The sequence below is a fragment of the Antrihabitans stalagmiti genome (assembly GCF_016482825.1).
Lineage (GTDB): Bacteria > Actinomycetota > Actinomycetes > Mycobacteriales > Mycobacteriaceae > Antrihabitans > Antrihabitans stalagmiti.
On record NZ_JAEMNV010000003.1, the window covers coordinates 282907 to 339968 of the forward strand.

General features: G+C 63.6%; 55 protein-coding genes (1 of these 55 running past the window's edge). 27 read left to right on the top strand and 28 right to left on the bottom strand.

Features of this window, described 5'->3' with window-relative positions; all coding sequences use genetic code 11:
• On the top strand, nt 1–288 hold the 3' portion of the coding sequence (locus tag JGU71_RS09930) for a PadR family transcriptional regulator (RefSeq protein ID WP_199703922.1). The gene continues 273 nt to the left of window position 1, outside the view; the window shows 288 of its 561 coding nt (coding positions 274–561); its start codon lies beyond the left edge, outside the window; its stop codon occupies nt 286–288.
• Nucleotides 281–1363: an inositol-3-phosphate synthase gene (locus tag JGU71_RS09935; RefSeq protein ID WP_199703923.1), complete on the top strand. Its 1083-nt coding sequence runs from the start codon at nt 281–283 to the stop codon at nt 1361–1363. Before JGU71_RS09930 ends, JGU71_RS09935 begins: the two co-directional genes overlap by 8 nt.
• A gap of 50 nt (nt 1364–1413) precedes the next feature.
• On the opposite strand, the gene JGU71_RS09940 is transcribed toward JGU71_RS09935, so the two are convergent.
• From JGU71_RS09940 to JGU71_RS09960, 5 genes are all read right to left on the bottom strand, one after another.
• On the bottom strand, nt 1414–2502 hold the full coding sequence (locus JGU71_RS09940) for an amidohydrolase family protein (protein WP_233529003.1): 1089 nt from the start codon (nt 2500–2502) through the stop codon (nt 1414–1416).
• A gap of 14 nt (nt 2503–2516) precedes the next feature.
• Nucleotides 2517–4697: a transglycosylase domain-containing protein gene (locus JGU71_RS09945; protein WP_199703924.1), complete on the bottom strand. Its 2181-nt coding sequence runs from the start codon at nt 4695–4697 to the stop codon at nt 2517–2519.
• A gap of 94 nt (nt 4698–4791) precedes the next feature.
• Nucleotides 4792–5670 carry a carbohydrate ABC transporter permease gene (locus tag JGU71_RS09950; RefSeq protein WP_199703925.1) on the bottom strand — a complete coding sequence of 293 codons (879 nt, stop codon included), beginning with the start codon at nt 5668–5670 and terminating at the stop codon, nt 4792–4794.
• On the bottom strand, nt 5667–6695 hold the full coding sequence (locus JGU71_RS09955; RefSeq protein ID WP_199703926.1) for a carbohydrate ABC transporter permease: 1029 nt from the start codon (nt 6693–6695) through the stop codon (nt 5667–5669). Before JGU71_RS09955 ends, JGU71_RS09950 begins: the two co-directional genes overlap by 4 nt.
• Nucleotides 6696–6710: 15 nt before the next feature.
• Nucleotides 6711–7994, bottom strand: a complete 1284-nt coding sequence (locus tag JGU71_RS09960) for an ABC transporter substrate-binding protein (RefSeq protein WP_199703928.1) — start codon at nt 7992–7994, stop codon at nt 6711–6713.
• Nucleotides 7995–8174: 180 nt separating this feature from the next.
• Between JGU71_RS09960 and JGU71_RS09965 the strand changes: the two genes are divergently transcribed.
• The 3 genes from JGU71_RS09965 (at nt 8175) to JGU71_RS09975 (ending at nt 10685) form a co-directional block, all read left to right on the top strand.
• Nucleotides 8175–8993, top strand: coding sequence for a DUF2786 domain-containing protein (locus tag JGU71_RS09965; RefSeq protein ID WP_199703929.1), 819 nt, complete (start codon nt 8175–8177; stop codon nt 8991–8993).
• The gene (locus tag JGU71_RS09970; protein ID WP_199703931.1) at nt 8993–9514 is read left to right on the top strand and encodes a TIGR04338 family metallohydrolase; all 522 of its coding nucleotides are present in this window, start codon (nt 8993–8995) and stop codon (nt 9512–9514) included. Before JGU71_RS09965 ends, JGU71_RS09970 begins: the two co-directional genes overlap by 1 nt.
• Before the next feature lie 136 nt (nt 9515–9650).
• Nucleotides 9651–10685, top strand: a complete 1035-nt coding sequence (locus tag JGU71_RS09975; protein WP_199703933.1) for a fused (3R)-hydroxyacyl-ACP dehydratase subunits HadA/HadB — start codon at nt 9651–9653, stop codon at nt 10683–10685.
• On the opposite strand, the gene JGU71_RS09980 is transcribed toward JGU71_RS09975, so the two are convergent.
• On the bottom strand, nt 10682–11002 hold the full coding sequence (locus JGU71_RS09980) for a type VII secretion target (RefSeq protein WP_199703935.1): 321 nt from the start codon (nt 11000–11002) through the stop codon (nt 10682–10684). The two genes, JGU71_RS09975 and JGU71_RS09980, sit on opposite strands and share 4 nt — an antisense overlap.
• A gap of 75 nt (nt 11003–11077) precedes the next feature.
• Here JGU71_RS09980 and JGU71_RS09985 point away from each other — a divergent pair, with 75 nt between their 5' ends.
• The 4 genes from JGU71_RS09985 (at nt 11078) to JGU71_RS10000 (ending at nt 15557) form a co-directional block, all read left to right on the top strand.
• Complete coding sequence (locus JGU71_RS09985) at nt 11078–12787, top strand: alpha/beta hydrolase (protein WP_199703937.1); 1710 nt, start codon at nt 11078–11080, stop codon at nt 12785–12787.
• Nucleotides 12784–13338: an LppA family lipoprotein gene (locus JGU71_RS09990; protein ID WP_199703938.1), complete on the top strand. Its 555-nt coding sequence runs from the start codon at nt 12784–12786 to the stop codon at nt 13336–13338. Before JGU71_RS09985 ends, JGU71_RS09990 begins: the two co-directional genes overlap by 4 nt.
• Before the next feature lie 222 nt (nt 13339–13560).
• Nucleotides 13561–13737, top strand: coding sequence for a hypothetical protein (locus JGU71_RS29780; RefSeq protein WP_233529005.1), 177 nt, complete (start codon nt 13561–13563; stop codon nt 13735–13737).
• 218 nt (nt 13738–13955) lie between these two features.
• Nucleotides 13956–15557, top strand: a complete 1602-nt coding sequence (locus tag JGU71_RS10000; protein ID WP_199703939.1) for a cation:proton antiporter domain-containing protein — start codon at nt 13956–13958, stop codon at nt 15555–15557.
• Nucleotides 15558–15583: 26 nt separating this feature from the next.
• Here JGU71_RS10000 and JGU71_RS10005 read toward each other — a convergent pair whose 3' ends face one another.
• Nucleotides 15584–16684, bottom strand: a complete 1101-nt coding sequence (locus tag JGU71_RS10005) for an ABC transporter ATP-binding protein (protein WP_199703940.1) — start codon at nt 16682–16684, stop codon at nt 15584–15586.
• A 181-nt stretch (nt 16685–16865) separates the two neighbouring features.
• Between JGU71_RS10005 and JGU71_RS10010 the strand changes: the two genes are divergently transcribed.
• A complete protein-coding gene (locus JGU71_RS10010) occupies nt 16866–17660 on the top strand; it encodes an LLM class F420-dependent oxidoreductase (RefSeq protein WP_199703941.1) in 795 nt (264 codons plus the stop codon).
• Here JGU71_RS10010 and JGU71_RS10015 read toward each other — a convergent pair.
• Nucleotides 17631–18650: a stage II sporulation protein M gene (locus JGU71_RS10015; RefSeq protein WP_307829576.1), complete on the bottom strand. Its 1020-nt coding sequence runs from the start codon at nt 18648–18650 to the stop codon at nt 17631–17633. The genes JGU71_RS10010 and JGU71_RS10015 overlap by 30 nt on opposite strands.
• Nucleotides 18651–18756: 106 nt before the next feature.
• On the opposite strand from JGU71_RS10015, the gene JGU71_RS10020 reads away from it, so the two are divergent.
• Nucleotides 18757–19548 carry an RDD family protein gene (locus tag JGU71_RS10020; RefSeq protein ID WP_307829577.1) on the top strand — a complete coding sequence of 264 codons (792 nt, stop codon included), beginning with the start codon at nt 18757–18759 and terminating at the stop codon, nt 19546–19548.
• Between the two features lie 3 nt (nt 19549–19551).
• Here the strand turns inward: JGU71_RS10020 and JGU71_RS10025 are convergent, their stop codons facing one another.
• The 5 genes from JGU71_RS10025 to JGU71_RS10045 form a co-directional block, all read right to left on the bottom strand.
• On the bottom strand, nt 19552–20859 hold the full coding sequence (locus JGU71_RS10025) for a DUF58 domain-containing protein (protein WP_307829578.1): 1308 nt from the start codon (nt 20857–20859) through the stop codon (nt 19552–19554).
• Entirely contained in the window at nt 20859–21833 is a 975-nt protein-coding gene (locus JGU71_RS10030; protein ID WP_199703944.1) for an AAA family ATPase, read from the bottom strand. Before JGU71_RS10030 ends, JGU71_RS10025 begins: the two co-directional genes overlap by 1 nt.
• Nucleotides 21830–22873, bottom strand: coding sequence for a DUF4129 domain-containing protein (locus JGU71_RS10035; RefSeq protein ID WP_199703945.1), 1044 nt, complete (start codon nt 22871–22873; stop codon nt 21830–21832). Before JGU71_RS10035 ends, JGU71_RS10030 begins: the two co-directional genes overlap by 4 nt.
• The gene (locus tag JGU71_RS10040; protein ID WP_199703946.1) at nt 22870–23745 is read right to left on the bottom strand and encodes a hypothetical protein; all 876 of its coding nucleotides are present in this window, start codon (nt 23743–23745) and stop codon (nt 22870–22872) included. Before JGU71_RS10040 ends, JGU71_RS10035 begins: the two co-directional genes overlap by 4 nt.
• An 87-nt stretch (nt 23746–23832) precedes the next feature.
• A complete protein-coding gene (locus JGU71_RS10045; RefSeq protein ID WP_199703947.1) occupies nt 23833–24516 on the bottom strand; it encodes a hypothetical protein in 684 nt (227 codons plus the stop codon).
• Nucleotides 24517–24718: 202 nt separating this feature from the next.
• Here JGU71_RS10045 and JGU71_RS10050 point away from each other — a divergent pair, with 202 nt between their 5' ends.
• The 3 genes from JGU71_RS10050 to JGU71_RS10060 all read left to right on the top strand — a co-directional run bounded on the left by JGU71_RS10050 (nt 24719) and on the right by JGU71_RS10060 (nt 29675).
• Complete coding sequence (locus tag JGU71_RS10050; RefSeq protein WP_199703948.1) at nt 24719–26527, top strand: ABC transporter substrate-binding protein/permease; 1809 nt, start codon at nt 24719–24721, stop codon at nt 26525–26527.
• A 3-nt stretch (nt 26528–26530) separates the two neighbouring features.
• Nucleotides 26531–27286: an amino acid ABC transporter ATP-binding protein gene (locus JGU71_RS10055; RefSeq protein WP_199703949.1), complete on the top strand. Its 756-nt coding sequence runs from the start codon at nt 26531–26533 to the stop codon at nt 27284–27286.
• Between the two features lie 313 nt (nt 27287–27599).
• A complete protein-coding gene (locus JGU71_RS10060; protein WP_199703950.1) occupies nt 27600–29675 on the top strand; it encodes a PhoX family protein in 2076 nt (691 codons plus the stop codon).
• A 3-nt stretch (nt 29676–29678) separates the two neighbouring features.
• On the opposite strand, the gene JGU71_RS10065 is transcribed toward JGU71_RS10060, so the two are convergent.
• Nucleotides 29679–30173, bottom strand: a complete 495-nt coding sequence (locus JGU71_RS10065) for an acyltransferase (protein ID WP_199703951.1) — start codon at nt 30171–30173, stop codon at nt 29679–29681.
• A gap of 120 nt (nt 30174–30293) precedes the next feature.
• Nucleotides 30294–31631: a glucosylglycerate hydrolase gene (gene ggh, locus JGU71_RS10070; protein WP_199703952.1), complete on the bottom strand. Its 1338-nt coding sequence runs from the start codon at nt 31629–31631 to the stop codon at nt 30294–30296.
• 29 nt (nt 31632–31660) lie between these two features.
• Between ggh and JGU71_RS10075 the strand changes: the two genes are divergently transcribed.
• Nucleotides 31661–32338 (top strand): SDR family oxidoreductase, encoded by a 678-nt coding sequence (locus JGU71_RS10075; RefSeq protein WP_199703953.1) that lies wholly within the window; start codon nt 31661–31663, stop codon nt 32336–32338.
• Here JGU71_RS10075 and JGU71_RS10080 read toward each other — a convergent pair.
• Nucleotides 32328–32987, bottom strand: coding sequence for a TetR family transcriptional regulator (locus tag JGU71_RS10080; RefSeq protein WP_199703954.1), 660 nt, complete (start codon nt 32985–32987; stop codon nt 32328–32330). The two genes, JGU71_RS10075 and JGU71_RS10080, sit on opposite strands and share 11 nt — an antisense overlap.
• An 84-nt stretch (nt 32988–33071) precedes the next feature.
• Between JGU71_RS10080 and JGU71_RS10085 the strand changes: the two genes are divergently transcribed.
• Both JGU71_RS10085 and JGU71_RS10090 read left to right on the top strand, forming a co-directional pair.
• Nucleotides 33072–33860, top strand: coding sequence for an SDR family oxidoreductase (locus JGU71_RS10085; RefSeq protein ID WP_199703955.1), 789 nt, complete (start codon nt 33072–33074; stop codon nt 33858–33860).
• A 23-nt stretch (nt 33861–33883) separates the two neighbouring features.
• Nucleotides 33884–34963 carry an NAD(P)H-dependent amine dehydrogenase family protein gene (locus JGU71_RS10090; RefSeq protein ID WP_199703956.1) on the top strand — a complete coding sequence of 360 codons (1080 nt, stop codon included), beginning with the start codon at nt 33884–33886 and terminating at the stop codon, nt 34961–34963.
• Here the strand turns inward: JGU71_RS10090 and JGU71_RS10095 are convergent.
• Entirely contained in the window at nt 34940–35371 is a 432-nt protein-coding gene (locus JGU71_RS10095; protein ID WP_199703957.1) for a PAS domain-containing protein, read from the bottom strand. The two genes, JGU71_RS10090 and JGU71_RS10095, sit on opposite strands and share 24 nt — an antisense overlap.
• Before the next feature lie 232 nt (nt 35372–35603).
• Here JGU71_RS10095 and JGU71_RS10100 point away from each other — a divergent pair, with 232 nt between their 5' ends.
• Nucleotides 35604–35993, top strand: coding sequence for a bacteriophage spanin2 family protein (locus JGU71_RS10100; RefSeq protein ID WP_199703958.1), 390 nt, complete (start codon nt 35604–35606; stop codon nt 35991–35993).
• Between the two features lie 16 nt (nt 35994–36009).
• Here JGU71_RS10100 and JGU71_RS10105 read toward each other — a convergent pair whose 3' ends face one another.
• Nucleotides 36010–36387 carry a nuclear transport factor 2 family protein gene (locus JGU71_RS10105; RefSeq protein WP_199703959.1) on the bottom strand — a complete coding sequence of 126 codons (378 nt, stop codon included), beginning with the start codon at nt 36385–36387 and terminating at the stop codon, nt 36010–36012.
• 51 nt (nt 36388–36438) lie between these two features.
• The gene (leuS, locus tag JGU71_RS10110) at nt 36439–39261 is read right to left on the bottom strand and encodes a leucine--tRNA ligase (protein WP_372433141.1); all 2823 of its coding nucleotides are present in this window, start codon (nt 39259–39261) and stop codon (nt 36439–36441) included.
• A gap of 105 nt (nt 39262–39366) precedes the next feature.
• Between leuS and JGU71_RS10115 the strand changes: the two genes are divergently transcribed.
• From JGU71_RS10115 to JGU71_RS10140, 6 genes are all read left to right on the top strand, one after another.
• The gene (locus JGU71_RS10115) at nt 39367–39759 is read left to right on the top strand and encodes an SdpI family protein (protein WP_199703961.1); all 393 of its coding nucleotides are present in this window, start codon (nt 39367–39369) and stop codon (nt 39757–39759) included.
• A 104-nt stretch (nt 39760–39863) separates the two neighbouring features.
• Nucleotides 39864–40796 (top strand): TIGR04222 domain-containing membrane protein, encoded by a 933-nt coding sequence (locus JGU71_RS10120; RefSeq protein ID WP_199703962.1) that lies wholly within the window; start codon nt 39864–39866, stop codon nt 40794–40796.
• Nucleotides 40784–41647: an MbnB/TglH/ChrH family RiPP precursor modification enzyme gene (locus tag JGU71_RS10125; protein ID WP_199703963.1), complete on the top strand. Its 864-nt coding sequence runs from the start codon at nt 40784–40786 to the stop codon at nt 41645–41647. Before JGU71_RS10120 ends, JGU71_RS10125 begins: the two co-directional genes overlap by 13 nt.
• Nucleotides 41644–41979 (top strand): SCO6045 C-terminal-like domain-containing protein, encoded by a 336-nt coding sequence (locus JGU71_RS10130; protein WP_199703964.1) that lies wholly within the window; start codon nt 41644–41646, stop codon nt 41977–41979. Before JGU71_RS10125 ends, JGU71_RS10130 begins: the two co-directional genes overlap by 4 nt.
• A gap of 30 nt (nt 41980–42009) precedes the next feature.
• Nucleotides 42010–42981 carry a DUF1648 domain-containing protein gene (locus JGU71_RS10135; protein ID WP_199703965.1) on the top strand — a complete coding sequence of 324 codons (972 nt, stop codon included), beginning with the start codon at nt 42010–42012 and terminating at the stop codon, nt 42979–42981.
• Nucleotides 42982–43308: 327 nt separating this feature from the next.
• Nucleotides 43309–44631, top strand: a complete 1323-nt coding sequence (locus tag JGU71_RS10140) for an HNH endonuclease signature motif containing protein (protein WP_199703966.1) — start codon at nt 43309–43311, stop codon at nt 44629–44631.
• 3 nt (nt 44632–44634) lie between these two features.
• Here JGU71_RS10140 and JGU71_RS10145 read toward each other — a convergent pair whose 3' ends face one another.
• From JGU71_RS10145 to JGU71_RS10170, 6 genes are read right to left on the bottom strand one after another with little or no spacing between them, the layout of a single operon-like run.
• Entirely contained in the window at nt 44635–45663 is a 1029-nt protein-coding gene (locus tag JGU71_RS10145; protein ID WP_199704541.1) for an aminotransferase class I/II-fold pyridoxal phosphate-dependent enzyme, read from the bottom strand.
• A gap of 8 nt (nt 45664–45671) precedes the next feature.
• Complete coding sequence (locus tag JGU71_RS10150; RefSeq protein WP_199703967.1) at nt 45672–46700, bottom strand: 3-oxoacyl-ACP synthase III family protein; 1029 nt, start codon at nt 46698–46700, stop codon at nt 45672–45674.
• Nucleotides 46697–47356: a DUF8713 domain-containing protein gene (locus JGU71_RS10155; protein WP_199703968.1), complete on the bottom strand. Its 660-nt coding sequence runs from the start codon at nt 47354–47356 to the stop codon at nt 46697–46699. The genes JGU71_RS10150 and JGU71_RS10155 overlap by 4 nt, the downstream gene beginning before the upstream one ends.
• Nucleotides 47353–49050 (bottom strand): thiamine pyrophosphate-binding protein, encoded by a 1698-nt coding sequence (locus JGU71_RS10160; RefSeq protein ID WP_199703969.1) that lies wholly within the window; start codon nt 49048–49050, stop codon nt 47353–47355. Before JGU71_RS10160 ends, JGU71_RS10155 begins: the two co-directional genes overlap by 4 nt.
• Before the next feature lie 32 nt (nt 49051–49082).
• Nucleotides 49083–49796, bottom strand: coding sequence for a zf-HC2 domain-containing protein (locus JGU71_RS10165; RefSeq protein WP_199703970.1), 714 nt, complete (start codon nt 49794–49796; stop codon nt 49083–49085).
• A complete protein-coding gene (locus tag JGU71_RS10170) occupies nt 49793–50299 on the bottom strand; it encodes a sigma-70 family RNA polymerase sigma factor (protein ID WP_199703971.1) in 507 nt (168 codons plus the stop codon). The genes JGU71_RS10165 and JGU71_RS10170 overlap by 4 nt, the downstream gene beginning before the upstream one ends.
• Before the next feature lie 118 nt (nt 50300–50417).
• On the opposite strand from JGU71_RS10170, the gene gad reads away from it, so the two are divergent.
• Complete coding sequence (gad, locus tag JGU71_RS10175) at nt 50418–51809, top strand: glutamate decarboxylase (protein WP_199703972.1); 1392 nt, start codon at nt 50418–50420, stop codon at nt 51807–51809.
• 67 nt (nt 51810–51876) lie between these two features.
• Here the strand turns inward: gad and JGU71_RS10180 are convergent, their stop codons facing one another.
• Together JGU71_RS10180 and JGU71_RS10185 are read right to left on the bottom strand one after the other, a co-directional pair.
• Nucleotides 51877–52431 carry a YqgE/AlgH family protein gene (locus tag JGU71_RS10180; RefSeq protein WP_307829628.1) on the bottom strand — a complete coding sequence of 185 codons (555 nt, stop codon included), beginning with the start codon at nt 52429–52431 and terminating at the stop codon, nt 51877–51879.
• Nucleotides 52432–52621: 190 nt separating this feature from the next.
• The gene (locus JGU71_RS10185) at nt 52622–53317 is read right to left on the bottom strand and encodes a TetR/AcrR family transcriptional regulator (protein WP_199703974.1); all 696 of its coding nucleotides are present in this window, start codon (nt 53315–53317) and stop codon (nt 52622–52624) included.
• Nucleotides 53318–53448: 131 nt separating this feature from the next.
• On the opposite strand from JGU71_RS10185, the gene JGU71_RS10190 reads away from it, so the two are divergent.
• Nucleotides 53449–54381: an NAD-dependent epimerase/dehydratase family protein gene (locus JGU71_RS10190; RefSeq protein WP_199703975.1), complete on the top strand. Its 933-nt coding sequence runs from the start codon at nt 53449–53451 to the stop codon at nt 54379–54381.
• Between the two features lie 96 nt (nt 54382–54477).
• Nucleotides 54478–56220, top strand: coding sequence for a penicillin-binding transpeptidase domain-containing protein (locus JGU71_RS10195; RefSeq protein WP_199704542.1), 1743 nt, complete (start codon nt 54478–54480; stop codon nt 56218–56220).
• On the opposite strand, the gene JGU71_RS10200 is transcribed toward JGU71_RS10195, so the two are convergent.
• Nucleotides 56217–56993, bottom strand: a complete 777-nt coding sequence (locus JGU71_RS10200) for a hypothetical protein (protein WP_199703976.1) — start codon at nt 56991–56993, stop codon at nt 56217–56219. The two genes, JGU71_RS10195 and JGU71_RS10200, sit on opposite strands and share 4 nt — an antisense overlap.
• Nucleotides 56994–57062: the final 69 nt, after the last annotated feature.

Consider the following 57062-nt stretch of genomic DNA (forward strand, 5'->3'; position numbering starts at 1 on the left):
TACACCGACGATGGCTTCGGCGTACACCTTGCCTTCTTCAGCCGCACCCCCGCGGAAGCGCGGATGCGGATCTTGGAAGGCAGGCGACGCCAAGTCGAGGAGCGCCGCGAGGGGCTCCGCGAGGCCGTAGGCAGGGCTAGCGGATCGCTCGACCGCTATACCAAACAGCTTCACCAGCTCGGCCTCGAATCCAGCGAACGCGAAGTGCGTTGGCTCAACGAACTGATTGCCGCAGAGCAGTCGACGAAATCGGCATTACCGAAAGAAGGAGAACCCGACCATGGGTGAGAACAGCAGCACGGTGCGCGTGGCCATTGTGGGCGTGGGTAACTGCGCTTCCTCCCTGGTCCAGGGCGTGCAGTACTACAAGGACGCCGACGAGACCGCCACGGTCCCAGGCCTCATGCACGTGAAGTTCGGTCAGTACCACGTCCGCGACGTCAAGTTCGTCGCCGCGTTCGACGTGGATGCCAAGAAGGTCGGCTTCGACCTCTCCGAGGCCATCTTCGCCAGCGAGAACAACACGATCAAGATCTCCGACGTGCCGCCGAGCAATGTCCTCGTGCAGCGCGGACCGACACTCGACGGCATCGGCAAGTACTACGCCGAGACCATCGAGTTGTCCGACGCAGAGCCGGTCGACATGGTCAAGGCACTCAAGGACGCCGAGGTCGACGTACTGGTCTCCTACCTCCCCGTCGGATCCGAGCAGGCCGACAAGTTCTACGCGCAGGCTTGCATCGACGCCGGTGTCGCGTTCGTCAACGCCCTTCCCGTCTTCATCGCGTCGGACCCGGTCTGGGCGCAGAAGTTCAAGGACGCAGGCGTCCCCATCGTCGGTGACGACATCAAGAGCCAGGTCGGCGCAACCATCACCCACCGCGTGATGGCGAAGCTGTTCGAAGATCGTGGCGTGCTCCTCGAGCGCACCATGCAGCTCAACGTCGGCGGCAACATGGACTTCAAGAACATGCTCGAGCGTGAGCGCCTCGAGTCGAAGAAGATCTCGAAGACCCAGGCAGTGACGTCGAACCTCACTCGTGAGCTCGGTGCAGGCAACGTCCACATCGGACCGTCGGATCACGTCGGCTGGCTCGACGACCGCAAGTGGGCCTACGTCCGCCTCGAAGGCCGCGCCTTCGGTGACGTTCCGCTGAACCTGGAGTACAAGCTCGAGGTGTGGGATTCGCCGAACTCGGCAGGCATCATCATCGACGCGGTTCGCGCCGCCAAGATCGCCCTCGACCGTGGTGTCGGTGGACCGGTCTACCCGGCATCGGCATACCTGATGAAGTCCCCGCCGATCCAGATGGCGGACGACAAGGCACGCACCGCCCTCGAAGCGTTCATCGTCGAGGCATAGGCGGCTACGCCGCTCGTGAGTCTTTTCGGAGGGTCCGCCCACCGAAAGACTCACGAGCGCGAGGCGTTCAACCCGTACACCCGTTCCGCAGTCCGACCGAAGACGTCGTCGTGTTCCGACGCGCTTCGGTCGTTCTGTCGTTCAGCGATGATCGATCTGATCGCCTCGACGACGCCACGCGGATCGGATACCGGTTTCTCCATGGGGGAGTTCGATCCCCACATCGTTCGCGTGGATCCGAACTGATCCAGCGCGAAGTCGACCAACGGTGCAACCCGCTCTGCCAATTCGGCAACCGGTACCGACGTTCCCCGCAACGGCAGCCGATGTCCCAGGACCGGCAACGCCAGTCCGGTCAACTTGACCACGACGTTCGGCTGTTGCGCCACGGCAGCGAGATCGTCGCGCCACGCAGCCAACAGCGCTCGACGCTCGGCCTCCGAACGACCCGTGCTGCGGCCGACGGGCCCGAACACGCCCGCCGGAGTGCCGATGTTGTCCAACACGATCGTCACTTCGGGGTAGCGGATCGCCAACTCTGCGACATCGGGTAGGTCGTGCGCGTAAACCCACGTGTCGAATGTCAGCTTCCGCTCCGCGAGCTTGGCGAAACCGTCGAGAAATCGCGGCTGAACCAGCAGTCTGTACACCGAGGTCCACGAGCGGACCGCTTTGTCCTGGTGGTGCGCAGCAATCGAGCGAATGCCACGAACGAGAGGCGAGGCGTCGAGATGCGCGTCGAGTACCTGCGCGAAGTTCGGCGACGTCGGATCGGCCGCGGCGACTATTGCGCCGAGACGAAGACCGTCGGGCTCGAACGGAAGTGATGCGATCCAACGGGTTTCGTCGACCGAAGCGAATTCTCCGCGACCCCGCCATCCGGATTCGACGTGGACGACGGTGTCGATCTGCAAGCCGTCGATATCGGCGCGGTACTGCTCGGGCAGATACGGCTTCGCGAGATAGACGGGATCCGCGATCGATTCTCTATCGGCGCGCGAAAGCAGCTTGAAACCGAGGTCGAGCACCGGCGGCAGCAGGCGAGCAGGGGTCAGGTTCAAGCGCCAGTCGCGGGGTGTCGAATGGGGATCCCACTGATGAATGTGGGAGTCGACCATACGAAAGGTGTTGTTCGTCAACGCGTCTGGACCACTCAGCCTGGGATCGGAATCGTGATGCCCGGCAGAATTTCGATCTGCCGCATCGGTGGTGGCGGCGGCAGCACGATCAACGGTGGTGGCGGAGGCGGTGCTGCGGACGTGCTCGGTGCCGGTTTGGCCGGTGCGCTGTAAGCCGGAACTCCTGCTTGCCCACCGATGGGGTCCGGGAAGGGGAACTTTTCGACGTCGGTGCCCGCGAGCGCTCCGTCCATCGTCTTCTTCCAGATGTCACTCGGCAATCCGGATCCGTAGATGCTGCTGCCGTACAGGTCGGTGATGGCCTGCGCCTGCTCGGTGCCGATCCAGACTGCGGTCGACAGTGACGGTGTGTAGCCGACCATCCACGCGTCTTTGTTCAATCCGGTGTCGCCGTACTGAGCCGTTCCGGTCTTCGACGCCGACGGCCGCCCACCTGCAAGGCCGTGCCCCCGGGAGTACGAAGCAATGGGAAGCATTGCCTGAGTTACGTTTTCGGCCACAGCGGGTTCGATGCGCTGCTCACCGGGGTCGGGCAGGCGATCGAGGAGAACGGTTCCGTCCGCAGTGACGACTCGCTGGACGAAGTGCGGGGCGTGGTAGGTACCCGACGCGGCGAGCGTGGCGTAGGCGGACGCCATGTCGATGGGTCGAACCTGGTACTGACCGAGCACGATGCCATCTTCGGGAATGCCGTTGTCCTGTGACAGCGACTTACCCGGTACCCCTGGAATGTTCTCAGGTATCCCGGCTTCGTGAGCGGCGTCGGCGATCTTCTGGGGACCGTTTTCCATCGATCGCGTCAGTCGATAGAAGCTCGTGTTGAGGGACTGCTTCAAAGCCTGGGCGATGGTGCAGGTTCCGCAGGTCTCGCCGCCGACGTTAGAGATCGAGACGCTACCGACCGTCAGTGGCGCGCTGCTGTACATAGCGGACAGCGGGATGTCTTCCTTGAGCGCTGCAACCAGCCCGAACACCTTGAACGCGGAACCGGTCTGCAGCGGGGCCTGCGCGAAGTCGAAGCCGGCACCGTCGGCACCGCCGTAGTACGCGCGAACGGCACCGGTTCGTGGGTCGATGGACACGACAGCGGTCCGTAGCTCGGCGGGTTCGCCCTCGAAAATGCTGGTGACCGAATCGATAGCGGCTTGCTGAGCCTTCGGGTCGATCGTTGTCGTGATCTGCAGACCGCCGGTGTTGAGATCCTGATCGCTGATTCCAGCTGCGCGCAACTCGTTGAGCACCTGAGTGCGGATCAGGCCCTCCGGACCACGCGCGATGTTCTCGTCGCCGACCTGATTGGTCGGGATGATCGGCGGAAAGACGTTGGCCGCTCGCTCTGTGCTCGGGAGAACACCCATTTCGACCATGCCGTCCAGCACGTAGTTCCAGCGTGCTGTCAGTTCTTGGGAATGCAACTCTGGATCGAGACTAGACGGACTTCGCACGACCGAGGCGAGGACGGCACCTTCGGCAACGGTCAAGTCGCCGACCGGCTTACCGAAGTACGACTTCGACGCCGCCGCTATGCCGTAAGCGCCACGGCCGTAATAGATCGTGTTCAAGTAGGCAGCAAGGATGTCGTCCTTGCTCCATTCCCGCGCCATTTTCGCGGAGATCACCAGCTCGCGCCATTTGCGGCTGACGCTGCGATCGGATCCGACGAGCGCGTTCTTGACGTATTGCTGGGTGATGGTCGACCCGCCGCCCGCGCTTTCCTTGCCCTGGATGTTGTCGCGAGCGGCTCGGAAGAATCCGGTGACCGAGAAGCCACGATTTTGATAGAAGTTGCGATCCTCCGCCGAGAGCATTGCGTTGCGGACGTGTTCCGGCACATCGGTGATCGGAACTTCGGTGCGATTGCCTTCGGGCGGAACAACTTTGCTGAGGACGGTCGTTCCGTCGGTCGCAAATATCGTCGCGACCTGATTGACGCGCATATCCGAGGGCCGTGGCACCTCGGCTTGGCTGTAACTGATCACGAATGCGGTCGTAGGCACGATGATCGCGAGTGCGACGAGAACGAAAAGGGTGCGCCGGACGTAGCGCCACTTCGACTTGCGTTTGGGCGAGCGATCCTTCGGCCGTTTCGGAGAAGCGCCGGACGCCGAGCTCACCCCGCCTGCCGAATCTTTCGTCGGCTCATCGGCCGGCGACGGTTGCGGCAGCGTCGCAGCGCGGTGGGAACTCACGTTCATTGCCTCCGGACTCCAGGACGCCTCCTACCTGGATCCTTGCATCGGATCGGAAGCCCAGGGTAACCGCTGACTCGAGCAATTGCCCAGCCACCTGTCAGCTCTTGACTCCACCGGCCGTCAGACCGGAAATGATTCGGCGTTGGAAGAGCAAGACCATGATGACCAACGGAATCGTGACGATCGTCCCTGCCGCCATGATCGCCGCATAAGGAATAGCTTGCGGGTCGTTACCGGAGAAGCGCGCGATCGCAACGGTGACGGGTTCGGTGGCGTCGGAGGACAGCAACCGCGCGAGCAGATATTCGTTGACGGCGGCGATGAACGCCAGAATTGCCGTCGTGAACACCGCGGGTGCGGCGAGGGGAAGCATGATCAGACGGAACGCCTGGAATTTGCTTGCCCCGTCGATTCGCGCGGCCTCCTCGAGTTCCCACGGCAGTTCCGCAAAAAACGACGCAAGGATGTAAACCGTCATCGGCAGGACGAAGGAGATGTTCGGAATGATCATCGCCTGGTATTTGCCGATCCATTCGAGATCGGTGAACAGCTGGAACAGCGGCGTCACCAGTGCGACGACGGGGAACATCGACGCCGAAAGAATCAACCCGGCGATGAGGTACTTTCCGCGAAATGCCACGCGCGCAAGCGCATACGCGGCGAAGACGCCGAGCACCAACGCGATCGCTGTTGTGATGCCGCCGATGACGACGCTGTTTGTGAGCGCTCGCGTGAAGTGGTTGCCCTTGTCGGTGTCGAACGCGTTGCGGAAGTTCTCGAAGGTGAGATGCGTCGGCCACGGCGTCGTGTCGTAGGTGTAGTCGGCATTGCGGAATGCGGTGACGGCCATCCAGTAGAACGGCGCCAAACCCCAGATCAGGATGATGGCGACGCCGACGTAGACGCGTAGCGACCCGAACTTCCAGCGGCGAGCCGGGACGACGACCTCGAGTGTGTCGGGTTTGCGATGGGTCATCGAGCGCCCTTTCGCTGGTCTTCCTGAGTGCGAACGGCGTTGGCACCAAGCACTTTCACCAAAGCGAACGCAACGATGAAGATCATCACGAAGGTGATCGTCGACAGCGCCGAGGCACTGTTGGGACCCTGCCTGATCTGGTCGACGACCAGCATCGAGACCGTCCGGGTCGCGTCGTTGTCGAGCGTCAGAATCGCGGGCAGGTCGTACATACGCAGCGCGTCCATCGTTCTGAACAGAATCGCGACCATCAGCGCGGGCTTCACCAGCGGCAGCGTGATGTGCAGGAAACGCTGCCATGCCGACGCCCCGTCGACGCGTGCTGCCTCGTAGACGTCCTGCGGAATCATCTGCAGCCCGGCAAGAATCAGCAACGCCATAAACGGCGTCGTCTTCCACACGTCAGCGATGATGACAGCGAACCGGGCAGGCCACTCGTCCGACGTCCAGAGAATCGACGTGCCGAACACTCGATTGATCACGCCGTCGTAAGCGAACATGAACTCCCACAGCCGCGCGGTGACGGCGGTCGGGATCGCCCACGGGATCAGCACCGCAGCGCGAAGCAGCGCACGGCCCTTGAAAGTTTTGCCCATGACGATCGCCATGCCGAGGCCGATCACAACCTCGAGCGCGACCGTGACGACGGTGAAGAACAAGGTGACGCCGACGGCGGACCAGAACTGCGAGCCGAGCGTTCCCGGAGGGCACGATGCGACGCCACCAGAGATGGTCGGGCACTCCTGCCAGAGCCAGTGTGTGTAGTTGGTCCAGCCCGCACTGCCACCTTCGACGAACATCCCGGTGGCAGGGTCAAGACCCTGGTCCTTCTGGAACGACATGACGAAGGCACGCACGACCGGGTAGCCGATGACCACGCCGAGCGCGACGAGGACCGGAGCAATGAGGAGCCAGGCACGAAGGCTCCCGAACCAACGCCGACCAGCACCGCGGCCGGGAGTTGGACTCCCGGCCGCGGTGACGTCTGGCTTGGCTCCGCTGGTTTCACCAGCAGAAACTGCCATTGCTGTTCTCCTGTGTTACTGCCCGGCCGACTCGATGCCCGCCTGCATGTCCTTGATCGCCTGGTCTACCGACTTCTCACCTTTGAGTGCAGCATAGGCATTGTCCTGCACTGCCTTTGACACCGCCGGGTAGAAGGGGGTTACCGGTCGCGGCACGGCGTTCTCGATGCCTGCCTTCAATGCGGGAAGATACGGCATCTTCTCGATCAGCGCAGGGTCGTCGTACAGCGCGGGCAGCACGGGCGGCAGACCGCTCTCGCCGATGATCCGCTGAGCCTGCTCACCGGTGATGAACTTCAGGAAGTCGAGCGCGGTTGCCTTGTTCTTCGAGAAGGCGCTGATCGCGATGTTGTAACCGCCGAGAGTCGACGTACCGACGCCTGTGGAACCGGGCAGCGGAGCGACTCCGACCTTGTCCTTCACAGCCGAGCCGTCCTTGTTGGCGTTCTCGTACACAGACGGCCAGTTGCGCAGGAACAGCAGCTTGCCGGACTCGAATGCACTCTGGCTCTCGGGTTCCTTGTAGGTGATCGCTTCCTTCGGAATGTTGCCATCGGAGTATGCGGTGACGAGTTCCTGCAGTCCGGCGCGTGCCTCGGGGCTGTCGACCGTCGGCGTCTTGCCGTCGGGACCGACGAAGGTGCCGCCGTAGGAGTTGATCGCCTCGGCTGTATTGACTGTCAAGCCTTCGTACGGGGCGTACTGGCCGGCGTAGCAGCCCATGTCGTTGGTCTTGGCGATCTCGCACGACGCCATCATCTCGGCCCAGGTCGTCGGTGCGGTCGGGACCAGGTCCTTGCGGTAGAACAGCAAACCGCCGTTGGTGTTCTTCGGGGCCGCGTAGAGCGTGTTGTTGTAGGTGCCGCTCGCGACCGTCGAGGGCAGCAGCGCGCTGGTGTCGAGGGCGTACTCGCCGGTCAGCGGTTGCAGCCAGTTTCGTGCGGCGAATTCGGCCGTCCACGGCAGATCGAGCGCGATGACGTCGTAGTTGGACTGCTTTGCCTGCAGATTCTGGACGAGGTCGTCGTGCTGCTGATCTGCGTCGTTGGACTGCTCTTTGAAGGTGACCTGCTCGTCGGGGTGCGTTTCGTTCCACTTGTCGACAAGCTGGCGGACGACGCCGGACTCGGTCGTGTCCTTGCCTTCGACGTAGGTGATCGGTCCGCGGCCGTTGCCGCCCGAGCTCGAGCCGCTGTCGGAGGAGTCGCTATCGCTCGAACATCCGGTGACGGCGAGCATCGCGACGGCTGCTGCCGCCAGCACTGCTCTAGGGAGTACAGCTCTCGAATGCAATGACATAGATTTCTCTCCAGTAGTCAGTTTGTCGTGGATTCTCGGCGCAGGCAGCGACGGACGCATGCGTGACGCACATCGCAAGATACTTTGGCACGGAAAGCGGCGAAACGGGTCGGTACTCGCGAACGCTGCAGATGTCGGCGTCCTCGGCGCGTGTCGGCGGCAACCATTACCCTCGGCGCCGTGAGTTCCGAGAAGATGCTGACCCGGATCGGCGGCCTGCTGCGGCAGGCGGAGTCGACCGACAACGAGCACGAAGCGCAGGCGTTTATGGCGGCGGCGCAGCGTTTGGCGACGCAGTCGTCGATCGACCTCGCGGTTGCCCGTTCGCACACCGCCAATCGAGAACGCCGTCCCGTTCCGACGCAGCGGATGATTCGGATCGGCGAGCCGGGCAAGAAGGGCTTACGGACCTACGTCCAGTTGTTCCTGGCGATTTCGCACGCGAACGACGTGAAATGCGACGTGACGCAGTCGTCGACCCAGGTCTATGCCTATGGCTTCGATACCGATATCGACGCGTGCGAAGCGCTGTACGCGAGTCTGATCATTCAGATGGTTCGCGCGTCCGACACCTACATCAAGTCGGGCAGCTATCGGGAGGCGACGGTCGAAAAGTTGGTCACAGAGGGGCGTGGCCTGCGAAAGCGAACGCGCCGCGTCAAGGTGCCGATCGCGGGTGTGACAGCTCGGTTGAATTTCCAGCTTGCCTACGCGGCCCGCATCGGGGAACGACTTGCGGCCGTGAAACGTGACGCCGAAGCCGAGATCGTCGCAGCCGAGGTGGCCGGAACCGGAACGGCGCTTGTGTTGCGCAACAAGCAGATCGAGTTGCAGGACTACTACTCCGAGACCTCGCAAGCGCGTGGGACGTGGCGAGGTACACGAGCGACTGCAGGGTATTCGTCGGATGCGCGACGCGCAGGCGACCGTGCGGGTCGAGCCGCTCGGCTTGGGACGTCTCCGGAACTCGGTGCTGCTCGCGGGCAACTCTCTTCCTGATGAGACGCGACACGCAACGAGGAAAGGTATACGACGCAGAAGCGCTGGTGCGCCGAGTGTTCGATCGGGCGGACGAATACGGCGTCAGGCAGTTGGAATTACTCGGCTCTACGATCACGTTGCCGATCGAACGTCGGTTCGCGTCGGTGGAGTCGGTGCAGAGTTATGTCGACAGCGTGCTCGCGCTGAATTGGGTTAGGGCGCAATGGAAACGAGCGTACGTTCCGGTGTCGGTGCGGCAGCGGGCCGGCCAGCAGGCTGCGCACTACGAGGTGGAAACGGCGACGATTGCGGTGCCGCTGCACGTCGGGGCGCGCGCATGGGCGCTGCGTGAACTGGTCGTGCTGCACGAACTGGCACACCATCTGGAGCCGTCCGAACTGGATGTCGCGCCGCACGGACAGGAATTCGTTGCTCGATACCTCGAATTGGTGGCAGAGTTGGTCGGCGTCGAGGCCGGCCTGCTCATCCGGTCGACGATGGCCGAGTGTGGTGTTCGGATCGGTTCGGGTGCACACTGACCCGTCCGTTGCCGTGTCCGGTTACGAAGTCCCTGATGACGTGCGCGAAACACGGCGTCGAACAACAATGCCCGAACTTCACCACGAGGGAGCCCCGACCCATGGCGAGTCTGTTGCAACGAAATGTGCCGACCACGTGACGGACGAGGTAACCACGACGCTCGGATCGCCACTTCGGCTTGTCGGGTTCTACGACGTAGGGCGCGAGAAGATCCGTGAGTTCGCCCGTGCGGTGCAGGATTTCAATGCTGTGCACTGGGTGGAGTCCGCTGCGAAGGAATTCGGATACGACGAACTACCGGCCTCGCCCACCTTCGGCGCAATTCTCGGTGCGATCTCGCAGCGTTGCATCTTCGAAAAGTTCCTGCCGCATTACGACCTCAGCCAGGTGCTGCACACCGAGCAGCGGATCGTCTTCTGGCGGCCGTTCGTCGTCGGCGACCGACTCGTCACCGACGTGACGTTCGAAGGGTTCCGGCAGGGACACGGTCAGGACACTTTCGTCTTTCGCACCGACATCAGCGAAGTCAGCGGCGACGAAACGCTTGTGCAGTCGTCGTGGACCACCATCGTCGCGCGGTCGGGTGGCGGTGCCGCTGACGAGAATCTGGCCGTCGCAGTCGACGCGCTGATGATGCGAAGTATGACAACCGCTTCGGCACGCAAGGGTGCGGCAGCAATCGGCTACGTCGACGCCGCGATTCACCAGCGTGAGCAGCCTATGGTCAGTGCCAAATTCGTGCCGCAGCCGAATCGGTCGTTCGAGAGCGTCTCGGTCGGCGACGAACTCGAACCGCACGTCGTCGAACTCACCAGCGGCGACCTCGTGAACTATGCCGGCGTATCGGGAGATCCGAACCCGATCCATTGGAGCGATCTCATCGCGAAACTGGTCGGCATGGACACCGTTGTCGCCCACGGGATGCTTACCATGGGGCTGGGTTCGGGACTCGTGTCATCGTGGGTCGGGGATCCGGGTGCCATTCGCGCCTACGGAGCGAGGTTCGCCCGCCCGGTATTCGTCGACCCGCAGCGCCCGGCGCAGGTGCATCTGACGGGCAAGGTGAAATCGCTCGACGAAGCCGCGCGGACAGCGGAGGTCACGATCGTCGCAACCTCCGACGGCAAGAAGATCTTCGGTCGGGCGGGGGCGACGGTTCAGCTCGCCTAGCCAGAGGCCGCGATGTCGGTGGCGTTGGCGTGATCTTGGGTCTCGTACGCAATCGCGGCGGCGACGAGAGCCTCGGAAAGTCCGGCAATGTTTGTCAGGAGGCTGACGCGGCGGGTGTCGACATAGCCGGTGAAGCGGTCGAAGCTGCTCCGTGCGTTTTCCGTCCACCCTCGTCCAGTGGAGGCGATGGCATTGTCGGTGTCGCTCAATCGTTTTGCGGCGTCGGCGAACAGTGAATCGAGTTTGTCCGCGGCGATGCGAAGCATGGTCGTGTCGACGTCGACGGACGGTCCAGCAGGTGTTGGTTCGGCAGGCATTCGCTCCCCCTCGGTTGCTCCTGACGCGATGTTAGGCTGCCGGACAGGGGTACGGGAGGCAACTCGGGGGGTTGGGTGGAGCTCGACGACGTTCGCGCGTGGGATCTCGGCGCGCTCGAGCAGTTGGAGGATTCGCTGTCGCGGCGGATCGAGACGGTCGCCGATGTCCAGCTTCAACTGGCCGATATCGGTCGTCTGCCTGCATGGTTGAGTGAAGCCGGCGAGGTTGCGCGGCGCCGATTCCAGGTCACTTCAGACGATTTGACCGATGAGGCAGCTGCGTTGTCGGCTGTCGGCGAATGCGCGCGCCAAACCCGCGAAGCGGTCGCACACCTGAAAACGGAACTCGCCGACATCGAAGCAGACGCGGCCGCCGATGGAATGCAGGTGGACGATTCGGGTGCGGTCAAGGTGGTCGACACCGCCGAGCGGTCGCCAGAAGAAGCCGAAGCGCGTGAGCAACGCCGGGTAGAACTCGAGGCGCGGGCGAAGGCGTTGATCCTGCAGGCAGAAGACGTCTCGGCTGACGCCGCTCAGGTTTTGAACAAGGCCGCTGAGGGCAAGATCGACGATCACGGTGCGACCACTATCGATGCCGCTGCGGCGGCCGGCGTGTCCCAAGGGTCGCTGAGTGCACCTGCACCACCTGCCGACGCGGCGACGAATCCTGCTGCGGCGAACGGCTATTGGCAGGCCATGCCTGACTGGCAGCGCGCGGAGGTGATCGCGAAGCACCCGGAATGGGTGGGCAACTTGGACGGGATTCCGAGCCAGGCCCGTCACGACGCAAACATCGCCCGCATCGGAACCGAACGCGACCGGCTGGAACACGAGCGGGACGAGTTGCAGCGCAAACTGGACGAAAACGTCTTCGGCGGAACGTTCACCAACGACGATGCTGCACTCTGGTACACCGAGCAGAAACTGAAGGATCTGGACAAGTTGGAAGAGTTGGCGAAATCGAACTCGGACTTCAAGATCTTGAATATGGACATGACCGGGGAGCGGGGTAAGGCCGCGTTCGCGATCGGTGACCCGGATACCGCCGATCACATCTCCGTAACGGCACCCGGTATCAACACCACGATCAACGGCTCGTTTGAGGGGATGAGCGATGAAGCAGCAAGGTTGCGAGAGTTGAGCCTGAGAGAATTGGATCGTGTCGGCAGAATGGATGAGACTGTCGCGACGATCGGCTGGTTGGGCTATGAGCCGCCAAACGCGACCGGGCCAGGGAACTTCGACAGCGGTCGGGGCTGGCACGATGCAGGGGCGGAGCTAAAGGCATCGGAGGCGGCGCCGCGATTGGCGCAGTTCCTGGAGGGGCTGGAGGTGGCCTCTCACGACACTGATGGTGCGGACAAGAATCCGCATATCACGGCGGTGGGGCACTCCTACGGTTCGCTTGTAACCGGCATGGCACTCGGCGAGCCGGGTGAGGCAGCCGACGACATGGTCGTTTACGGGTCACCGGGCATCGCGGCGGACAAGACCGAACAGTTGGGTATTGACCACGGTCACGGGTACACAATGCTGGGCGACGCCGACGACTGGATCGACGACGCGACGGTGGTGGAATGGTTCGGACCGGACCCCCACACCAACCCGAATTTTGCGCATCTGTCCACGGATTCGGGCACCACACCTGACGGAGCCTCGAGGGAGGGTGCACTGACCCACGCCGACTATGCGCGAACAGGTAGCGACGGTAGAACGCTGCGGATGTCCGGTTACAACATCGCAGCAGTGGTGGCGGGTTTGCCGGAGTTGGCGGTGCGGGAATGAAACTGAAAATGGCCGCCGAGATACTGGTTGTCGCGTTGGCGGCGACGGTCATCGCCGGTTGCGAAGGGGCTGAGTCGGTGGAGGACAACAAGCAGAGCCAGACCACGGAGGCGGAAGCCAAGTTGCGGGCGTGGCCGTCGTTGGAGGAGACCGAACGGCTGGTCAACGACACAGTACGTGGGATTGCCGAGGCGGCCACCGCACTCGTTCCATCACTGATCTGGCGTCCAAACCGCGAACGCTCGCAATACTCGTGCGCGTACGAGTACGAGGACACTGGTAGCCGGTGGGTTTCGACACCGCACACGGTGTCCGACGTGCCGATTCCGGACGGCGAATGGCCGCGCGTTTTGCAGGCCGCCCGTGATATCGCTCGAGAGGCGGGAATCACCGAGGTGCAGGTTTTGTCCGACATGCCCGGCAACCGCAACGTGCGGCTATATGGCCACAACGGCAACGCAATCACGATCGGGTACCTGAAGGCATCAGTCATCTCTGCGGAGACCGGTTGTCGGTTACCTGCGGCTGACCTTGCACAGCCGCCGAGTTGAACTGTCGCGTCGCGGGTGCCTCTCAAGAACGCTCGGTTGGCGAGAAACCCCGATACGGAAAGTTGGGTAGTCGGCCGCGATGTCCTCGAATCGGTCCAACGGCGCGGTTTTGTCGATCGGGATGTGTGGACGGGCACCTGGTGCGATGTCGAGATATCGCGCCAGGATTGGAGCGCGCGCTGCCGGAGGGACCTCCGTGAGTCGCACCTTCCACGAGCCGCCATGGCGGATCAGCGCGTCGCCGCCGGCAGCTTGTACGTTGCGAACCCAGTTCGCGTTCCTGCCGAGCATCGATACGGCATACCAAACGTTGTCGACGTCAGCCAGCACGATCGGAAACCTGATCGGCCGACCGCTCGAACGTCCTTCGAGTTCGAGTTCGAGTTCGACGTCGCGTGACCGCGCGAGCCGACCTCCCGAGCTGTACTGGCTCGACCAGTACCGGTTGAGCAGCTTCGCGATGGTATGCGGCTTGTCCCCGCGGTAGATCCACCGCTTGATGGACCCCAGCCAGGCAAGTGCCGTTGCAGTACCAGGCGCGTTCTCGAACCGAGGTTCGGCGGTCCGGCAGGTATTCTAGGCGTCCGTCGACCCCCCTATCGGAGGAGCCGAAGTCTGTGGATGCCGCTTATTTCATCGTGCCGTTCGTCGGCGGTCTTGCTGCCATGCTGGTGCGACTGCCGCCACTGGTCGGCTTTCTTGCGGCCGGATTCGTGCTCAACGCAATGGGTTACGAGAAGACGGACGCACTGCAGACGATCTCCGACTTGGGTGTCACGCTGCTGCTCTTCACCATCGGCCTGAAACTAAATGTGCGGACGCTGTTTCGGCGCGAGGTGTGGGGTTCGGCGACATCGAATGTGATCGCGTCCACCCTTGCCCTGATCGGGTTCCTCAGCCTGATGAAACTTGCCGGGATCGCACTCCTCGCCGATGCGGGCTGGACGACCATGGCGGTGCTTGCCTTTGCCTTCTCGTTCTCCAGCACGGTCTTTGCTGTCAAGGCGCTGGAGGAACGCAGTGAGATGCGCTCGCTCTACGGCCGCACGACAATCGGTGTGCTCGTCATGCAGGACATCTTCGCCGTCGTCTTCATCACCGCGTCTTCCGGACATTGGCCGAGCCCATGGGCATTCGCGCTCGTTCTGCTCATCCCGGCCGCCCCCTTGATGCGTGCGCTGCTGCCACGTATCGGACACGGCGAAATGCAGATCCTCTACGGGGTCGTGCTCGCGCTGGTTGTCGGTTACACACTCTTCGAGCAGGTTGGACTCAAGGGCGACCTCGGTGCCCTGATCATCGGCATGCTGCTCGCGTCGCACCCGTCGGCAGGCGGTCTGTCCAAATCTCTGTTCGAGATGAAAGAGCTGTTCCTCGTCGGCTTCTTCGTCACCATCGGACTCGAAGCGCTGCCGACGTGGAGTTCTTTCGGGATCGCCGCCCTGCTGTTGCTCGCCCTGCCGCTCAAAGGCCTGTTTTTCATGATCGCTTTCGACGGTCTCCGGCTGCGGCACAGAACGGCGCTTCTCACGACCTTCAGTCTCACCAACTACTCCGAATTCGGACTCATCGTCGCCGCACTCGCCGCGACGCACGGCTGGCTGACCGACGACTGGTTGGTCGTCGTATCGCTCGCGGTAGCAATGAGTTTCATCATCGCAGCGCTGTTGAACACCTTCAGCCCGCAGCTGTACGAGAAGGCGGTGAAGGTGTTGCCGCCGCAGGATCCGAGCAAGCTGCACGACGGTGACAAACCGATCGAGCTTGGCGATGCGCGCGCTGTGGTCGTCGGAATGGGCAGAGTCGGCCACGGTGCTTACGACAGGTTGGTCGAGCAATACGGCGTGACAGTGCTCGGCGTCGAATCGGACGAGGACAAGGTCCGAAATTTCCGCGACACCGGCTACAACGTCGTCGAGGCCGACGCGACCGACCCCGACTTCTGGGACAAGCTGCTGCTCACCGACACCGTCGAAGTCGTCATGCTTGCCATGCCGGACCACTCGGGAAACATCTTCGCGATGGAACAGCTGCACCATCGGGAGTTCCTCGGCAAGATCGCCGCAATCGTCAAGTACTCCGAGGAGATGGTGACGCTGCGCGAGGCAGGCGTCGACGCCGTGTTCCATATCTACGACGAAGCAGGCGTCGAATTCGCGGACAAGGCCGCGGAATCGATCGGGCTCGGCATACCACCCGTGAGTGGTCCGACGGCCTGACTGTCACAGGGCCGCCGGACAACCGGTCAGGTCAGGCGTCGGCCGTCCGACGTTGCGAAGAAGTGAATGTGGCTCGGATCGGTGTACAGGTTCACTCGGGCACCCTTCGCGGGCGGGTTGCGCCAGTCCGCGCGGGACGTGATCTGCACTCCGGTGGTGTCTACGGCTGTGCTCTGCGAGTCTGCGGGTGCGATCGCGCGACCGTAAACGTATGCGTCGGAACCGAGTTCCTCGACGACGTCGACCTCCATCTCGATGCCGATCGTCCCGATATCGAAATGTTCGGGCCGGATTCCGACGACGACCGACTTGTCGAGCGAGGTCTCGATGACCTCACGTGACACGGGAATCTGCCAGCCGCCGATCGTGACGTTGCCGTTTTCTATGGGCAGCGTGAACAGGTTCATGCCCGGTGAGCCCATAAATCCTGCGACGAACACGTTGACCGGCCTGGCATAGAGCTCGCGCGGTGTCGCACACTGTTGCAGCACACCGTCTTTCAGCACAGCCACACGGTCGCCCATCGTCATCGCCTCGACCTGATCGTGGGTGACGTAGACGGTAGTCGTGCCGAGTCGGCGTTGCAGTTGCGCGATCTGGGTTCGGGTCTGGACGCGCAGTTTGGCGTCGAGATTGCTGAGCGGTTCGTCCATCAGGAACACCTGCGGTTGTCGGACGATCGCCCGGCCCATGGCGACGCGCTGCCGCTGACCACCCGAAAGCGCCTTCGGTTTGCGGTCGAGGTAGTCCTCGAGATCGAGCAGTTTCGCAGCCTCGAGCACGCGGGTCTTGACGTCGGCCTTGCTCACCTTCGCGAGTTTGAGTGCGAAGCCCATGTTCTCGGCAACCGTCATATGCGGATACAGCGCGTAGTTCTGGAAGACCATCGCAATGTCGCGTTCTTTGGGCTCCTTGTTGGTGACGTCCTTGTCGCCGATGAAGATTCGGCCCGCATCCACCTCTTCGAGTCCGGCGAGCATGCGTAGCGACGTCGATTTGCCGCAGCCCGACGGACCGACGAGAACGAGGAACTCGCCGTCCTCGATCTGCAGCTCGAGCTGGTCGACAGCGGGATCGGACGAGCCGGCGTAGAGCCGGGTCGCTCGATCGAACGTCACAGAAGCCATGACAAATAAATCCCTTCACCGGCAGGAACGTGCCGGACGATCCAAGTAAAGGAGGTGCGGCGCGGTTTGCGACGCAGAAGGGAGTATGGCCGATGACGTGGGCTTCTGCGGGACGAGGGTGGCGGCGGTAGGCTCGGCGCGGAATTCGAGTGAGCATTCTTCGTCGCTGAGGAGCACTTTTATGTCGCGTCCCGTCCGTATCGGAGTCCAGCTACAGCCCCAGCACGCGCCCGACTACGGTCTGATCCGCGACGCGGTTCTGCGGGCCGAGGACGCCGGTGTCGACATCGTCTTCAACTGGGACCATTTCTATCCGCTGTCGGGAGACCCGGATGGCGAGCATTTCGAATGTTGGACGATGCTCGGTGCGTTCGCCGAGCAGACCGAACGGGTCGAGATCGGTGCCTTGGTGACCGGCGGTGGTTACCGCAATCCTGATCTGCTCGCTGACATGGCCCGCACGGTCGATCACATCAGCGGCGGCAGGCTGATTCTCGGGCTCGGTGCAGGCTGGTTCGCGAAGGACTACGAGCAGTACGGCTACGACTTCGGGACGGCGGGGAGTCGGCTCGCGCTGCTCAAGGACTACCTTGCACGCATCTCAGCCCGACTCGGTGCGCTCAATCCGCAACCCACACGCCAGATTCCGATCCTGATCGGCGGCGGTGGCGAACGAAAGACGTTGCGGTTGGTCGCCGAGTATGCCCAGATTTGGCACAGCTTCTCGAATTTGGATGTGCTGGAACATAAATCGGCTGTGCTCGCCGAGCACTGCGCGACGGTGGGGACCGACCCGGCCCAGATCGAACGTTCCGTCGCATGGCCAGGTGCAGACAAGGCGCAGGCCTTCGTCGATGGCGGCGTATCACTGTTCACGGTCGGGACCAGCGGTCCGAAGTACAAACTGGACGGGGTTGTCGAAGCCATTCAATGGCGCGACGAGCGGTCACCGGAAGCTGTGCTCGGGCTTGCCTGAAGACGGTTCGATGGTGCGGTCGATACTGCGATGCGCACCCGTGTACCCGGATTCGACAGCACGTGAACCCAGCACGAACACGTAGGTAAGGAAAAGGGCTTCGGCAAATACGCCGATTCCGACGCGGACCGGCGTGCTGAGGCTGCTCGGCGTGACGAAGGCTTCGATCGTGCCCGCAAACAGGAACACGACGACGAGGCCGAGTGCCATCGCCCCGACCGCTTGCCCCTGGCGCGCGAGCGCCTGCACACGGCTCTGCCTGCCGGGGTCGATCAGCGTCCAGCCGAGTTGCAGGCCTGCGCCGCCTGCGACGAATATCGCTGTCAGCTCGAGAATGCCGTGCGGCGCAATGAATCCGAAGAAGGCGTCGAGGCGTCCAGCGTCCGCCATCAGACCGCCGCTGACACCGATGTTCACGGCGTTCATCACCAGCACGTACACCGCAGGCACGATCAGTACGCCCATGAAGAGGGCGATAGCGGCAACCCACGCGTTGTTCGTCCAGACCTGAGCGGCGAAAGATGCTGCGGGATTCTCCGAGTAGTAGGTCTCGAATTCGCCGCCCGGAGCTGTGACGCGCTCGATCTCCTCGGCAGAACCGATGGTCGCCTGCACATTCGGGTCGTTTGCCACCCACACGCCGGTCACGGTCGAGACAAGCAGGAACGCCCCGGCGACGCTTACCCACCATGGCCATGATCGGTACAGGACCGCAGGAAAGCGGTAGGCGAAGAACACGACGATTTCTTCACCGATGCCGGTCCGCGCACCGACTGCTTTGGCCCGTGCGCGCGCGACGAGGTCGGTGAGTTGAGCGAGCACGATCGGCTCGGGGGCCACAACCTGCAGGTGCGCAAGGTCGGCCGACGCCAGCTGATAGAGCGTGACCAGCTCGTCGGCCTCGGCGCCCGTGAGTCGACGCCGACCAACGAGGTGATCGAGGCGTCGCCAGCCGGGCGTGCGCTTGTGAACGAATACGTCGAACTCCACGTGGCTTCCCCCTGCTCCGGCGTGTGGATCGCCTACTCGCGTAGCCGGTGGCTGTCGCGATCGAAATGTTACGCTGCGAACCGCCGCAACCTGGGGGACGACGAACGTGACAACAGCATCGGTGACCGGAGGCGACACCACTTTCGTCACCGGCGAAGCAGTGGCTCTCGACTTGCCGATCGCTCGTGTGCCGACACGGTGCCTCGCCTTTCTCATCGATCTGATGTTGCAGCTGGTGACCCTTTTCGGGCTTCTGACCTTTGTGGGGATCGCGGCATACCGCGCTGACGAGGCGTTGCTCGCCGCGTTGGTCATCGTGTCGACCGTCGCCGTCCTGGTCGGCTATCCGGTGGCGTGGGAGACGCTGACAAGAGGCAGGTCGCCGGGCAAGTTCGCGCTCGGCCTGCGGGTGGTCCGTGCGGACGGTGGACCCGCCGAGTTTCGTCATGCGCTCACCCGTGGCCTGTGCGGAGCCATCGTCGATTTCTGGATGCTTGGTTTCTTCGGCCTCGTCGCGGTGGTGTCGTCGACCTGTTCAGCCCGTGGGCGTCGGGTCGGTGACCTGCTGGCGGGAACCGTCGTAATCCGCTCGGAGGCGGCCTATTTCGCGCCTTCGCTGTTGCAGCCACCGCCGCGTATGGTGATGTGGGCCGCCCAGCTCGACATCGACGCGGTACCCGACGAGCTTGCGCTACTGTTCAGGGACTACCTCAAACGCTACGGACAGTTCGCGCCGCCGGTCGCTTTCGACGTGGGATTACAGCTGACGCAACGTGTGTGCGCCTGCATGCGAGTCGAGGTGCCTGCACCGATTCCGCCGTTCGAGGTTCTCGCGGCTGTGCTCGCCGAACGACAACGTCGGGCACTCTCGAGGCCGATCCGACCGCTACCGACCTGACCGCTACATCGTCCCGACGCGTTTGAGCTCGAGGTACTCGTCGGCAAGTGTGGCCGGTAGTCGTTCTGGTTCGGCAGCAACAACTTTGACGCCGATTCGGCGAAGTGTCTCACCGACGAGATCGCGACGGGCAATTGCACGTTCGGCAGCGGCTGCGCTGTACAGAGCAGCGGCGTCGTCGCGTCGACCGGCCAATGCGGTGACCTCCGGATCGCCGACCGACACCATCAGGACGTGGTGCCGATGCGCGAGCGTGCGCACAGCGGGCAGCAGATCAGCTGCAGGATAGCCACTTTCGATGCTCGTGCACCAGACGACCAAGCTGCGTCGCTTGGTGCGCAGCAGCGCAGCTTCGACGAGGCCGCGGCAATCGGTCTCGTCGAGCCTCGGCGTCAGCGGTGCCATTGCGTCCATCAGCCTGTGCTGCAGACGTTTCCCCGTGATGCCGAGCACCTCTGCACGCACTGCACGGTCGTAGGCGAGTAGATCCACGGTATCGCCAGCACGGGACGCGAGTCCGCCGAGCAGCAGCGCCGCTTCCATACACGTGTCCAGGCGGGTGCCGTCGATCGTTCGGCCAGCGCTCGCCCGTCCGGTGTCGAGGATGAGCAGAACGTGGCGATTGCGTTCCGGCCGCCAGGTGCGGACGACCACGTCGCGGGCACGTGCGGTCGCGCGCCAATCGATGGACCGGACATCGTCGCCGATCGCGTACTCGCGGTAGGAGTCGAACTCCGTACCCTGGCCGCGTACCGTCGCGATGTTCCGCCCTTCGAGATGCTGCAATTGCCGCACGCGGGAGGGCAATTGGCGCTCGCTCCGAAAGGCAGGGAGCGCGCGGATCGTTGTATCGATCGTGTGGCGAATCTGGCGACCACCGAGGCCCAGTGGACCGATCACCCGCAGTGTCACCGCGCTGCCGAGGCGATCGCCACGTCGGACAGGCTCGGCCTCGTTGTCGAGGCGGGTTTCCTGGCCCGGTGCAAGATCGATCGGATGCGAGCGGTGCAGGACCCCGGCGCTGGATTGCCAGTCGTCCCATAGGGTTCCGCGTACCCGGCCCGCACTCCCATTGGCGATCGTGAGCGGTACCTCGACGCGTCGGCCGAGCCTGACCGTTGCGAACGTCGGTCGGGTGATCGTCACCGCGCGGCAGTTGCCCGCAACGCTCAGGTCGATTCCGACCGCGCCGAGCAGCAGGACCGTCATCACGGCAACGCCAAGCCACGACGGCGCCAGAACGGCCACGACGATACTGCCGAGCGCCGCAACCAACGCGGCCCGGCCCGTGACGACGAGTTGGGTGCGCACTACACCGGGACCGGTACCGACAGCAGCAACGAATTCAGCACGGCTTCCGCTGTTGCGCCGTCGAGCTCGGCTTCGGGACGCAGGAACAGGCGATGCCGAAGTACCGGTACAGCAACGGCTTTCACATCGTCGGGGGTGACGTAGCCGCGGCCGTTCAACCAGGCATAGGCCCGGGCCGCCTTGAGCAAAGCCGTGGCGCCACGAGGTGATGCACCGTGTTGGACAGCGGGTGAGGATCGCGATGCCCGCACCACGTCGACGATGTACGCCAGCACCGCCGGCGTGAGCGTGACCATCGAAACCGCCTGGCGCGCAGCCTGTATGTGAGCGACGCCGGCAACCGGTGAGACACCGGCACCTTCCAGATCCCGCGGATCGAAACCAGCGGCGTGGCGTTCCAAGATTCGGAATTCATCGTCACGACTTGGTAGTTCGACGTCGACCTTGAACAGAAAGCGATCGAGCTGCGCCTCCGGTAAGGGATACGTGCCCTCGTGTTCGATCGGGTTCTGCGTCGCGATCACCACGAACGGATTCGGTAGCGGCCGCGCCTGGCCGTCGACCGACACCTGCCGTTCCTCCATGGCTTCGAGTAGTGCCGCCTGAGTTTTGGGTGGCGTCCGGTTGATTTCGTCGGCGAGCAGCAGGCTCGTGAATACGGGACCCTCACGAAAGGTGAAGTCGCCGGTGCGAGGGTCGTAGATCTGCGAGCCCGTCACATCACCCGGCATGAGGTCGGGAGTGAACTGGACCCGGGCGTAGTCCACGTCGAGTGCGCGCGACATAGACCGCACCAGAAGCGTTTTCGCCACGCCTGGCACACCCTCGAGGAGGACGTGGCCCTCGCAGAGCAGCGCGAGCACGAGGTACATGACGGCGTTGTGATTGCCGACGACCGCCTTGCCGATCTCGTCGCGAACCGCGCCGAGAGCCGCGCCGGCAGCATCGGGAGTTACTGTTGTCTCGCTTGTCATCTCGCTCGAATCTCTCCCTCGATCGCGTCCAACTCGGCAGCGATAATGGTCAGTGTCTCGTCGTCTTCGACTGGGCCGTACAACATGGCGCCTATGCGATCGGGTGGAGCTCCGGTGTGTTCGGCGAGTGTTCGTACGATCCGGTCGTGCGGAGAGTTCGGCGCAAGCCCGAGGCGTGGCAGCACGCGTCGCAACATCGAACCGCGCAGCACGCCGGCGACGTGCTCGCTGTCGCCGGACCTGCGGTACAGCCGCGCGTGAGCCTCGGTCAGCTCGTTCGCACTCACTTCGACGGGCCGTTCGGCGGGAACGAGCGCGCCCCGTCGACGCGCGCGCCACAGTGCCAACAGCACGGCAGCGACGAACAGTTGAACTCCGCCGAACACCACCTCGGGTGGGAGGCGATCGAACAGGGTATCGGGCTCCTCCGCATCGTCGTTTCCGGAGCCGCCGTCGTATCCGTCGTCCGACTGGGACTGGGGCGGCGGTGACGCGTCGGGTACAGAACACGAGCGAGGCGCAAACAGCAGCAGCACCAACAGGATTGCCGTGACCGCGACGACGATCCACAGCTTGGACGAGGCCAGAAATCCTGGCGTCCGGAGGGAACGACGTTGGCGACGTCGGCGCCGGCGGCGTGCTGTGCGGGCGGTCTCGTCGGGCCCGGTCTGTTCGTCGGGTGCGGGTGGCGGAGCTGTCGGTGAGAATCGGTCGACGTGTGCAAGCAGCGCGTAGTCGTCCGGCGTCGCGACCCGGCCACCGTAGACGACCTCGTCGTAAACGACTGCCGAGGAGGTGAAACCGTCCGCGTCGGCGGGCAGTTGGTCCGATGCGGCGGCGGCGGTCTCGTCTGCAGTGCGCGATCGTCGCGTTTCGAGGACACCACCCTGCTCCAGCCCGCGAATCACCGCGCGGAATCTCTCCTGCACCGCGGCCGAGTAATCCTGTTGAGCAGCAGCGTGTTCGGATCTGTCGCGATGTGCGGCGGCGGGTCCGAGCGGCTCGGCAACGGGTGCGTTGTGCGGCTCGTGCTCGGTCACCGCTTGGCACCTATCGTCAGCGATGTTCTACCGAGCACGGCGTAGATGTCCGCACCCTCACGGGTACACCGGCGATCGAAATACGAGACCGTCCTGGTCGCCGACTCGACGACGATCGACACACCGGCGATCAGCAGGAACCCGAGGACGGTCAGCAGCAACGCAACCCAGTCCGGACCCCCGACAGCGTCGATGACGAAGAGCGGCAGGCTGGCGATCGGCAGGACGAGCAGAATGACGATGCTGTACATCGTGATCCAGAGTCCGAGCATCCTTGCTATTGCATTCGTGGTCAGAGCTGCCGACCGTTGGATCGCCCTCGAGGTGGTGATGTTCTCTTCGATCACCGCGGGCGCAGCGACGAAATTGCGTGCACCGAAGTAGACGAGTGCGAGCACGGCGAAACCGAGACAGACGAGCACCGATACGCCGATTCCGACGGAGTCGTCGGCGATCAACACGATTGCGCTCAGTACTCCCACTGCGATGACAATCTGACTGCGCTGCAGTCCGGAAATTCGGACCAGTGCCGACGACGTCGATCGTGACCGGACGGCTCGCCACGTGACGGGCGCTTGTGTGCAGGTCAGGGCGGAGACGGTCGTCGTGAACGTCGCCAGGAAAACGCGCGCGAGCCATGCGACGAAGAGGGTTACGCCCGCGACCGTCCACTCCACGGCCGACCCGATCTCGCCGGTTGCGGCCGCCGCGACGACAGCTGCGATCGAAACGATCGAGGCACCGATCGCGACGGCAATCCCCGTCAGCGCGGCCAGAAGCGCAAGATTGGCCTGAATCACCGCGAAGGGATAGTCGATGGCCTCGCGGAACCCAAGCGGTCTTGTCGGCACGACGCCTCGCCCCCGCAGCATCGCATCAGTGTAAGTGCGAACCTGGCCGACGACGCCTCGAGGCGACTACCCGATCGGTAGCCGCCTCAAGTCGGTGCTGTTGTGGTGTTACGCCACCCGGCTCGCGGCCGCCGCGTTGTCGGAGAGGGTCTGCGTGCGGATGTCGGGGGTGACGCAGATGGTGTCGCCGTCGAAGGCTTCACGCCAGACGTAGCCGTCGATGCAGGTGTCGGCACCGTAGGCCAGGTCGTCGGCCGCGCGGTTCGCTTCGGGTGCGGTGTTCTGATCCAGGATCGTGGCCCGGAAATCGGGCGTGACGCAGATGGTGTCGCCGTCGAAACCTTCACGCCAGACGTAGCCGGATTCGCAGGTGTCGGGTCCGAACGCGCCGCCACCGGAAGCACGGTGTGCGGTCGGGTCCGCGTTCTGGCCGAGCACCGCCGTGCGAATCTCGGGGGTGACGCAGATGAGGTCGCTGGCTTGCGTCTCGCGCCAGACGTAGCCCGAGTCGCAGGTCGCCGGGCCGTATTCGCTCAGTACACGGTTCGCGAGCGGCGTGGCGTTCTGGACCCGAACCTGCTCGCGGATGTCGGGAGTGACACAGACGAGGTCGCTCTCGTTGGCCTCACGCCACACGTATCCGGACTTACAGGTGTTGGGTCCGAAGTCGTGCGCCGATGCGACGGCTGCGGTGCCGGCAAGACCGAGTGCGGAGATGGCCGCGATTCCAGTGGCGGCGGCGGCGACGGTCGTGCGGACGATTGCCTTGCGGAGTCGGATGTTGGTGGTCATCGAAGTTCCTTTCGGTCGAGTTGAGCGGGTGTTGGATTGTTTTGGTGTTGAAAGAAGTTTGGCTGGGCGGCGACCCGCAAAGCAGTCCCCAGAGGGGTGATCAATGCCCACCCCCTGAGGCGCAGTAGTGCTGACGTATTCCCCTGGAATCCAGGGGATCGCAACCGGAGTACCGAGGTCGCACACGGCTAGGCTGATCAGAATGGTCCGGAAATTCACGGTGAAGGCCCGCGCATTTGTGCTGGTGCTGCTGTCTGCGGTGCTCGTGCTCGGTTTGGCGGCCTGCGGTAGCGACAATGGTTCGAGTTCGGGGACAAGCGATCTGTGCTCCCCTCCCGGCGTCGGCAGTTCCTCCGCAGCACCGACGAATCTCGATGCTTCGGCACAAACGGGCGAGGATCGATACACCACAGCGAATACGACGCCCGTCGATCAGATCGACGTCACGAAGCTGGGTCTGATCACGCCGGGCAAGATCAGCGTCGGCACACTGTCGGATGCGCCGCCGAGCATCTGTGTCGACTCCACGGGGACGTTCACCGGATACGACAACGAACTGTTGAAGGCCGTTGCCGCGAAACTTGGCCTGGACGTGGAGTTTTCGGGAACGGAATTCGCAGGTCTGTTGTCGCAGGTGGCAACTCGACGCTTCGATGTCGGATCGTCGTCGATCACCACAACCGACGAGCGTCGCAACACGGTCGGCTTCACCAACGGCTACGACTTCGGCTACTTCTCCCTCGTCGCACCGACAGACAGTTCCGTGAAGGGATTCGCAGATCTCAACGCGGGCACCCGAATCGGCGTCGTTCAGGGAACAGTTCAAGACGATTACGTGGTCAACACGTTGAAGCTCGATCCCGTGAAGTTCCCGGACTACAACACGGCATACGCGAACCTGAAGACCGGCCAGATCGACGCCTGGGTAGCGCCGTCACAGCAAGCCGAAGGCGCAATCAAAGACGGCGATCCGACCGCAATCGTCCAGAACACGTTCAGCCTCAACAACTTCGTCGGTTGGGCTGTCGCCAAAGACAATCCTGCCCTGGCCGATGCGTTGAACTCGGGCCTCGACGCGGTGATCGCGGACGGTACCTGGGCAAAGCTGTACGCCGATTGGGTGCCACGGGAGCTGCCGGAAGGCTGGAAGCCCGGCAGCAAGGCGACGACGATTCCCGACCTGCCGGACTTCGCGGCACTCGCCGCCGAGAATGCAGGCACGGGCGATGCAGCAGCGCCGAGCTCGCCGAAAGGCACGTTCGAGCAGCTCGGCGACACGTTCTTCGATTGGGAGTTGTACCGCCAAGCGATACCCGACCTGTTCACGACGGGCCTGCCGAACACACTGATCCTCGCTCTGATCTCGGGCATCGTCGGATCGGTCCTCGGCATGGTGCTTGCGGTGGCAGGCATTTCGCGCACACGGTGGTTACGCTGGCCGGCTCGGATCTACACCGACATCTTCCGTGGTTTGCCCGCGGTTGTGATCATCCTGATCATCGGCCTCGGCATCGGTCCGGTGGTCAAGGGCATCACCGGAAACAATCCGTACTGGCTCGGCGCGGCGGCGCTCTCGTTGCTGGCTGCCGCCTACATCGGCGAGATCTTCCGCTCCGGCATACAGAGTGTCGAACCGGGCCAGTTGGAAGCAGCGCGAGCAATCGGATTCAGCTACAACCAAGCGATGACGCTCGTCGTCATACCGCAGGGTGTGCGCCGGGTTCTCCCTGCGTTGATGAACCAGTTCATCTCGCTGATCAAGGACTCGTCGCTGATCTACTTCCTCGGACTCCTTGCGTCGCAGCGTGAATTGTTCGCAGTCGGGCGAGACCTCAACGCGCAGACCGGCAATCTTTCGCCGCTCGTCGCCGCCGGACTGTTCTACCTTGCGCTCACGATCCCACTCACACATCTCGTGAACTACATCGACAAGCGCTTGCGGACCGGCAAGGCAGACAAATCAGGGACGCTCGATCCGCTCGAGCAGGCCATCGTCGTGGAGAGAGGTTAGCCGATGAGCACGGTATCTACAGCGCCGACGACCGCGCCGGTTTCGTTGACAGGCAGCAACATTCATTTGGCGTTCGGCACGAACAAGGTGCTGCGCGGGGTCGACGTACACGTCGATGCAGGCAAGACGACGACGGTGATCGGCCCGTCCGGGTCGGGCAAGTCGACGTTGCTGCGCGCGCTGAACCGGCTGCACGAACCCGATCAGGGCGACATCCTGATCGACGGTCGTTCGGTGTTGAAGGACAACCCCGACAAGCTCAGGCAGCGCATCGGGATGGTGTTTCAGCACTTCAACCTGTTCCCTCACAAGACGGTCGCCGACAACGTCGCACTCGGACCGCAGAAGCTGCTCGGACTGTCCAAAGAGGCAGCACGGGCGACTGCACTCGAGCAGCTCGAGTCGGTCGGGCTGTCGGCAAAGGCGGACTCACGTCCTGGCAACCTTTCGGGTGGTCAGCAGCAACGGGTCGCGATAGCCAGGGCTCTGGCGATGAAGCCGGAGATCATGTTCTTCGACGAGGCGACCTCGGCGCTGGATCCCGAGTTGGTCAAAGGCGTGTTGGCGCTGATGGCGGACCTCGCCTCGACGGGTATGTCGATGATCGTCGTAACCCACGAGATGGGGTTCGCGCGGTCGGTGTCCGACACGGTTGTCTTCATGGACCACGGCACCGTCATCGAAACGGGTCCACCTGCTGCGCTGTTCGACAACGCCGAGACGGATCGTCTGCAGCAATTTCTGGCTCAGGTGCTCTGAGCTTTTCGAAGTCTGGCAGGTTCTGGAGCATCAGGATGCGCGAGTTCGGGTCGGTGTGGGTCCAGTCAAGCGCACGCTGACCCGAATGCATGCACGCTGATGTCCCATCTGAGCGAGCTTTGTGCACACCGTCAGCCGGGCGGGGTAGGAATGTGCCCAGCCCCGATGCAAGCGCCCTGTCCGTTGTGCACCGGCCGAACCGCTGAACTTAGGGTCGCCTCGTTATTGCATCGTTCACCCGCACGTTGGTTTGTCCTCTTTTGTGGTTTATATGTTCCAGCGAGTTGACCAACCGACTCGGGGAGTTCTGCAAGTGAGTCTCATACCTTTGGCGTTGTTCGTTAAGCACGACGGACAGTCGTCCCGCGCGGGCGTGACGTGTAAGTACAAGTGCGGTAACGCGTGTTCGCACGAGGTACCGAACAACTCCGACGGTGCGTACTTCGGAGACATCGTTCGTTCCGCGATGTCGCGTCGTGGTGTGCTCAAAGGTGGCGCCGCGGCGGTCCTCGCTGTGGGTGCGGGAAGCGTGCTCGCTGCGTGTGGTGACGACGGCTCGTCGAGTGGCGGTGGAACAAGCACGGGGGCGCAGGCAGGGGGATCGCCGTCCGGCACTCAGTTCACAGCCGTAGCTCCGAACAAGGAAGACGCCGTGGTAATCCCGGACGGCTACGAGCAGGCCGTCGTAATTCGTTGGGGCGAGCCACTGTTCGCCGATGCGCCCGCCTTCGACTTCGATCGTCAGACGCCGCAGGCGCAGGAGCGGCAGTTCGGTTTCAACAACGACTTCGCGGGCCTTCTGCCGATCGAAGGTCAGCCGAATACGTTCTTGCTGGTCTGCAACCACGAATACACAACCGAGCCGTTTATGTTCAAGGGCTACGACGCAGAGAATCCCACGCTCGAGCAGTTCCAGGTTGCGGTCACCGCGCACGGCTTGTCGGTCGTGCAGGTGCAGGGTGAGTCCGGAAGTGGCAAGCTCACACCGGCTTTCGGGCAGTACAACCGGCGCATCTCGGCCAACAGCGAGTTCGTCGTCACCGGTCCCGCGGCCGGGAGCGATCTGTTGAAGACCGCTGCGGACCCAACCGGAACCAAGGTCATAGGCACACTCAACAACTGCTCGGGTGGTGTGACGCCATGGGGCACAGTGCTTTCGGGTGAAGAGAACTTCAACCAGTACTTCGGCAACTACGACAAGGTCGGCGACCAGACCGCCAAGGACCGCTTGAAGCGGTACGGATTCGTCGACGGCGCGTCGGAGCGCAAGTGGGAGCGCTTCGATCGTCGGTTCGATCTCGAGCAAGAACCCAACGAGGCCAACAGGTTCGGCTACGTCGTCGAGGTCGACCCGTGGGATCCGGCGTCGACTCCCATCAAGCACACCGCGCTCGGACGCTTCAAGCACGAAGCCGCCACCATCCATATCACCGGCGACGGAACGGTTGTCGCGTACAGCGGCGACGACGAGAAGTTCGACTACATGTACAAGTTCGTCTCGTCGAAGAAGATGCAACCCGGTACCGGGCAGGCAAGCATGCGACACAACATGACGCTGCTCGACGCCGGAACGCTGTACGTCGCGCGCTTGACCGGTAACGAGCCGAGCAAGATAGACGGGTCCGGAACTGTGCCGTCCGACAACGGATTCAGCGGCACGGGGGAATGGCTGCCGATCCTGAAGACCAACGAGGACGGTAAGGGCGAGTCGTTCGTCGACGGCATGAGCGCCGAAGAGGTCGCGGTCTTCACGCGGCTCGCGGGCGACAAGGTCGGGGCCACCAAGATGGACCGCCCCGAGGACATCCAGCCGAATCCCAAGACCGGCAAGGTGTACGTCGCGCTGACGAACAACGACAAGCGTGGCACCGAGGGCAAAGCGCCTGCAGACGAGGCGAACCCGCGAAACACGAACAAAAACGGGCAGGTACTCGAGATCACCGACGAGCACGCAGGCACGAAGTTCACGTGGACGCTGCTACTCGTCTGCGGCGACCCGCAAGCGGCCGACACCTACTTCAGCGGTTTCGACAAGACCAAGGTGAGCCCGATCTCGTGCCCGGACAACCTTGCCTTCGACGACTACGGCAACCTGTGGATCTCGACCGACGGCAACGCGTTGAAGTCGAACGACGGCCTGTTCTCCGTCGTCCTCGAAGGTCCGAACCGTGGCGAAACCAAACAGTTCCTTTCGGTTCCGAAGGGTGCCGAGACCTGCGGGCCGATCATCTCCGATGCCCGCGTCACGGTCTGCGTCCAGCATCCCGGCGAAGAAGACGATGCCAGCGCCGACAACCCAGCCTCGCACTGGCCGGACGGTGGCGACAGCCAGCCACGACCGTCCGTCGTCGCAGTCTGGAAATCGGGTGGCGGGCGAATCGGGGTCTAGGGGCTAGTCGAGTTCCCTGCGAAACTCGGCCGGGCTTCCTGCGTACACCGAATTCGGTTTGCAATCACGCGTGACCAGCGAGTTCGCACCGACGATGGTGCCTGATCCGATCGTCACACCCGGCATGATCGCCGCACCAGATCCGATCCAGGCACCGTCGCCGATCATGACGCTCTCCGATTTGAGCGTCGACGCCCGCTGCGCAGCGCTGCCGATCTCGTGGCTGCTGGTGAGGACCCGGACATGGTCGGCGAGAAAGACGCTGTTTCCGATGGTGATATCGGCGACCGTGTCGAAGTAGCAGCCGTAGTTGACGAAGCAACCCGACCCGAGGCGCAGGGTCCCGAGGCCCTGCACCACAACTCCGCGATGCACAAGCGACGGAGTGCCTGCGACGACCCCTGCGTGCCTCAGCACTCGCATTCTCGAACGGCTGTTCAAGATCGGAAGATTGGCCAGTGCTACGAACACCGATTGTCTGCGATAAGTAACCCCCATAAAAACACCATAGGCCTGTGACATTCCTGGCGCCGGCCGGGCTTCACGCGTGAGCTTCCCTCCTCGCTCACTCGCTGCGCTCACTCGCTCGTCAGTCCAGCCCACGCGGCCCGGCCGGCGCTACCCCAACCAGTCGAGGACCGAAGCCGCCGTCCACGACTGCTGCATACTCCCCAACGGCTCGCCGGTGAAGGGTTCGTAGTACTCCGCGAAGCTGCCGTCACTGGCCTGGCGTAAACCCTCTGCACGCAGGCCGAGCGAACGTTCCGCCCAACCCCGACGCGCGAAAGCCCAGGAGAACAGCCAACTCATCACCGGCCACACCGGACCCCGCCAGTACTCGCGGGGCCGGAAGTACTTGGAGACCGGTGACGTCGACGGCGGCAGTGCGTAGCGGAGGTCGGGGTGACCACAGAATCGCGGACCCTCGAAGATTCTCAGCAGATTGCGCTCTTGGGCGCGAGGAAGCCCGCCGCACAACAGCGGTGCGAACATTGCGAGCGTTTCCGTACTGATCCAGCGGCCGAGTCGAACGTCGAAGTCGCGTGCCGCGCCAGAACGTTCGTCGGTCGTCGCGACGACGCCTTTGCGGAAGTGGTCGGCCCAATAGTGCAGCTCACGGACATCGGAGTTGGGTTGCGAATACTCCTCACCGATGTGAGCGAGGACGTCGCACGCCAATGCGAAGATCGCGCTGACGAACACGTCCTCCACTGCGAAGCTCATGGTTGCTGCGAGTTGCGTGTCGTCGTAACGGGATTGACGCATTTCTTCGAGCAGCCACAGGTACCGGTCATATTCCACGTTGCTTGGTCGCTGCGACGAATCGGTGACGATCGCGGTGTCTTCGCGCTGGTACGGGGGCAGCTCGCCAGGGATGACGTTGCTGTAGGCGCGATCCCAGCGTGGCGAGTTGTCCATGCCGGATTCCCACCCGTGGTACAGCGTGATTCGACCGCGTTCGTCCTGGTCACGAGCATGGGCGAGCCAGCGGTGCCAGCGCACGAGGTCGGGCCAGCGGCGGTTCAGGAACTCTTCTGCGACCGACCGGGTGGTGCGTCCGTGCTTGCGGGAATGGTCGAGGATTCGTTGTAGTGCGATCGCGTGGACCGGCGGTTGCGTGATGCCCGACGTATCCGGACCCAGTGGTGCGAACGCGGCGAGTTCTCTGCACTCCCAGCGCGCGGGCCCGGGAAAGTAGCCGTCGACACCGTTTGCGAACACGATGTGCGGAATCATGCCGTTCTTCCACTGTGCAGACAGCAGGGTGTCGAGTTCGACGACCGCGCGCTCGACGCTCAGCGGCGCTAGACCGACCGCGACGAAGGCCGCATCCCAGCTCCACATGTGTGGATACAGGCGCGGGGCGGCGCTGGTCATCGTGCCCAGGTCGTTGCCGCGGAGCAGGTATGCAGCGCGGGCAGCCAGCTGTGTCGGGGTGAATCCACGGTCGGCCATGGTCATATTGTGGGGCTAACCTCGGATGTATGCGACCGACAGCATTGATCACCGGTGCCAGCCGCGGACTCGGCGCCGCCATCGCGCGCGAACTCGCACCGACCCACGACCTGTTTGTCGGAGCCCGAACGCCGGACGCGCTGACCGCTCTGATCGACGAAATTCCCGACGCTCGTGCCTGGCCAGCCGATCTCACCGACTACGACGCCGTTGCCGAAGCCGCCAGTGCCATAACGAAACTCGACGTTCTCGTGCACAATGCCGGTGTCGCCGATCTCGGCACGATCGCAGAATCGAGCGTCGAGCAGTGGCGGCACACGTTGGAAGGCAACGTCATTGCCGTCGCCGAACTCACCCGACTGCTCCTTCCTGTGCTGCGTGCATCGAAAGGCCATGTGGTACTCATCAATTCGGGTGCCGGTCTGCGCGCGAACGCGGGCTGGGCCTCGTATGCGGCGAGCAAGTTCGCGCTGCGGGCATTCGGCGACGCGCTTCGACTCGAAGAACCCGACCTTCGCGTCACATCCATCCACCCGGGCCGGATCGACACCGACATGCAGCGGGAAATCATCGGTCACGAAGGTCGCGAATACAACGCCGACGAATTTCTGACCGCGCAGACCGTTGCCCGGACTGTTGCCAACGCGATCGCGACACCGCGCGACGCCCATCCGACCGAAATCGTGTTGCGACCGATCAAACGCTGAGGTCGGAGCGGACGTGCAGGCCCGCCGATACGGGCGCGGTGAGCAGTCCGTTCGCCATGTCGAGCAACTCCGCAACAGCGTTGGGATCATCCGCGGCGATGCGACCGGCCTCGACCGCTCGCTCGTGGTCCGCAAGCAAGGAGAACAGAACGGTCGGCAACGACCGAAGCCGCCGCTCGCGTAACCGCGCAGGCAGCGGGGCCAGGGCTTTGTCGAGACCACGCATGATCGTCAGGATCGACGACCTGCGCTCGTCGCCGAGGTTGGTGGCGTCGCTGACTGCGCGGTTCGCGCGGACCTGTTCGTGGAACCGTGCGTAGTGGGTTGCGCCGAAGCGTGGGCCGAGTTCGAACATCGGCAGCGTGAGGACTTCGAGCAAGCCGTGGACGGGGTTGACCGCTTCGGCGGACGAAACGGTGCTGCCGAAATACTCGGCTAACAGGGCCCGACGTCGCGGTTCGAGCATTTCTATGCGGTAATCCACGACCGCACGGATCAGGCCGTCGCGGGTGTCGAAGTGGTACTGCACCGCCGAGTTGTTGCGTTGCTCGGCTGCGATTGCGATGTCGCGCAGCGATACCGACGGGCCCTTCTCCGCCATCAGACGCTCGGCGGCGAGGATCAGCCGTTCCCGTGCGGAGATCGTCATCGCATGATGTTACCCCATTGACAGTTAAGACAGCGGTCTTAATAATCCTTCTCGAAGGGCATCGGCGCATTGGAGGAGCGGCACGTGATACTCGACAACTTTTCGCTCGACGGCAAGGTTGGCGTTGTGTCCGGCGCGGGTCGCGGTATCGGCGCTGCTGCCGCTCTCGCCCTCGCCGAAGCGGGTGCCGACGTTGCCATCGCGTCGCGGACCGAATCGCAGTTGGTCGAGGTTGCCGACCGGATCCGCGAGCTCGGCCGACGGGTCGTCGTCGTGCCTGCCGACCTGTCGGATCTGGACGCTGTCCGCGGCTTCTGCGCCACTGCCGCCGAAGAATTGGGACGTGTCGATATCGTCGTCAACAATGTCGGCGGGACGATGCCGAACACATTTCTCACAACCTCGACCGACTTTCTCGAAGAGGCCTTTCATTTCAATGTGTCGACGGCCCACGCGCTGACTCAGGCTGCCGTGCCACATCTGCTTGCCAGCGGAGGCGGTGCGGTGATCAACATTTCGTCGGTGATGGGTCGTGTGTCCGGCCGCGGTTTTCTTGCCTACGGAACCGCCAAAGCTGCACTCGCGCACTGGACCCGGCTTGCCGCGACCGACCTGTCGCCGCGAATCAGAGTGAACGCGATCGCAGTCGGCTCGGTACTGACCTCGGCGCTGGACATTGTCGCGAGCAATCCGGCGATCAAGGAAAAAATGGAAGCGGCCACACCGCTCGGTCGCCTCGGTGAGCCGTGGGAGATCGGGGCGGCCATCGTCTATCTCGGCTCGCGAGCCGGTAGCTACATCACGGGCAAAGTGCTCGAGATCGACGGCGGAATCGAAGCGCCGAACCTCGAACTCGGCCTACCTGACCTGTAAACCCCGTAACCAAGGAGATCGCTGTGGCGTACCGCGTCGTGCAATGGAGCACTGGAAATGTCGGGCGCTGGGCGTTGCGGTCGATCATCGCGCGTCCGGAGCTGGAACTGATCGGCGTGTGGGTGTCCAGCGACGAGAAGGCAGGTAGGGACGCTGGTGAACTGGCCGGCCTCGACCATACGGTCGGAATTGCTGCGACCACCGACGCCGATGCGCTCGTCGCACTGAAGCCGGATTGCATAGTCCATACGGCGATGGCCGACGACAGACTGATGGAAGCCGTAGAGGACTTGAAGAAGTTTCTGCGGGCAGGCATCAACGTCGTATCCAGCAGTCCTGTATTTCTGCAGTTTCCGTACGGCACGCTGCCGCAGGAGGCGATCGATCCGATCGTCGACGCCGCCGTCGAGGGTGGAGTGTCGTTGTGGGTCAACGGTATCGATCCCGGATGGGCCAACGACTGGTTGCCTTTGCTGCTGAGTAGCGGGTGCGAGCGGTTCGACCAGATCATCTGCTCGGAGGTCATGGACTACTCGACCTACGACAATCCGAAAGTCCTTTTCGAGATCATGGGCTTCGGCAGCGCGCTCGACGACCTGCCGCTGCTCTTGCAACCCGGCATTCTGTCGTTGGCATGGGGAAGCGTCGTCCGGCAGCTCGCGAGCGCACTCGACGTGGATTTGGACGGTGTGGAGCAGAATTTCGAGCGGGTGCCCGCGCCCGAGTCGTTCGACTTCACCGGTCACCAGATTGCGGAGGGCACGGCCGCGGCGTTGCGATTCCAGGTGTGCGGCATGAAGGCGGGCAAGGCGGTGTTCGTGCTCGAACACGTCACCCGGTTACGCCCTGATCTCGCGCCACAATGGCCACAGCCTGCTGGAAAAGGTTGCTACCGAGTCGAAATCAAGGGTGAGCCCGACTACGTCCTCGATCTACAGCTCGTTGCGAGCGACGGCGAACACAGCACAGCGGGACTCGTCGGCACGGCGGCAAGACTTGTCAGCGCGGTCTCGGCGGTGATCGAAGCGCGGCCGGGACTACTGACCGCGGTCGACCTTCCGCTCACCACAGGGCGAGGGTTAGGCCCCGTGGGCACGCCCTAGTGACATGTACGGGCCACCGGCCCAAAGGTTTTCGGTGACATCGTGTAGGGAGACGAGGGTGATCGGATCGTCGCGACGCATGAAGACCGAGTCGCTCGCGATCACCCGTACCGGGTCGCCGTTGCGGTGACGCAGCGCTATCGGCTGACCACCGTGGCAGGCGAGAACACCGATAGCGCTCTGGTATTCGTCCGGCGACCGACCGAGCAGATTGTCCAACGGCCGACCGGTGAGGTTGCCGGGGTCGTAACCCAGCAGTTCTTCCAACGCCGGATTGGCGTGCAGTACCTCACCTTTTGCGTCGACCGCCAAGATCGGTATCGGCAGGCGGTCGATCAGGATCAGTGCCGGAAGTTGATGTAAATAGCCGAGTGCCGTGTCCGGCGCAGGCTTTCGCTCTTCGTACATATATCGAGATCCCCGTATCCGGTTCCGGTCGCGACCCAACTTGTAGCAATCGGTGAGTGTGACGACGCTGTGACCTCACCGATGCTGAATCGAGATACTAGCGCGGGTTCACCTACCCGTCTAACCCTCTTCGGCGAGTCGTTATCCGTGCGTTTCGACGCCGGATTTGCTGGAAGATCGCGCTGTTCACATGGGCCTTCGTCAACGTCCGATATGCCGGTAAACTCCGGCTATGCGCCTCCGCCAGCACGTCCGCCGTTCTGTCACTGCCGCTTTCGTTGCGGCCCCTTTCGCAGTCCTGGTTCTCAGTGGTTGCGAGACGCTCGACCAGGCTGCGGCAACGGTCGACAAGGCAGGCGTCTGCGTCGATGCACTGCAGGCAGCAAACTTCACCCCGGATGTGAACAACCCCGACATTTCGGCACAGAACGCCGCCGATGCCGCGCAGAAGTTGTCCGATCTGGCGGGCCAGACGACCGATGTCACGCTGCAGGACGCGCTCGAAGCGATGTCGAGCACGATCTCGCAGATGAACGTCGGCGACCTGAACCCACAAGCGATCGCGGACTGGACGCAGCAGAAGGCCGACCTGTATCAGTCGCTCAGCAGCGCCTGCCGCTAAAGAACCGAATGGCGAACTACGTCAGTTTCAGATCGTCCTGACCCCAGTACGCCTTCATGCTCGTCACTCTGCCGTCGTCGTCGAATTCCATGACATCGATCGGCGCCAGCACGACCTTCTGTTCGCCGAAAGTCGTCGTCAACTCGAAGTGAAATGCTGCCTGCTTACCCGCGATGCGAGCGGTGAGTAGTTTCGTCTCCCGCTGGGCGGCCTGCAGTACCTCGTAGAAGTCACGGATCGCCGCATGCCCGACCTTCGGTTCGGTGCCGACCGGATCCTCGACGACGGCGTCGGCCGTGTAGAGGTCGGCAAGCTCCTGTGCGGTGCCTGTCGCGACCAGCGCAACATAGCGCTCCACAGTCGCGCGGATTGTGTCCGTCAACGTCGACGTCATCGCTCACTCCATCCAAAGTTAGAACGTGTTCTAGATGGAGTGAGCGTAGCGTCAAGCGACGACGTTGACCATCCGTCCCGGAACCACGATTACTTTGCGCGGCGCTTTGCCGTCGAGCAGCGCAACGATCTTCTCGTCGGCCAGCGCGGCGGCCTCGACAGCAGCCTTGTCTGCATCCGCTGCAACGGTGATCCGACTGCGGACCTTGCCGTTGACCTGAATCGGGTAGTCGACGGTGTCGTCGACGAGCAGCGCCGGGTCCGCGGTCGGGAACGGTCCGTGCGCCAACGATTCCGTGTGACCGAGGCGCTCCCACAGTTCCTCGGCGAGATGCGGAGCGAGCGGAGCCAGCATCAGCACCAGCGGCTCGACGACCGACCTCGGCGCTCCGGCCGGGTAGGCCTTGGTGAGGTGGTTGTTCAACTCGATGAGCTTCGCACCCGCCGTGTTGTCGCGCAGAGCGGTGTAATCGGCGATGACGCCGTCGATCGTCTTGTGCAGCAGGCGAAGTGTCGCGTCGGACGGCGCGTCGTCGGTGACTTTTAGCTCGCCCGTCTCCTCGTCGAGTACGACGCGCCAGACGCGTTGCAGGAAGCGATGGGCACCGATGACGTCCTTGGTCGCCCACGGGCGCGAGGTGTCGAGTGGACCCATCGACATCTCGTACATACGCAGTGTGTCGGCACCGTATTCGTCGCAGATCTCATCGGGCGCAACAGCATTCTTCAGCGACTTGCCCATCTTCCCGTACTGCTGGAAGACCTCGTCGTCGCCGAGATAGAACTTTCCGTCACGCTCTCGGACTTCGTCTGCCGCGACGTAGACGCCACGAGCGTCGGTGTAGGCGAACGCTTGAATGTAGCCCTGGTTGAACAACCGCCGGTAGGGCTCGCTCGAGCTGACATAGCCGAGGTCGAACAGAACCTTGTGCCAGAACCGCGAATACAGCAGATGCAACACGGCATGCTCGACGCCCCCGACGTAGAGGTCGACGCCGCCCGGATCGTTCGGACCGTGCAACTCGGGCCGCGGACCGACCCAGTACTCTTCGTTTTCCTTGGCGCAGAACGTATCCGGATTGGTCGGATCGATGTAGCGCAGCTGATACCACGAGCTACCCGCCCAGTTGGGCATGACGTTGGTATCGCGACGGTACTTCTTCGGTCCGTCGCCGAGATCGAGTTCGACCTCGACCCACTCGGTTGCCTTCGCCAACGGGGGTGACGGCTCGGAGTCGGCGTCGTCCGGGTCGAAGGAGACGGGTGCGTAATCCTCGACCTCGGGCAGTTCAACGGGCAGCATCGATTCCGGCAATGCGTGCGCGGCACCGTTCTCGTCGTAGACGATCGGGAACGGTTCGCCCCAATACCGTTGCCGCGCAAACAGCCAGTCGCGCAGCTTGTACTGGATGGTGCCGGTGCCGTGACCGTCTTCCTCCAACCGGGCGATGACCGCGGCCTTCGCCGCGTCGACGCCTAGACCGTTCAGGTAGTCGGAGTCCTTCAGCGGTCCGTCGCCGGGGTAGGCAGCCTCTGCCGAGTTGCCGCCCTCGATGACGTCGACGATGTCGAGCCCGAAAGCCGTTGCGAATTCCCAGTCACGTTGATCGTGAGCGGGGACCGCCATGATCGCTCCGGTGCCGTAGCCGCTGAGGACGTAATCGGCGATGAAGATCGGCACCTTGTGGCCGTTGACAGGATTGGTTGCGTAAGAACCGACGAACACGCCGGTCTTGTCCTTGTTCTCCTGCCGTTCGAGATCGGTCTTCGCGGCAATCGTCTTGCGGTAGGCGGCAATTGCCTCTGCGGGGGTCGCCGCGCCGTTGTTGGTCCAGCGCTCGTCGACACCGTCGGGCCACTCGGCCGCGGTGAGGGTGTCGACCAGTTCGTGTTCCGGTGAGAGCACGACGTACGTTGCGCCGAACAGCGTGTCGGGCCGGGTGGTGAAAACCTCGATCACCCCGCCATCGGCCTCGAACTTCACCTGGGCGCCGCGCGATCGCCCGATCCAGTTGCGCTGCATGGCCTTGACCTTGTCGGGCCAGTCCAGGTACTCGAGATCGTCTACCAAACGGTCGGAGTACGCCGTGATGCGCATCATCCATTGCTGCAAGCGCTTACGGAACACCGGGAAGTTGCCGCGCTCACTGCGCCCGTCCGGCGTCACCTCCTCGTTCGCCAGCACGGTGCCGAGGCCGGGGCACCAGTTGACCATCGAGTTGGTTTGGTAGACAAGGCGATACGAGTCAAGGACGGCACCGCGGTCGGCTTCGCTCAGGTCCGCCCATGCTCGACCGTCGGGTAGCGGCCTTGTGCCGGAGGCGAATTCGTCGGTCAACTCCGTGATCGGACGCGCTTTGCCCTGCGCTTCGTCGTACCACGAATGAAAGATCTGCAGGAAGATCCACTGGGTCCAGTGGTAGTACTCGGGATCCGTCGTCGCGAACGAGCGCCTCTTGTCGTGCCCGAGACCGAGCCGATCCAACTGCGCCTGCATCGTCACGATGTTGGCCTCGGTCGTGATCCGCGGATGGGTTCCCGTCTGCACCGCGTACTGCTCCGCTGGCAGGCCGAACGCGTCGTAGCCCAGTGTGTGCAGCACGTTGTGGCCGCGCATGCGGTGGAAGCGGCCGAAAACGTCGGTAGCTATGTAACCGAGTGGATGGCCGACGTGCAGGCCCGCGCCGGACGGGTACGGGAACATGTCCTGGACGAACAACTTGTCCTTCGGGACGGGGGATCCGGTCGCCAGCGGACCGACCGGATTGGGCGCGTTGAACGTGCCACGCTCGTTCCAGAGCTGCTGCCACCGGCGCTCGATCCGCCCCGCCGCGGCGGCGTCGTAGCGGTGCTCGGGTACTTCGGCGTTCGGCACAGGGCTCTCACATCTTCTCGGCGACAGTCTCGAAACTCGTGTATCAGCGTAAAGCGTCGTGAAACTCATTTATGCATGCAGGCAGTTCCGCCGTATCCTGCATACGTGGTTATCGTCGCTTCTGTCTTCTTCGTACTGGCGGTCGTCGTTGCAGGTGTCGGACTTGCAGGACTGACCGGCCAGTTGCCGCGCAACCGCTGGGCCGGAATCCGGACTGCGGAAACCCTGCGTGACGACGCTGCATTCGAGCTTGCCAACAAAGTTGCTGCGCCCACAATGCTGGCCAGCGCCGGCGTGCTCGCGATCGGTGGCGTCGCCGCTTTCGCATTCAGCGGTGTCATCGCAATCGTCGCGGTCGTCGTCGCTGCATTCGCGGCATTGGTGATCGCCGGAATCGGTGGATCGATCGCAACTCGTGCAGTAGCTGCAACCGCCGCGGTCGATGGCTGTGGTGACGCGTGTGGTTCGTGCTCGCTCAAGGATGCCTGCGAGAAATGAGATGCTCCGCGTCGGCGCGAACCTGACGAGTACCTGCACTCGCTGACGCGCACGGGCGGCAAAAGTTCTACCGCCGTTCCAGTCCGCGCAGAAAGGTGATTGCGATGTCGAACGTTTATGTAATCGCTGACGCAGTAACAGCAGCCGACACCTGGGGAATTCCGAGCGGGCAGTTCTTGCGCGGGTTCCTGGTGAGCGCCGTCATCGCGATCGTGCTCAGCATCTTCTTACGTAAGGCATACACCCGCAGCGTGTCGAATCCGCGCGGCAGCGTCGGTCCGTTGACCCCGCCCGAAATGGGCATGCTGGTTTCCGACGAACGGGCAGTGCTGGCGGCGCTCGCGCTGCTGCGTGGAGCGCAGTTGATCACCGCCACCGGCATCGCTCGATCGATGACAACAGCCGACACACACGCTCTGGATCCGTTCACGCGCAGCGTGTACGACCGGATCGCAATGGGCGGGTCGCTGTCGGTCGGCGCGCTGACGTCCTCGCTCACCGTTCCCCTTGCGCAGCTGCGCGGTTCGCTTGTGGACCGCGGTCTACTCGTCGGGCCCGACCATCGGCGCGCGGCGAAGATGGCAACCGTACCGATCGTCGTCGTCGGCGTTGTCGGACTGCTTCGCGTCATCGCGGGGGTGCTGAACGGAAAGCCGGTCTTCTTCCTCATTTTGGCCCTCGTAATGCTGACGATGGCGGGTCTGCTTGTCGCGCGGTCCTCACGTCGTACCCGGCGCGGTATGACCGAGATGATGATCGCGTGGCAGAACAACGCGCATCTGCGACCGAGTCGCGCGCCTGCGCTCGGGTCCTACGGACCTGCGAGCGCAGCCGTGTCCGCCGCGATCTTCGGTGGCGCTGCACTGTGGTTGCTCGATCCCGCTGTCGCCGGTGCGTCCGGGGTGTCGTCGTCGGAATCGTCGGGCGGCATTTTTTCATCGGGCGACGGCGGCTCGTCGTCGAGCGGAGACGGTGGCGGATCAAGCTGCGGTGGGGGCGGCGGTTGTGGTGGCGGTGGTGGCGGATGCGGGGGCTGAGCAGCCCGCTCGCCGATCGTGGACTCGGGATGGGTTGGCGACCGGAGATCTGCGGCATCATCGCGCAACTCGACATCGGCTTCTGCGAGGTGATCGCGGAGTCACTGGTAAGTGGGAATCGCGGGTTGGCCATACCCGATGAGTTGACGGTATTGCGTTCCCGCGGTGTTCCCGTTGTTCCGCACGGCATTTCACTGTCGATAGGTGGCGTCGACGATGTCGATTCGGCACGGATCGCCCATCTGGCCGCCTGCGCCGACGCCCTCGACGCGCCGTTGGTCAGCGAGCACATCGCATTCGTCCGCGCCGATGGCGTCGAAGCCGGTCATCTGTTGCCGATGCCCCGAACGGCCGAAGCGCTGGACGTTTTGACGCGCAATATCCGCCGTGTTCAGGACGGGCTCGAGGTGCCGTTCGCAGTCGAGAACATCGCAGCATTGTTCGATTGGCCCGATGCCGAATACAGCGAATCCGAATTTCTCGCCGAGTTGATCGAACGGACCGGTGTGTACCTGCTGCTCGACATCGCCAACGTCTATGCGAACGCCCGCAACCGGGGTCTCGACGCCAGCGCAGAACTCGCCCGCCTACCGATCGAGCAGATCGCATACTGCCACGTCGCAGGCGGCAGCGAATTCGACGGGATGTATCACGACACTCACACCGATCGGGTGCCGGAGGAGGTCCTCGCCCTGGTCGGCGAGCTCCGCGCGGCAACATCTGCACCTCTGATGCTCGAACTCGACGGCAACTATCCGCCCGCTGCGGCACTGCTCGCCGAGCTCGACGCGATCGCAGATTCGGCCGGTCTGGACCGAATCACCGCAGCAACAGAATGGTCGAATCGATGACGGACGGTTTGGCGGCGCGGCAGGCCGCGTTGGTTCGGGCGTTGGTCGCGGGCGCAGAACCACCCGAAGGCTTCGATCGGGATGCACTCGCCACAGCGTCCCGAGCACTGCTTCGCAAACGCGCGCAGGAGGTCGGTCGGCGGTATCCGCGACTGACGTATGCGTGCGGGGATCGCTTCCAGGACCTCTACTGCGCCTGGGCAAAAGACCGACCGAAGACGACGACATACGCCGACGCGCGTGCCTTCGCCGACCACCTCACGGCGATCGGACTGCAACCGGTAGCGCGGTCGCGCTGGCCGTGGCGGCACCGGAAGCCGGCGACGCTGTGAAGCCGGTGACGCTGTGAAGCTGGCGACGCTGTGAAGCACAAACGTCTGATCGACCCCGTCGGCCTCGTGTTCGGCATCATCGTGCCGATACTCGCCGCCGCGGTCGGGATCGCCGTGACCGCGCTGCTGAAATCGCGCCTACCCGACCAGATTGCGACGCACTGGACGGCCGCCAAACCGGATTCGTTCTCCGAGCCGATGACCTTCGCCTGGGTGTTCGCGCTCGTGATCGTGTTGATCGGCGGCGGATGCTGCGCTGTCGCAGCATTGGCGCAGGCACTGCTGCTGATGCGGCGAGCGATGCTGCTGCTCGGGCTGACGATCGTCGGGCTGTTGTTCACTTTGCAGATCACGATCCTGGTGATCCAGCTCGACCGCGACTCCGTGACCGACGTGCGCCTGCCGTGGCCGGTCATCAGTCTGGGCGTGCTCGCCGGAATCCTGTTCGGCAGTACCGGCGCAGCGATGTTGCGTGACTTCCGTGTCCGGATCCGCGCCGAGGAACCACCGCCACCGACGCTGCCGCGCGGGGTGCTGGCCTCGATCGAAGACACCGTCGGGTTCAGCCGAATGGGATCGGTCGTCGTTGCGACGTCGGTGGTCGCAGTCGCGGCGGTCGGTTGTCTCTTCGTCGATGCAACATGGCCCCTTGTTGCGACCGTGCCCGTCGTCCTTGTCCTGCTGGCATTGATGCGTTTCGAAGTGATCGTCGACTCGACCGGGGTGCGGGTCCGCAATTTCGGTCTCACGTCGATAGACATCTCGATCGACGAGATCACCGGAGCAAAGTCGGTCCACGTCAATCCGTTCAAGGACTACGGCGGTTGGGGGCTGCGCGCGAAAGGCCGCGGCCGCTACGGGATCGTCACCACCACCGGACCTGCCGTCGAGATCGGTGCGGCAAGTGGGCTGATGCTGACGATCACCACCCAGCATGCCGACGCCATGGCAGGTGCAATCAATTCATTTGCCGATCGGCGCTCCGCGAACGTACACGGTTGACACGGACCGGTCGGGCGTCCCCGCGGGGACGTGTGGACGGTTTCAAGCCAGCATGCCGAAAGGCAGTGGAACTTCCGTGGTGAGGCGGCGGCGTGGTCGGTCGGACCGAGTTCCGGACGTCCCCGCGGGGACGCTTGATGGCCCGTTCTTGTCGGTAACTCCGTGGCTCGGCGGCTCGGGTGGCTCGGTCGCGCCGCTTCGACGTCCCCGCGGGGACGCGTGGGCTGCGTTCCGACGTCCCCGCGGGGACGTTTCGGTGATCGTGTTTCTGTCGGTGGGTCGCGGTAGGTTTGTCGAACATCAGTTCTATCGAAACGGGGAGATTCGATGAACACCGCAGAACTACCGGCAGACCAACCGGCGCAACGGCCGATCGAGGAGATCGAAACCGAAATCTGTTCTCTCGCCGGGCAAATCGCCGCCGCCACCGCCCGATTCCTGACCCTGCTCGCCGAATTCGACGCCCGCCGCGGCTGGGCCGGCTGGCAACTACACTCCGCCGCCCACTGGCTGTCCTGGAAAGCCGGCGTCAGCCTGCACACCGCTCGTGAGCAGGTCCGCGTCGCGAACGCCGTGACCGTGTTGCCGCGGATTGCGCAGGCGTTTGCCGAGGGCCGGGTGTCCTACTCCAAAGTCCGTGCTCTCACCCGGGTCGCGACACCCCATACCGAAGAGTCGTTGCTGCGTATCGCCTTGCAAGCACCGGCGGCGCAGCTGGACCGACTCGTCCGCGGCCTGGTCCGACAAACCCGCACCCCCGATGACCCGGATACCGACCGTGCCGGTGGGCGGTGGTTCTACGACGACGACGGCTACCTGGTTCTGATGGCCCGATTCCGTCCCGAGGACGGTGCCCGATTCCTCGCCGCCCTCACCCGCGCCGAGTGTGAACGAACCCGCACCGACGCGACTGGACCCGACACCCCTGACCCGGATCTGACCGCACCGGCACCCTCGAATCCGGTGCCGGCGATGGTGGCGATGGCCGAGACCCTGTGCACCGCCGAGTCTCCGGTCGTGTCTCCGTCCGCGGATGTGTTGGTTCATGTCGGTCCGGACGGGACACCACTGGACGCTCCGCATGCTCATCTCGACGACGGTCCCGGTCTCGATTCGCAGACTCTGGAGGCGGTGTTGTGTACCGCGTCGGTGCGGCTGATCCGGCACGGGCGTCTCGGACCGACCATCGCCTGGGATAAGTCTCGACGTCGGCCGAGTCGAACTCTGCTGCGGCAGTTGCTGATCCGGGATCGATGCTGCACGGTTCCGGGCTGCGGCCGCACCCGATTCCTGCACGCGCACCACGTTGTCTACTATTCGCGGGGCGGTCCGACCGATCTCGACAATCTGACCCTGCTGTGCGGTGAGCATCACCGCGCGTTGCATGACGGGTTGTTCACCATCACCGCCGACGGCAATCAGAAGTTCACCTTCGCAGACCTCGACGGACGCAGAATCGACTACGCCCCACTGCTGTTCGGCGATGCCGACGACCTCGCCCGCCGTTATCGCTACGTCGATCCCGATGCTGTCACTGCTGATTGGTCCGGTGAACCGCTCGATGCCAGCTTCGCCACCGATGTGCTGCTCCGCAACTGGGACCTGGAGAAACGCCGCCGCAACACCGACACCCTGGCATCGGCGGCCTAGACCTCAGCCGCGCGCAGCGGCGCGAAGAGTCCTCAGCACCGCACGACTCGCCACCGGATCGCCGACCGCAATCCGCGCACTGCCGTCCGCGTAGGTTTTGGCAAGGATGCCGACGTCTTCCAGCGCGGATGCGATGCCTGGACCCTTGAGGAAAAGGAAGTTCGCGAAGCTACGTGGAACGCGGACGCCCAAGTGCAACAGCGAGTTACGCAGGTATTCGCGTTCGGTTGTGATCCTGGCGACGCGAGCCTTCAGTTCGTGCTCGGCAGCGTATGACGCGGTGACGGCGGCGACCGCTGCGGAGTTGACCCCGAACGGTAGCTGCCACCGACGGACCCGCTCGATCAGCTGCGGGGAACCGAAGGCATAGCCGATACGCAGCCCAGCGAGACCGAACGCCTTCGAGAACGTACGCAGCACAAGCAGATTGGGGTGTTTCGCAACCAGCGCGCGAGCATCGACCGCGTTCGCAGCATTGACGAACTCGACGTATGCCTCGTCGAGGATCACCGTCACTCGCTTCGGGACCGCAGCGAGGAAGCGCTCCAATTCCGCTGCCGTGACCAGGGTTCCGGTCGGGTTGTGCGGTCGGCACACGACGACGACGCTGGTCCGACGGTCGATCGCCGCAGCCATCGTCCTGAGGTCTTGGCGCCCCGCGCTGTCGAGCGGCACCGCGGTCGCCCGCATGCCGACGATCCCGGCCATGATCGGATAGCCGTCGAAGTTGGGCAGCGCGAAAACGATCCGGTCGCCCGTCGTCATCACCGACTGCATGATCTGCATCGCGACCCCGGTGGCACCGGACCCGACGACAACTTGATCGGGTGCAACGCCGACGCGGTTGGCGATCACACGAGGTAGGCGCTCCGGCAGAAACTCCGGATACTTGTTGGCCTGCGCCATCACGCTTGTCAACGCGTCGAGTACCGAAGGCAATGGCGGAAAGGGGTTTTCGCTCAGTCCGAGCTCGAAGTTCCTGCCCGTCAATGCAAACTGCGACGGATCGAAAGGAATTGTCGGTTCGAGCATTCCAGCAGTCATAACGTGGGCTCCGCTCCCCATTGCACGGCTGCCGCTGCTGCGAAGTCGCCCGCATGAGCGAACGCCGACATCAGCACGAACGACCCGTTTTTGATTCGTCCAGCTTGGTTTTCTACGTCGAGGGTGATGGGAATGCCTGCACCGAAAAGGTTTCCGCATTCGTCGAACGTGTCGGGATGGCGCTCGGCCGGTAGCTCGAGTGCGTCTCCCCAGTTGCGTAGGAACAGTCGGTTCGGCTGATTCGTGACGAACGTATCGACGGTCGATGGCTTGATTCCCAGTTCGTCGCACAGTGCGGTTGCGACCTCGGGGACGAGCCGGTTGCCGCGGGCGAAGACCTTCATGATCTTGGCTTCGGTGAACGCGATTCGCCACTGACCTTCGCCGGGCTCCCAGTATTTGCGAGCAGGCTCGACCTCGCCGGTCATGTCGCCGGCGAACTCGGGATAGTTGCGCGCGAGCACACCGAGCACGGGTGCCTCGTCGGACTTGAGAAGTAGACCGACACCGCAGCCGTCGCCGGGGATGGTTGCCTGCGCGAGCTTGCGTACCTCCGTCTGCGTCATGCCCTGTCCCGCAGCGTTTTGCACGGCGACGATCAGCGCGGACTTTGCAGTGGTGGTGCTCATGATCATCTGGGCAAGCTGGATCATGTAGGGGAACGACGCGCATCCGCCATTGTGAACGTCGAGGATCCATTCGGGTTTCATGCCCATCCGCTTCGCGAGCTCGGAGCCGCAGCCGAGAACGGGCAGGTCGGGCAGCTGGGTGTGGGTGAGCAGGATATCGACCCCCAAAACCTCTGCCGCACCACGACGTTCGATCAGTGGTGCCATGGCGCGCTCCGCCATGTCGACCGCAGTTTCGTCGGCGGCGACGTGATGACGCCACGTCGGCGCACGGAACATGATGTTCTTCGCCATCCGGTCGGTCTTGGCGTACTGAGTGAAATACGAGGTGGGAACGCGGTTTTCGGGAAGATAGCTGGCCACATCGACCAGGCTCACCGTTGCGAGAGGTGTCATCTGTTCATCCACTCGGGCTTGATCGGGAGGTTGTGCGTCGCGCGGTATTCGCAGATTGCTTTGAGGTTGTCCATTTCGATCTGGTGGCCGGCTGAGAACATGTCCCAGAAGTCACCGACCCACACCGGGCGCGTGGGTGGTGCCGTCTCCGGATACGGGTTCTCGTCGTAGAACGGATGGTGGCAATTCGTCCACAGCACAACCGATCCCGGCTTGTCGAAGACTTGCTGCGCGTCGACCACACGGATCAGGTAGATCATCCACAGGTGCTTGCCCTGGTCCCACGCGCAGTGATAGTCGACCGTCATCGCGTCCGGATTGGCGACCGTCCGCGTGTAGATGCTGGTGTTCTTGCCGATTCTGTCTTCGGCGAGCCACAGGCCGGGCTCGTCGGTTTCGACGAAGCCGCGCAGGCTGTAGGTCCACTCCTCCAAACTTCGTGTGTCCGCCAGGTATTCGTACACGTCTCGCGGCGGGGCCGCGATGTAGGCGTTGACCGGGCAGAACTCGCCGAAGATCTGCTGATGCGGATACACCGACCGCAGCATGTCGACGATGATCGGCGTCGTCTCGTCTTTGTCCGAGTTCTCGATCCTGAGTATCCCCTGGATGTCGTCGGACGCGATATCACTGAGCGCGGGAAGTGCGATGGTCACGTGATCTCTCCTCGATCGCCGAGTGATTGAAGGAACGGCACGAACGGTGGAACTTCGTCGGGATCGCAGTCGACCGCGATGAAGGACGGTCCGTCATGGTCGGCTGCTGCGGCGAGCGCGGCTGCCAGTTGTGGAAGGTCACGTGCTGCGAACGACGGCATGGTCGGGAACATCGCAGCGACACCCTCGCCGATCATCGTCGGCTGGAATCGGTTGAAGCTGTACCGATCCTGGTAGAAGAGCTGTTCGCGAGTAAGGCACATCGCATGCGCGTTGTTGTTGAACACGACGAACGTCACGGGCAGCCCGTGTTCGACCGCCGTGTGAATCTCCATGCCGTGCATGAAGAATGCGCCGTCGCCTGCGATGACCAAGGTCCGCCGCTCGCGTACACAGGACGACCCGATCGCGGCGCCGAAGGCATAGCCCATGCCGCCCATCCCGAGGGCGACGACGAAACGTCCGCCGTCCGGAATCGGCAGATGATGCACCACAGACGCTCCGGTGTTGCCTGCATCGGCGAAGACGTCGGCACCGGCGGGTAGAACTGCGGCGATGGCGTCGACAGCGTCGCGATACCGCAGGCCCGGACCGTCCGAGGCAGGTACGTGCAGGGTCGTCACGGTGTTGGTCGCGATGCTGCGCTCGGCAGGTGTGGGAGACCCGAAGGCTTGTGCGAGTTCGGCGAGGGTACCGCCGAGATCGCTGCTCGTGGCGTGGGTCGACGCGACGTAGGGCTCTTCGGCGCCGATGCTGACGACCGTCGTATCGGCCAGAGCGGCAGCGAGACCCGCGCCCGCGGTGGACGGTAGCCGAGTGCCGACCAACAGGCACAAGGCAGAGTTCCGCACCGCTGCAACGAGTTCGGCGTTGCCCATGATTCCGGCGACACCGCAGAAGCCTGGGTCGTTGCTGCCGTAGACGTCTTTCGCATCGGGTGCGACACCGACGGATGCGTCCAAAGCTCCAGCCAAGCCACGCAATTGCCTGCGCGCATCGTTCCGCGCGACCTGATCACCTGCGATGATCGTGATCTTGCCGGTTGTACGCGCCGTTGCGATGGCGTCGGAGACCGCCGCCAGACCGACCAGATCGCGGACGGGACGAACAACCGGCCTTCGATAGGCAGCTTTCGGGGTGAACGTCGCCTGCTGGATATCCTTGGGAAGCAACAAAATTCCCGGACCGCCACGCAGTGCGGCGCGGACCGCACGATCGAGCTGCTCTTCTATGTCTTCAGCGCGTTCGACCCGTGCGCAGTAGTTGGCGATCTCGGAGAACAGTGCGAGCGCGTTGATCGATCCAGCCTTGCCACTCGAATCCTGGAAGCCGCCCTTGCCTTCGACAGAGGTCGGCGACTGACCGATCAGTGCGAGCACGGGAACACGTGAGGTGAACGACTCCGCGAGTCCCGCCACCAGGTTCATCGCGCCGCCACCCGAGGTTGCTGCCACGACGCCGAGGCCACTCGACGAGCGGGCGTAGCCGTCGGCCATCGTCGCTGCCGAGAATTCGTGCTTCGCGACGATCCCCGTGACGGGGCTGTCGGTGGCGAAGATAGCGTCGTAGAGGTCCTCGATATTGGCGCCGTCGACGCCGAAGACGTGGTGCACACCGAGTGCGGCGATCGCGTCGACCAGGTAGTCGACTACGCGCTGGGGGCGCTGTACCTGGTCATGGGTGGCCGCGTTCATACCTATTGATACGAAGCTCGGCACCGAATGGTTCAGACCGTCCCGACCAAAAGCACCTGGTTGGTTGCGACGGACCGAATATCGACCGTACGGATTTCGTCGGGCACGTTGTTGGTGACAGCGGTGGTGTCGACCGTGTCGCCGGGGCGGGCAGACCACTGCGCGATCTTCGACTCGACGCCGTCCGCGCTGGTCACCCACATCGCGAACGTGCCCGTATAGCTACGTCCACCCGCATCCGCATATCGACATTCCATGGCGACACGCGTCCCACCGTCCGGCAGCGCGAGCAGGGAAAAGTTCGCAGACAACGACGACGGGACGACGTTCGTCATCGCCAGCTCGGCGACGATGGTCTCCGACGTCCCCTGATTTCGGTTGTCGAGGTAGTTCGCAGTCACGGGGACAGCGATGGCAACCGCAGCTACCGCAGCGGCGATGGCGGCGCCGATGGCAACGAGACGTCCACGTCGGCGGCGTTGACGTGTTTCGGCCACCAGCCGATGCAGCATCAGGTCCGGCTGTGCCGGCGTCGTCGGCTCAGGCTCGGCGTCGACCAACGACAACGCGACGTCGTGCGGCACAAGGGACAACAAGCCGGGAACACCCGCCACCTCGCCGACCGCCTGGTGGCACTGCGAGCAGCCCTTGAGGTGTGCTTCGAACTCGTGTCGGTCCGTCGCGGACAACGCACCCAAAACGTAGGCGGCGTCCCAGGTGTCGTAGCGATCGTCTTCGTCGATCATCTCGTCACCCCCATCTCCTGCAGCGCGAGGCGCAGAGCCCGGATTCCGTAGTGCATCCGCGACTTCACCGTGCCATCGGGTATTCGAAGCTCAGCCGCAATTTGGTGGGTCGACAGCCCACGGAAATAGGCGGCAACGACTACCTCGCGGTGTTCGACGCTCAACTTGGCCAATGCGTCTGCTACCAGCCACGCGTCGAGTGCACGATCGGACTGATCGGGGCTCGGCACCTCGGGTGGCGATTCCATGCCGAACTCGCGCCTGCTCCGCGCGCTGCGATGCTCGTCGAATGCAAGATTGCGTGCCACCGTGAACAGCCAGGCCCGCGCCGACGTCGTCGACTGATCGAGAATGTTGGGCCGCTGCCACGCCCGCAGCAGAGTTTCCTGCACGATGTCTTCTGCCCGACCCGGATCGCCCGTGAGGCCGAGCGTGTATCGCCACAGCGCTGTCGCATGCTCGCTGTAGAGAACCTGCATCAACTCGGCCTGATCGTCGGGCACGTCGTCACCTCCCGCACAACAAACGGTACAGCGGTCGGGAGGGTTCAATGCAGCGCAGAGAATTTCGAGCAACGGAAATCGCGGCGGCGCAGCGACCGGCAGGTCTAGCGTTGGAGCGATGAAGCGGATCACCCATCCCGATGGCTTTCTCGCACCCGCCTATACGGCTCGCCTCGATACCGAACCTGTTCCGGCGCTTCGGCTTCCGGACTCGGAGATGCATCCCGAGGTGGCGTATCGGTACATCCACGACGAGCTGATGCTCGACGGCAGTTCACGGCTGAATCTGGCTACCTTCGTCACGACGTGGATGGAACCACAGGCCGAGCGGCTGATGGCCGAGACGTTCGACAAGAACATGATCGACAAGGACGAATATCCAGCGACGGCATCGATCGAGGAGCGGTGCGTCAATATGGTCGCCGACCTCTTCCACGCGCCGGATCTGGATCCGACGGATTCGAGATCGGCGACGGGTGTGTCGACGATCGGATCGAGCGAGGCTGTCATGCTCGCGGGCCTTGCGCTGAAGTGGCGCTGGCGGGATGCGCGGGCTGGGAAAGCTGGGTCGGACAAAGACACGACGAAGCCGAATCTTGTTCTCGGCAGCAATGTTCAGGTCGTGTGGGAGAAGTTCTGCAAGTACTTCGACGTCGAGGCGAAGTACCTGCCGATGACTCCCGATCGGTATGTCATCACGCCCGAGCAGGTGCTCGACGCCGTGGACGAGAACACGATCGGCGTCGTCGCCATCCTCGGAACGACGTACACGGGCGAGTTGGAGCCGATCGCCGAGATAGCGGCAGCGCTCGACAAGCTGGCTGCCGACGGCGGACCCGACATACCGCTGCACGTCGACGCGGCGAGTGGTGGTTTCGTCGTCCCGTTTCTGGATCCGGATCTGTTGTGGGACTTCAGGGTTCCGCGCGTGGTGTCGATCAACGCGAGCGGCCACAAGTACGGGCTCACGTACCCGGGCATCGGCTTCGTCGTCTGGCGCAGCCGCGAGCACCTGCCCGAGGACCTGGTCTTCCACGTCAACTATCTCGGCGGCGACATGCCGACCTTCACCTTGAACTTCTCGCGGCCGGGTAACCAGGTGGTTGGGCAGTACTACAACTTCATCAGGCTGGGCCGCGGCGGCTACACGGCGATCATGGAAACGTTGCGCGACACGGCAGTTCGGGTCAGTGGCAAGCTCGCGGAGTTGCCCGAGGTCGAGGTGATCACCGACGGGTCGGCGATTCCGGTGGTGACCTTCAAGCTGCAGGCAGAATGCGGCTTCACGGTCTTCGACATTTCACACGAACTGCGCGCCGGTGGTTGGCAGGTGCCTGCGTACACGATGCCCGCGGATGCGGAGGACGTCGCCGTATTGCGCATCGTGTTCCGCGAAGGCTTCAGTGCGGATCTCGGTCACATGCTGATGGTGGCGATAAAGGCAGTGGTCAAGGAATTGTGCGAACGAGGTCGCAACGGGCACTCGCACGCGGCGCATTTCGCCCACTAGTCGTGAGTCCTTTTGGCGGGCAGGCCCTCCGAAAGGACTCACGAGCGGCGAAGCCGCCTCAGCCACCTCAGTTTCTTTCGACCTCGATGGGGTGGGTCGCGAGCATGGCAAGGGGTAGCGGCTGGCGTCTGAGGACGCTTGCCCAGAGATCGACGCGCGGCGGACCGATCAGATCGGATGCCAACGCCGACAACACCATCCAGTCCTGTCGTTCCAGCTCGCCTTCGAGCTGCCCGAAGGTCCACCCCGAGTAGCCCGCGAAGATACGAACGCCCTCGACCAGCGGGCGGATCTCGTCGGGATCGGAATCGAGGTCGACCATCGCTACGCGGCCGTCGACTCGCCGCAAACCTGGGACGTCGTCGATGTCGACACCGACGCGGAGCGTCGCAAGGCAGAGCGCTGCATCGCGCTTGACCGGACCGCCGACGTACAGCGCGCGCGGACGCGACACGAGGCTGGACCACTGCGGCAGCACGTTGTGCACCGCGGTGTCGCTGGGCCGATTGATCACGACGCCCAAGCTGCCCGAGTCGTTGTGCTCGATGATGTAGATGACGGTTCTTCGAAAGGCAGGCTCGACAAGTTCTGTCGAGGCAACCAGCAGGCTGCCTGGGCGCACGACTGATTCGGGCTCCCAGTGGTCTGCCGAGAGGCCCTCGCCGCGACGCGATGCTCCACCGTCGCTGCGCTCGCCCCAATCGTCCCGGGTTGTCTGGTCGTCGGGTTCGTCTCCCTGTGCCACCAGGACATCATCGCACCGTTCCGGCGGGGTTGTCCGTTAAGACGCTCGCAGAGATTGCGCCGAGAATTCAGACGAGGCCGATCGATTCCAGCAGCACCTCGAGATGGTGGGCGAACAGGGCGGATTTGTCGCTGAACGTATGCGGTCCGTATTGGTCGAACACCTCGAAATTCACGACGCCGAAAAGCCCTGCCCACGCGAAGACACCGCGTGCGATGAGCTCGTCCGGTGCCTCCAGGTCGAACTGGGTGCGGATCGCGGCGAAGCTGCGATGCAGCTCGGCGGGCGCGGCGACGGTGGTCGGAATCGTCAGATCGCCGCTGCGGTAGGCGCGTTCGTACAGCCCGACCAATGCGGTGATCACGCGCGTGCCCGGTCCGGTCGTCTGCTCGGCGGGAGCTGCGTAGCCGGGAACCGGGCTGCCGAACAAGAGTGCGTAGCGAGCCGGTTCCCGCAGCGCCCAACTGCGGACCGCCCAGCCGATTGCGCGGAACTGCTCGCGGTAGTCGTCGGCCGGCGCGTCGGCGAGAGCGGCGTCCACCTCGTCGCCGAGTTCGTTGTAGGCGTCGACGACCAACAGGGTCAGCAGCTCGTCGCGACTCTTGACGTAGCGATAGACCGCCGACGAGACGACGCCGAGGTCGCGCGCGACGGCACGCAGTGAGAGCGCTGCAGCACCCTCCTTGGCCAGATGATCTCGACCGATCCGCGTGATGTCTTCGAGCGTTTGTACCCGGGCACGCTCACGTGGAGTGCTGGTCATGGTGTCAGCTTGCACCGTCTACAAGAGCAGTGTCAACAAAAGAGAGCAGTGCTCTTGACTCGAAGGCGATCCGGGTGCATGCTTGGAATCGAACCGAGAGCAGTGCTCACAAACGAGATCAGGGGAACGAAATGACCGGAATACATGTCGTCAACGGAGCGGGGCAGGTCGGAACCAACATCGCCGAGCAGTTGGCGGCGCAGGGCCATCAGGTTCGAATCCTGACCAGGTCCGGCAGTGGACCCGAGCACGCGCTGATCGAACGCCGCAAGACCGATGTATCCAAGCCCGAGCAGCTTGCCGCGGCCTTCGACGGTGCGGTGGCCGTCTACCACTGCATTCACGGATCGGCCTACACAGCCAAGGCGTGGCAGGCCGAGTTGCCGGTCGCCGAGCAGGCAGTACTCGAAGCAGCGGGCAGGGTCGGCGCCGTTGTCGTCTTCCCCGAGAGCCTCTACTCCTACGGTCATGTCGACGGTCCGATCACAGAAGACACTCCGCGCAATGCGACGAAAGGCAAGCTCGGCATCCGCACCGAGCTGCTACGCGCCCGCGAAGAGTCCGCAACCAACACCGTCAGCGTCGCGGCATCGGACTTCTTCGGTCCGCACGTGATGATGTCGCATGCAGGCGAGCGCATGATTCCTACGGTCTTGGCCGGCAAGACGATGCGCGTCATCGGGAGCCTCGACATGCCGCACTCGTTCACCTACGTCCCGGACTTGGCGAGCGCGATGATCGCTGCAGCGACCAACCCGGAGTTGTGGAACGGCTTCTATCACGCACCGACCGCACCTGCGGTGACACAGCGAGAGCTGATCGAAGCGGTTGCCCGCGCGGGGGATGTGCCGACTCCCAAGATGTCGGCGATCCCAGCCTGGGTGTTGCACGTCGGCGGCGTCGTGTCGACGGATTCGCGGGAACTCGCCGAGACGTCGTATCAGTTCAGCAAGCCGTTCGTGATCGACTCCTCACGCAGCGAGAAGGTCCTCGGGGTGAGCCCGACCCCGTTCGACACAGCGATCAAACAGACCGTCGAATGGTGGCGAGCCCGTCAGGCGTGAAACGCGGCGAATCCTCGATAATGCCCGCGGCTCGATGTCTCGGGCATTATCGAGGTCGTGCGCACAACGCTTCTCGCCGTCGGGGCGAGCTTGACCATGATTCTCACCGCATGTGGCGACAGCGGTCCAGACCAGCCGCAGACGCTCGGGGAGCAGTTCGCGAACGCGTTGAACAGCGACGATGTCGGTGCTGCGGCCGCGTTGACCTCCGACCCCGCCCAGGCGAGCGCTGCCATAACGCAGGTGTACGACGGGCTCGGCAAGGAAGTGCAGTTCTCCGTCGACAAGACAGGTAAGTCCGGCGACGACGACACGATCACCTTCGCCGCCAGCTGGAAACTCGGCGGAGGTGACTCGCCGAAAGAGTGGAAATACACGACAAACGCGACGGCGATCGATGGTGCCGAGGGCTGGCGGATCAGCTGGGACCCGTCCGTTCTGGCGCCGTTCGAAGCAGGCAGCACCGGCTCGCTGGTCTACCGCGCGACGTATCCGAAACCTGCTCGTGTGGCCGACAGCGCCGGCCGTGATCTTTTGACGCAGCAGGTCGTGACGCTGGTCAACGTGTCACCGACCGCGGACACCGCTGCTGTTGCCGCGCTGCTCACACCCGTCGCGCCGACCGTCACCGCGCAGTCGATGCAGACCGATCTTGCTGCGGCAGAAGGCAAACCGATCACTCCGGTCGCTCTTCGCGAACAGGATGCAGCGCCGATCTCGGCTGCGCTCGCTGCGATTCCGGGCGTCGAACTCGTTCAACAGACCCGGCTGCTCACCGCCGACCGCGCGCTCACCTCGCCGGCGTTCAACGGGCTGAGCGAACTGTGGCAGGAAGCCAACGACGCCGCGGCGGGTTGGGAGGTCGCGTCGATCGCGCCCGACGGCAGCGCAGAGCGCCTGATCGGCGAAGATGCCAAGACAACGCCGGACATCGCGACGACACTCGACACGAACCTGCAGGTCGCTGCCGAAGCTGCGCTCGCTCCCATTCAGCAGCCGGCAGCGATCGTGGCGATCGAGCCCTCGACCGGCGGCATTCTCGGCGTCGCGCAAAACGCGTCCGCCGATGCCCAAGGTCCGATCGCACTCACCGGGCTCTACCCGCCGGGTTCCACGTTCAAGACCGTGACGGCGTCGGCCGCGTTGCAAGCGGGGACGGTCACGCCGGACACCGTGCTGCCGTGCCCCGGCACGGAGAACATCGAAGGTCGGCAGATCCCGAACGACGAGAACTTCGACCTCGGTCAGGTGCCGTTCCACACCGCGTTCGCGCGGTCGTGCAACACGACCTTGGGTCGCCTCGCCGTCGCCCTTCCGCCTGACGCGTTGACCAAGGCAGCGGCGCAGTTCGGTCTCGGCGTCGACTACGTCACCCCCGGCCTCACGACGGTCACCGGCTCGGTTCCTCCGGCCGACACACCTGCGGAGCGAGTCGAATCCGGCATCGGTCAGGGCAAGGTGACGGCGTCGCCGTTCGGTATGGCGCTCGTCGCGTCATCGATCGCCAACAACGGCGTGAGCGCACCGATGATCGTCCAGGGGAAGCCGGGAACGGGCGACAAAACGCCGGACCAGCTTCCACCGAACATATCGTCGGAGCTATTGACGATGATGCGAGAGACGGTCACCGGCGGAACGGCGACGATTCTGAACGACATTCCAGACCTGCGCGGCAAGACCGGAACCGCCGAGCATGGCAACGGCCCTGCACACGGCTGGTTTGTCGGAATCGCGGGCGACGTCGCGTTTGCGGTGTTCGTTTCCGACGCCGACAGTTCCGGGCCGGCTTTGGAGGCCGCTGGACGCTTCCTTCGATCGGAACAGTTCCGCGCGCGCTAGGACGTGCCTGTGCCGTGCTCGCCCGCGACGAGGTCCCGAATTCGGTTCCAGCGGGCGTTGTACTCTTCGCCGAATCGGGCCCGAGCGCGCTGCATCCGTGCCGGTTTGGTGGCGTAACGACGACGTGCCCACCACGAATCCGGTTTGGCGAGGCGGAGCGCACCGATGATCGCGATCGGTTCGACCATGACGCCGACGATTCCGGTGACGAATTTTCCTTTGAGCATGCAGACCACCGATATCGCCAACCCGACGAGCAGATAGCAGATCGATAGCCACCAACCCGATGAGCCGATCGTGCCGCTGACAAATTCCGAGCCTCCGATGAGCACCCCGGTGATTGCCAATGCGCAGAAGATCGCGTCGATCGATTTGCGTCCGTCGGTACTCCAATACACATCGTCGAGGTGCAGCCACAGAGCGAATTCGTCGAGAGTGAGGGCTAGTCCGACACCGAAGGCGGCCGAAAAGATGTTCAGGGCAGCGCCTTCGGGCGTCGTGGCGATGAGTGCGACCCCGACGATGGCCATCAGCAGGATTCCGAAGACCTGATGATGGATGTGGACACCGCCGATGTTGATGTCTCGAAATACTTGGGTCGTCGCCTCCGACTCGACCTCGGTCGTTGCCTCCGACGGTTCGCGAGTCGAGCGGGCGCGAATGTGTCGCGTGACCAGTCGCGTTGCCACGAAGGTGACGAGTACTGCAACGAACAACCACATCACGGGGACCAGCAACCGGTCGTTGCCGGCGCCGAAATTCAGCTCGATCACCCGTCGACGATAGTTGGCCTGTTCTTCACTCCGTGGCGATATTGTGATGCCATCGTGCGGCGCGGTTGC

Coding starts and splice junctions, on each gene's coding strand:
- JGU71_RS09935 (WP_199703923.1), top strand. CDS start 281: ATGGGTGAGAACAGCAGCACGGTGCGCGTGGCCATTGTGGGCGTGGGT.
- JGU71_RS09945 (WP_199703924.1), bottom strand. CDS start 4,697: ATGAACGTGAGTTCCCACCGCGCTGCGACGCTGCCGCAACCGTCGCCG.
- JGU71_RS09950 (WP_199703925.1), bottom strand. CDS start 5,670: ATGACCCATCGCAAACCCGACACACTCGAGGTCGTCGTCCCGGCTCGC.
- JGU71_RS09955 (WP_199703926.1), bottom strand. CDS start 6,695: ATGGCAGTTTCTGCTGGTGAAACCAGCGGAGCCAAGCCAGACGTCACC.
- JGU71_RS09960 (WP_199703928.1), bottom strand. CDS start 7,994: ATGTCATTGCATTCGAGAGCTGTACTCCCTAGAGCAGTGCTGGCGGCA.
- JGU71_RS09970 (WP_199703931.1), top strand. CDS start 8,993: ATGAGACGCGACACGCAACGAGGAAAGGTATACGACGCAGAAGCGCTG.
- JGU71_RS09980 (WP_199703935.1), bottom strand. CDS start 11,002: ATGCCTGCCGAACCAACACCTGCTGGACCGTCCGTCGACGTCGACACG.
- JGU71_RS09990 (WP_199703938.1), top strand. CDS start 12,784: ATGAAACTGAAAATGGCCGCCGAGATACTGGTTGTCGCGTTGGCGGCG.
- JGU71_RS29780 (WP_233529005.1), top strand. CDS start 13,561: ATGGCGGATCAGCGCGTCGCCGCCGGCAGCTTGTACGTTGCGAACCCA.
- JGU71_RS10005 (WP_199703940.1), bottom strand. CDS start 16,684: ATGGCTTCTGTGACGTTCGATCGAGCGACCCGGCTCTACGCCGGCTCG.
- JGU71_RS10010 (WP_199703941.1), top strand. CDS start 16,866: ATGTCGCGTCCCGTCCGTATCGGAGTCCAGCTACAGCCCCAGCACGCG.
- JGU71_RS10030 (WP_199703944.1), bottom strand. CDS start 21,833: ATGACAAGCGAGACAACAGTAACTCCCGATGCTGCCGGCGCGGCTCTC.
- JGU71_RS10040 (WP_199703946.1), bottom strand. CDS start 23,745: ATGCTGCGGGGGCGAGGCGTCGTGCCGACAAGACCGCTTGGGTTCCGC.
- JGU71_RS10045 (WP_199703947.1), bottom strand. CDS start 24,516: ATGACCACCAACATCCGACTCCGCAAGGCAATCGTCCGCACGACCGTC.
- JGU71_RS10050 (WP_199703948.1), top strand. CDS start 24,719: ATGGTCCGGAAATTCACGGTGAAGGCCCGCGCATTTGTGCTGGTGCTG.
- JGU71_RS10055 (WP_199703949.1), top strand. CDS start 26,531: ATGAGCACGGTATCTACAGCGCCGACGACCGCGCCGGTTTCGTTGACA.
- JGU71_RS10065 (WP_199703951.1), bottom strand. CDS start 30,173: ATGGGGGTTACTTATCGCAGACAATCGGTGTTCGTAGCACTGGCCAAT.
- ggh (WP_199703952.1), bottom strand. CDS start 31,631: ATGGCCGACCGTGGATTCACCCCGACACAGCTGGCTGCCCGCGCTGCA.
- JGU71_RS10075 (WP_199703953.1), top strand. CDS start 31,661: ATGCGACCGACAGCATTGATCACCGGTGCCAGCCGCGGACTCGGCGCC.
- JGU71_RS10080 (WP_199703954.1), bottom strand. CDS start 32,987: ATGACGATCTCCGCACGGGAACGGCTGATCCTCGCCGCCGAGCGTCTG.
- JGU71_RS10095 (WP_199703957.1), bottom strand. CDS start 35,371: ATGTACGAAGAGCGAAAGCCTGCGCCGGACACGGCACTCGGCTATTTA.
- JGU71_RS10100 (WP_199703958.1), top strand. CDS start 35,604: ATGCGCCTCCGCCAGCACGTCCGCCGTTCTGTCACTGCCGCTTTCGTT.
- JGU71_RS10105 (WP_199703959.1), bottom strand. CDS start 36,387: ATGACGTCGACGTTGACGGACACAATCCGCGCGACTGTGGAGCGCTAT.
- JGU71_RS10120 (WP_199703962.1), top strand. CDS start 39,864: ATGTCGAACGTTTATGTAATCGCTGACGCAGTAACAGCAGCCGACACC.
- JGU71_RS10125 (WP_199703963.1), top strand. CDS start 40,784: ATGCGGGGGCTGAGCAGCCCGCTCGCCGATCGTGGACTCGGGATGGGT.
- JGU71_RS10130 (WP_199703964.1), top strand. CDS start 41,644: ATGACGGACGGTTTGGCGGCGCGGCAGGCCGCGTTGGTTCGGGCGTTG.
- JGU71_RS10140 (WP_199703966.1), top strand. CDS start 43,309: ATGAACACCGCAGAACTACCGGCAGACCAACCGGCGCAACGGCCGATC.
- JGU71_RS10145 (WP_199704541.1), bottom strand. CDS start 45,663: ATGCTCGAACCGACAATTCCTTTCGATCCGTCGCAGTTTGCATTGACG.
- JGU71_RS10150 (WP_199703967.1), bottom strand. CDS start 46,700: ATGACACCTCTCGCAACGGTGAGCCTGGTCGATGTGGCCAGCTATCTT.
- JGU71_RS10160 (WP_199703969.1), bottom strand. CDS start 49,050: ATGAACGCGGCCACCCATGACCAGGTACAGCGCCCCCAGCGCGTAGTC.
- JGU71_RS10165 (WP_199703970.1), bottom strand. CDS start 49,796: ATGATCGACGAAGACGATCGCTACGACACCTGGGACGCCGCCTACGTT.
- gad (WP_199703972.1), top strand. CDS start 50,418: ATGAAGCGGATCACCCATCCCGATGGCTTTCTCGCACCCGCCTATACG.
- JGU71_RS10185 (WP_199703974.1), bottom strand. CDS start 53,317: ATGACCAGCACTCCACGTGAGCGTGCCCGGGTACAAACGCTCGAAGAC.
- JGU71_RS10190 (WP_199703975.1), top strand. CDS start 53,449: ATGACCGGAATACATGTCGTCAACGGAGCGGGGCAGGTCGGAACCAAC.
- JGU71_RS10195 (WP_199704542.1), top strand. CDS start 54,478: ATGATTCTCACCGCATGTGGCGACAGCGGTCCAGACCAGCCGCAGACG.